This window comes from Pseudorhodoferax soli, assembly GCF_003337555.1.
GTDB lineage: Bacteria > Pseudomonadota > Gammaproteobacteria > Burkholderiales > Burkholderiaceae_C > Pseudorhodoferax > Pseudorhodoferax soli.
In genome coordinates this window covers 53703-108795 of record NZ_QPJK01000004.1, presented here as the reverse complement: position 1 = coordinate 108795, position 55093 = coordinate 53703, and the positions used below count along the sequence as shown (strand labels likewise).

The following is a 55093-nucleotide window of genomic DNA, read 5'->3' as shown; positions in this document are numbered from 1 at the left end:
GTCTGGCCGATGGCCTCGCCGACCGACTGCGCCACGATGCGCGCCATCACGTCGGTGCTGCCGCCCGGCGCGAAGCCGACGACGATGCGCACGGGCTTGCTGCCGGGCCAGGCCGGCGCCTGCGCCCAGGCAGCGCCTGCCAGGGCCAGGCATGCGGCGGCCAGCGCGCTGCGGCGCGCGATCTTCTTCTTGTCCATGGTTTGTCTCCTCGGGTCGTTGGGGGAATCAGGCCCTTACGCGGGCACGTTCTGCACCAGCTCGCGCAGCTTGAACTTCTGGATCTTTCCGGACGGCGTGGCCGGCATGGCGTCCAGCACGATCAGCTTCTCGGGCGCGTACTGCACGGCCACCTTCTCGGCCTTCAGGAAGCGCACGATCTCGGGCAGGTCGATGGACTGGCCGGGCTTGGGCACGACCACGGCGCAGGCCCGCTCGCCCAGGCGTTCGTCGGGGTAGGCGACCACGGCCACCTGCAGCACGGCCGGGTGCTTGTAGAGCAGCGACTCCACCTCGAACACCGGGATGTTCTCGCCGCCGCGGATGATCACGTCCTTGCTGCGCCCGCTGATGCGGATGTAGCCGTCGGCGTCCATGCGCGCGAGGTCGCCGGTGTCGAACCAGCCCTCGGCGTCGGTGCCGTTCAGGTGCGGGCGCTTGAGGTAGCCGCCGAAGTTCGAGGCCGCGCGCACCAGGAGCTTGCCGGATTCGCCGCGTGGCAACTCCGTGCCGTCGAAGTCCACCACCTTGAGTTCCACGCCGGGCAGGGGGCAACCGTCGGTGGTGTAGGCCCGTTCGTCCGCGTCGTCCAGCCGAATCAGCGTGACTGCGCCGTTCTCGGTCATGCCCCAGGCCGAGACGATCTTGGTGCCCAGCGTCTCGCGTGCCTGCTGCACCAGCGGGCCGGGGATGGGTGCACCCGCGCACAGGAAGGTGCGCAGCGTGGGCACCCCCTCGCCGCCTTCGCGCACGGCCCGCGTCAGGTCGGTCAGGAAGGGCGTGGACGCCATCGTGAAGGTGGCGCCCGCCGCGCGGATGGCCTGCACCGCGCGCGCCGGGTCCCAGATGTCCTGCAGCACGGCCGGGCAATGCAGCAGGATCGGCATCAAGAGGCCATACATGAAGCCCGTCTGGTGCGCCATGGGCGAGGCCATGAACACCGTGTCCGCGCTGGACAGCCCCAGCCGCTCGGCATAGGGCCGGATGTTGGCCAGCAGCGTGTTGGCGCTGTGCAGCACGCCCTTGGGCTCGCCCGTCGTGCCCGAGGTGTAGATCAGCTGCACGATGTCGTCCGGCCCCGGGCGGCCGCGGTGCAGGATGTCCTCGGCGTCGCGCTCCTTCTCCCAGGCCGGGCCGGACAGCAGCGCCTCGAAATCGTCTGCGCCGCCGCTGCCGACCACCACCACGTGTTGCAGCGTGGGCAGTTCGGCCTGCAGCGCGCGCGCCATGGCGGCGTGGTCGAAGCCGCGGAACTGCGCCGGAACGACGAAGACCTTGGCCTCGCCGTGGCGCAGCATGAACGACAGCTCGCGCTCGCGGAAGATCGGCATCAGCGGGTTGATCACCGCGCCCAGCCGCGCGCAGGCCAGCGCCAGCAGGCTGAACTGCCACCAGTTGGGCAGCTGCATCGCCACCACGTCATTGCGGCCCACTCCCAGGCGCGACAGGCCCACGGCGATGCGGTCGGCCATCTCCGCCAACGCGCGGTAGGTGAAGCGGCGCGGTTCTGCCGCATCGCTGCGCAGCGCGGTCAGCGCCATGCGGTCAGGGTGGGCGGCCACAGCGGCATCGAGCAGCGCGTTGACGGTCTTGTCGGCCCAGTGGCCTTGCGCCACGCTCGCGGCGCGCCGGGGCGGCAGCAGGACGGCATCGAATTCCATGGCTTGTCTCCTTCTTGTTGGTTTCAGTTCGGCACGGCCTGGCGGCCGGCGCGGGCGCGCGCGATGACGGTCTTCATGATCTGCGCCGTGCCGTCGCCGATCTGGAAGCCCAGCACGTCGCGCAGGCGCTGCTCCATCGGCCCGCGGTCGTAGCCGCCATGGCCGAACGACAGCAGGCACTGGTGCACCACGTCGTAGGCCAGCTTGGGCGCCCACCACTTGCACATGGCGGCCTCGGCGCTGTGCGGCAGGCCTTTGTCCTTGAGCCACAGCGCCTGCAGGCACAGCAGCCGCGCGGCTTCGACCTGGGTGTCGCCGTCGGCCAGCGGGTGCGAGACGCCCTGGAACGCCGTCAGCGGCTTGCCGAAGGCCATGCGCTCTGCCGCGTAGGCCCAGGCTTCTTCCAGCGACACGCGGGCCACGGCCAGCACCTGCAGGCCGATCAGCGCGCGCGAGTAGTCGAAGCCCTGCATGACCTGCACGAAGCCCTTGTTCTCGTCGCCGAGCCGGTGGTCCACCGGCACGCGCACGTTCTCGAAGAACAGCGAACCGCGGCCGATGGCGCGCTGGCCGTGGCAGTCGAAGCGGTTGCGCGTGATGCCGGGCAGGTCCATGGGCACCAGCAGCGCGGTGACGCCATGGGCCTGCGACTCGACCGTGCCGGTGCGGCCGAAGACCACGGCCGCATCGCACTGGTCGGCCGCCGAGATCGATGTCTTCTCGCCGTTCAGCACGTAGTGCTCGCCCACGCGTTCCACACGCAGCCTGAGGTTGGCCGCGTCCGAGCCGCCGCGCGGCTCGGTCAGCGCAATCGCCAGCAGCGCCTCGCCCCGCGTGAGCCGGCGCAGCCAGGGCTGTGCCACCTCGGGCAGGCCATGCTCGGCCAGGATCTGCCCGTTCAGCGAGGCCAGCAGATTGATGTAGCTGATGGACAGGTCGGCCCGCGCGATCTCTTCGTGGATCACGCCGGCGGCCAGCGCACCCAGGCCCTGGCCGCCGTGCTCCTCGGCCAGCTCGGGCGCGATGAAGCCCATCTCGCCCATCTCGCGCATGAGGCTGCGTTCCAGCACGCGCGTGCGGTCGCGCTCCTGGAAGCCCGGCGCCACGCGGTCGGTGGCGAAGCGGCGCGCCTGCTCGCCGATGGCCGCGAGGTCTTCGTCGATGTAGGGGTTCATGGCCACAGCCCCTACTTCGCGTACTTGCGGAAGTCGGGCTTGCGCTTGTCCTTGAGCGCGGCCACGCCCTCGCGCGATTCCTCGGTGTCGTAGTACAGCTTGAGCGCGTACATGCCCATGCCCGCGATGCCGGCCTGGTGCGCCGTGTCCATGTTGAAGCTGCGCTTGGCGATCGCGATCGCCGTGGGGCTGCGCTCGCAGATGGTCTCGGCCCATTCCTGCACGGTGGCGTCCAGCTCGCCGTGCGGCACGCAGATGTTGGCCAGGCCCATGGCCACGGCCTCGGCGCCGCTGTAGCGCTTGTTCAGGTACCAGATCTCGCGCGCCTTCTTCTCGCCGACCACGCGCGCCAGGAAAGCCGTGCCGTAGCCCGGATCGACCGAGCCCATCTTGGGGCCGACCTGGCCCATGATGGCCTTCTCCGACACGATGGTCAGGTCGCAGATGGTGGCCAGCACGTTGCCGCCGCCGATGGCGTAGCCCTGCACGCGTGCGATCACGGGCTTGGGCACGTCGCGGATGGCGGTGTGCAGCTCTTCCATCGGCAGGCCGATGGTGCCGCGGCCGTCGTAGTTGCCATCGTGGGCCGACTGGTCGCCCCCGGTGCAGAAGGCCTTGTCGCCGGCGCCGGCCAGCACGATGCATCCCACGGCCTTGTCGTAGCCGGCCTTGTTCAGCGCGCGGATCAGCTCGTCGCAGGTGGTGCCGCGGAAGGCGTTCATCTTCTCGGGCCGGTTGATCGTGATCCAGGCCACGCCGTTGCGCACCTCGTACAGGATGTCTTCGAAATTCATGGGGTTCTCCTTGGGGGGTGAAGGTTCAGCCGTGCATGGTCAATCCGCCCGAGACGGACACCACCTGGCCGGTGATGAAGCCGGCGTCGTCGCTGGCGAAGAAGGCGATGGCGCCGGCCAGGTCGTCGGGCTGGCCCAGGCGGCCCAGCGGGATGGCGCTGCGGAAGGCCTCGAGCAGCTTGGCCGGGTCGCGCGCACCCTCGGCCACGCCGGCCAGCAGCGCGGTGTCGGTCGGGCCGGGGCAGACCACGTTGACGGTGATGCCCTGGCGCGCATGCTCGCGCGCCAGCGTCTTCGACAGCGCCACCAGTCCGCCCTTGCAGGCCGAGTACACGGCCTCGCCCGAGGAGCCGCCGCGCGCCGCGTCGGACGCCACGTTGACGATGCGGCCGCTGCGCCGCTCGGCCATGCCCGGCAGCACGGCGTGCAGCATGTGCAGCGCACCGGTCAGGTTGATCGCGATCAGCCGCTCCCATTCAGCCGGCACCGTCTTCACGAAGGGTTTGAACACGTCCCAGCCAGCGTTGTTGACCAGCACGTCGATGGGGCCCAGCGCCTCGGCCGTGGCGGCCACCGCCCGGTCGACGCTGGCGCGCTCGGTGATGTCGCAGCCCATGGCCTGGGCCTGGCCGCCGGCCGTGCGGATTTGCGCCGCTACCTGCTCGGCGGCCGCCAGGTTCAGGTCGAACACCGCCACCCTGGCGCCCTCGGCAGCGAAGCGCCGGCAGGTCGCCCCGCCGATGCCGCCGCCGCCGCCGGTCACCACCACCACCTTGTTCTCGAATCGCTGCATCGCACTGCTCCTGGGGTTGACCGGGCGGCGCCTTGCTATCGTGGGGGCAAGGCATTGCCCGGTTTTCAAATATAGGTAAATATATTGACTCAATTGTGGGTCGACCGGGCCGGCAATGCAAGCTCTGGTTTTAAGGAGATTTCGTGGTTTACCCTGAAGAAGAAACGCAAGCGGCCCGCATGGCGCTGGCCAACCGCTTGTTTTTTCGGCTTTATCAATGTGCAAACATGTTGCATAAAACCGGGACACGCGCGGTCGAGCAGGAGGGTCTCACCACGCAGCAGTGGGCGGTGTTGGGCGCCTTGTCGCGGCCCGAGGCCGGTGCCGGCATGAGCGTGGGCGACCTGGCCCGCTACCTCAAGGTGAGCCGACAGAACCTGTCGGGCCTGATCGGCCGCATGGAGCGCGATGGCCGCGTGCAAAGCGGGCCGGACCCGGTGGACCGGCGCTCGCGCGTGATCCGCATGAGCGAGGCCGGGCGCAGCCTCTGGCAGGACGAAGCCCTGCCCAAGATCCATGGCTACTACGGCCAGGTGCTGGAGGGCTTCTCGGTCAACGACGTGACGCACAGCCTGCACTACCTGCTCAAGCTGCTCGACAACATGCAGCGCGTGGACGATGCGCAGGGTGGCGCAGAGGCGGCTGGCGCGGGCGCCGACCCGGCCTGAGCCGCACAATGCGGCCCTTGTTCGTCTGCCACTGCTGCCATCCATGTCCACCACCACGCCCGCGGCCGAGCCGCGCCTGACCTCGCTTTCCCACGGCGGCGGCTGCGGCTGCAAGATCGCGCCCGGCGTGCTGTCCGAGATCCTGCGCAACCAGGGCGGCCTGCCCGTACCGCCCGAGCTGCTGGTCGGCATCGAGACCGCCGACGACGCGGCCGTCTACCGCCTCAACGACGAGCAGGCCCTGATCGCCACGACCGATTTCTTCATGCCCATCGTGGACGACCCGCACGACTTCGGCCGCATCGCCGCGACCAATGCGATCTCGGACGTCTACGCCATGGGCGGCAAGCCCATCCTGGCGCTGGCCATCGTGGGCATGCCGGTGAACGTGCTGTCCACGGCCACCATCGGCCGCATCCTCGCGGGCGGGCAGTCGGTATGCCAGGCGGCGGGCATCCCGATCGCGGGCGGCCACACCATCGATTCGGTCGAGCCCATCTACGGCCTGGTGGCGCTGGGCCTGGTGCACCCCGACCGCGTGCGCCGCAATGCGGGCGCGCAGCCCGGAGACCGCCTCGTGCTCGGCAAGCCGCTGGGCGTGGGCGTGCTGTCGGCCGCGTTCAAGAAGGAGCAGCTCGACGCCGCCGGCTACGCCCGCATGATCGACACCACCACGCGGCTGAACACGCCAGGCCCGGCCCTGGCCGCGCTGCCCGGCGTACATGCGCTGACCGATGTGACAGGCTTCGGCATCGCCGGCCATGGCCTGGAGATGGCGCGCGGCGCCAATTGCCAGGTGCTGCTGGACTGGGCACGCGTGCCGGTGCTCGAAGGCGTGCGCGAACTCGTCGCGGCCGGCTGCGTCACAGGCGCCTCGGGCCGCAACTGGCAGGGCTACGGCGCCGAGGTCGCGAGCACGCTGTCCGATGCCGAGCGCGCGCTGCTGACCGATCCGCAGACCAGCGGCGGCCTGCTGGTGTCCTGCGCGCCGGGCAGCGTGGAGGAGGTGCTCGCGCTGTTCCGCGCGCACGGTTTCGCGCAGGCGGCCGAGATCGGCGAAGTGCAGGCCTGGGCCGGCGGGCCGCGCCTCGTCGTGCGCTGATCACCCCAGCCGCAAACTCGACCCGCGCACCAGCAGCTGCCCCTGCAGCACGATGCGCCGCGGCGCGCGCTCGGGTTCGGCCATGCGCTGCAGCAGCAGCTCCGCCGCGCTGCGGCCGATGTCCTCGGTGGGCTGGGCCAGCACGGTGATGGCCGGCTCGGGCATGGTGGTCCAGTCGTTGTCGTCGAAGCCGGCCAGCGCCAGCTCGCGCGGCAGTGCCAGGCCGGCGGCGCGGGCGGCACGCCAGGCGCCCAGCAGCAGCAGGCCGCTGGTGGCCAGCAGTGCGTCGGGCCGGGTGCCGGCGGGCTCGGCCAGCAGCCGCGCCGCGCCGTCCTGGCCGGCCTGCGCGTCGGGCCGCAGGGCCAGCACGCGCGGCGGCAGGCCGGCTTCGCGCAACGCCGCCTCGTAGCCGGCCTGGCGCTGGCGGCCGGTGGTGCTGTGGCTGCCGGCCAGCAGCGCGATGCGCCGGCAGCCCTGGGCCAGCAGGTGGCGCGTGAGTTCGCCGGCGGCGCCCACGTTGTCCAGCAGCACGGCGTCGGTGGCCGCGGCCTGCGGTGCGCGGTCCACCATCACCAGCGGGAATGGCCAATGGCCGGGCTGGTGCCGCTCGGTGAATTCCAGCGTGGGCGCGAGGATCACGCCGCTGGCGCGCTCGTCAGCCATCAGTTCCAAATAGGACTGCTCCTTGGCCGGGTTCTCGTCGCTGTTGCACAGGATCAGGCGCAGGCCGGCTGCGTAGGCCATGTCTTCCACGGCCCGGCTGATGGCGGTGAAGAAGGGGTTGCGGATGTCGGCCACCACCAGGCCGATCAGCGAGGTGGTGCGCTGGCGCAGCCGGCGCGCCGCCAGGTTGGGCCGCCAGCCGAGCTCGGCGATGGCCTGCTGCACGCGCTCGCGCAGCACCGGGCGCACAGCGTCCGCATCGGTCAGCACGCGCGAGACGGTGGTGGTCGACACGCCGGCGCGCTGGGCCACATCCTTGATGCTGGGACTGCCTGGGTTGGCGAGGAGGGACGGCATAGGGTCTGGCTCGTCTTTGGTATCGATTCCTGGATTTTCGGTCGCCGTTGGCGGGCGCTCGGCACTGATTCATAAGTGTTTACCCTTGGATTTCTGGCCCAAACATCCCGTCGTCCTGGACTGCCGCGGGCTTCTTGCGGAATAATTTTGGTATCGATTCCAAAACTTTGGAGACACGCTTGGAAACCCTCCCCACTCCCGTGGAAGTCCGCCTTGCGGCCAGCCCGGCCGACCGCGACGACGCCGTGCGCAGCGCCGGCGCGCTGCTGGTGCAGGCCGGCTTCTGCGACGCCGCCTACGTCGCCAGCCTGCTGCGCCGCGAGCAGGTCGCCACCACCTACCTGGGCCAGGGCGTGGCCATTCCCCACGGCATGGTCGAAGACAAGGGCCTGGTGCGCCGCACCGGCCTGGCCGTGCTGCAGGTGCCGCAGGGCGTGGCCTGGGGCGGCGCCGACAAGCCGGTGCACCTGGTCGTGGCCATCGCCGCCGCGTCGGACGAGCACATCACCGTGCTGCGCCGGCTCACGCGGCTGATGCGCGACCCGGCCCGCATCGCGCAGCTGGTGGGCAGCACGCGTGCCGAGGAGATCGTCGCCGCGCTGACCAGCGATGCCGCGCCGGACGCCGCCGCCGCCCCGGCGCACGACTACCCGCTTGGCCTGGACCTCACGCTGAACTACCCCAACGGCCTGCACGCCCGCCCCGCCGGCCAGTGGGCGCAGCTGGCCGCGCGCTTCCAGGCTGCGCTGCGCGTGCGCCATGGCGATGCGGTGGCCGACGCCCGCAACATGGCCGCGCTGCTGAGCCTGGGCGCAGGCCGCGGCGCCGCGCTGCGCCTCTCGGCCCAGGGCCCGGATGCAGAAGCCGCGCTGGCCGCGCTGCGCGACCTGGTGCTGCGCTTGGGCGACGAGGAAACCCGCCAGGCCGAACTGGCCGCCGCCCGCCAGGCGCAGGCCCAGGGCTTGGGGCGACTGCTCGGCGACTGGCAGCCCGCCGCACGCCAGACCATCAACGGCATCGCTGCCAGCCCGGGCCTGGTGGTCGGCACGCTGGTCAGCGCCGAGGCCGGCACGCTGGAGGTGGCCGACACGCACCAGGGCTTCGCGCAAGAGGCCGCGCTGCTCGACCGCGCGCTGAACGCCGCCGCCGCACAGATCTACCACCTGGCCGAGCAGGCCCGCACCCAGGGCCGGGCCGAGCAGGCCGGCATCTTCGACGCGCACGGCCAGATGCTGCGCGACCCGGCCTTGCTGCGCGCGGTCAGCCGCCTGGTGGTGCAGGGCCACGGCGCAGCCTGGGCCTGGCGCCATGTGCTGGCCGAGCGCGTGGCCGCCCAGCGCGTCGTGGCCGACGCCCTGCTTGCCGCCCGCGCGGCCGACCTGCAGGACGTGGGCGAACGCGTGCTGCGCCATCTGCTGGGCCGCGGCGACGACGCGGGCACCGACCCCTCCACCTGGCCGCGCGATGCGCTGCTGTTGGCCGACGACCTCTCGCCCTCGGTCACCGCGCAGATCGACGTGCAGCGCGTCAAGGGCTTCTGCACTGCACGCGGCGGCCCCACGGCGCACACCGCCATCCTCGCGCGTGCGCTGGGCCTGCCGGCCGTGGTGGCCGCAGGCCCCGGCGTGCTGCACCTGCAGCCGGGCGAGCGCGCCATCCTCGACGGCTACCGCGGCCAGCTGCACATCGCACCGACCGAAGAGGCGTTGCAGCAGACCGCCGCCATGATCGAGCGCCTGGCCCGCCACCAGGCCGAGGAGGCCGCCAGCCGCCTGCAGCCCGCCACCACCACCGACGGCCACAGCGTCGAGATCGCCGCCAACGTGAACCGCGCCGACCAGGTGGCGCGCGCGCTGGAGCAGGGCGCCGAGGGCGTGGGCCTGATGCGCACCGAATTCCTGTTCCTCGAACGCGACCACGTGCCCGACGAGGAGGAGCAGTTCGCCGTCTACCAGGCCATGGTGCAGGCCATGGGCGGCCGCCCGCTGATCGTGCGCACGCTGGACATCGGCGGCGACAAGCAGGTGCCGCACCTCAACCTGCCGGTGGAAGAGAACCCCTTCCTGGGCGTGCGCGGCGCGCGCCTGTGCCTGCAGCGCGACGACCTGCTCATGCCGCAGCTGCGCGCGCTGGTGCGGGCCGCACAGACCGGCCCGCTGTCCATCATGTTCCCGATGATCAGCACGGTGGACGAGGTGCGGCAGTTGAAGGCCCGGCTGGCCGAGGTGCAGCAACAGCTCGGCATGGCGGGCCGGACCATTCCGGTCGGCATCATGATCGAGGTGCCCTCGGCCGCGCGCATGGCCGACCGGCTGGCCGCGCACGTGGACTTCTTCTCCATCGGCACCAACGACCTCACGCAGTACACGCTGGCCGTGGACCGCCAGCACCCGCAGCTGGCCGGCATGGCCGACAGCCTGCACCCGGCCGTGCTGCGCCTGGTCGCCGACACCGTGGCCGGCGCGCGCCGCCACGGCCGCTGGGTCGGCGTGTGCGGCGGCCTGGCGGGCGAGCCGCTGGGCGCGGCACTGCTGGCCGGCCTCGGGGTGCACGAACTCAGCATGAGCGTGGGCGACCTCACCGCCATCAAGGCGCTGCTGCGCCGGCACAGCCTGGCGGAGTTGCAGGCCCTGGCCCGGCAGGCGCTGGACATGGACGACGGCGACCAGGTGCGCGCACTTGGCGCGCAGCTGCGTGCCGCACCGGAGCGCGTGTGATGGCGGACGCAATGCAGGTCATCACCCTGACCCCGAACCCGGCGATCGACCACACCGTCACTTTGGAGCGTCTGGACCCCGGCGCCGTGCACCGCGCGCGGGCCGAGCAGTTCGAGGCCGGCGGCAAGGGCATCGGCGTGGCCGCCGTGCTGGCCGCGCTGGGCGTGCGCGTGGCGGCCGGTGGCTGGCTCGGCGCGGAGAACCCGCAGCGCTTCGAGCGCAGCTTCGCCCAGGCCGGCATCCTTGACGCCATGTGGCGCGTGCCCGGCCGCACGCGCACCAACATCAAGCTGGCGGACACCACGCACGGCGAGACCACCGACATCAACCTGTCCGGCATCGCCTTCGACCCGGTGCTGCAGGCCGGTGCCGAGCAAGGCCTGCTCGACAAGCTCGTGCCGCTGGTCGGCCCCGGCACCTGGGTCACGCTGGCCGGCAGCCTGCCGCCGGGCGTGACGCCGTCCGACATGGCGCGCGTGGCGACGGTGCTGCGCGGCCATGGCGCGCGGCTCATGGTGGACACCAGCGGGGCTGCGCTGCGCACGCTGCTCGATGCGCTTCAGCCTGCGCCTGATTTCATCAAGCCCAACCGCGCAGAGCTGGAGGAGCTGGTGGGCAAGCCACTGCCCACCGTGGCCGCCGTGGCCGACGCGGCGGCTGATCTGCAGCAAGGCGGCATCGCGCTGGTCATCGTCTCGCTGGGCGGCGAGGGCGCCGTCATCGCCAGCGGTGGTGCGCGCTGGTTCGCCGCGACCCCCAAGGTGCCCGTGGCCACCACGGTCGGTGCCGGCGATGCGCTGGTCGCCGGCACGCTGGGCGCGCTGATCGCCGGCCGTGCGCCGCTGGACGCCGCCGTCTTCGGCATGGCCTGTGCGGCCGCGCGCATCCAGCGCATCGCGCCCAGCCTGCCCCCCCTTGCCGAGATCGACGCGCTCGCCGCGCAGATCGTCCCGCAATCAATCTGACAAGCCACCGGAGACAACCACCATGGCCCAACTCTTCGCCATCGCCGCCAGCCAGGCCGGCCCCGCCCACAGCTTCATGCTGGGCGAGGCACTGGCGGCCGCTGCCGCCCGCCTCGGGCACGACCTCAAACTGCGCGTGGTCAGCAGCTTCGGCACCCAGGAAGGCTTCTCGCCCGAGGAACTGGCCAGCGCCCAGGCCGTGATCCTGGCGGCAGACGCCGGCAGCGGCATCGACCGCAGTGCGCTGCCGGCCGACCGGCTGCTGGAAGTGGCGCCCGAGGCCGTGTTCCGCGACGCCACGCAGGTCGTGCAGCAGGCCCTCGCGCGGCTGGGCATGGCCACGGCAGCGCCCGGGGCCCAGGCGGCCACCAAGCCGCTGCGCATCGTCGCCATCACCTCCTGCCCTACCGGCGTGGCCCACACCTTCATGGCGGCCGAGGCGCTGGAGCAGGGCGCCAAGGCCCTGGGCCACCAGATCCATGTGGAGACGCAGGGCTCGGTCGGCGCGCAGAACGCGTTGAGCGCACAGGCCATCGCCGACGCCGACCTCGTGCTCGTCGCCGCCGACACCCAGGTCGACCGCGCGCGCTTTGCTGGCAAGCGGCTGTACAGCGCCAGCACGAAGGCCGCCATCCACGACGCCGCCGCGCTGATCGGCAAGGCCCAGGCCGAGGCCACGCCCTGGCAGGCGGAGGGCGGCGCCGCGCCCGCGGCCGGTGCCTCGAAAGCCGCCGCCAGCGGCCCCTACAAACACCTCATGACGGGGGTGTCCTTCATGCTGCCCTTCGTGGTGGCGGGCGGGCTGCTGATCGCGCTGGCCTTCGCGCTGGGCGGCATCTATGTCTACGACGATGCGCACCAGGGCACCATCGGGTGGTCGCTGTTCCAGGTCGGCGCCAAGGCCGCGTTCGCGCTCATGGTGCCGGCGCTGGCGGGCTACATCGCGTTCTCCATCGCCGACCGGCCCGGCATCGCGCCCGGCATGGTCGGCGGCATGCTGGCCGGCACGGTGGGTGCGGGCTTCCTGGGTGGCATCGCGGCGGGCTTCATCGCGGGCTACGCCGTCAAATGGCTGAACCAGTGGATCCGCCTGCCGCGCGGGCTGGAGGGCTTGAAGCCCGTGCTGCTGCTGCCGCTCTTGGGCTCCGCCATCGTGGGCCTGTCGATGCTCATGGTCGTCGGGCAGCCCGTGGCCGCGGCCATGACGGCGCTGACCGAGTGGCTCAAGGGCATGCAGAGCAGCAGCGCCGTGCTGCTGGGGATCACGCTGGGCGCGATGATGGCGGCCGACATGGGCGGCCCCATCAACAAGGCGGCCTACGTGTTCTCCACCTCGCTGATCGCCAGCGGCGTGGCCACGCCCATGGCCGCCGCGATGGCGGCCGGCATGGTGCCGCCGCTGGGCATCGCGCTGGCCTGCAAGCTGTTCGCCAGCCGCTTCAATGCGGAAGAGCGCGAGGCCAGCAAGGCGGCCGCCGTGCTGGGCCTGGCCTTCATCACCGAAGGCGCCATCCCCTACGTGGCGCGCGACCCGCTGCGCGTGATCCCGGCCTGCGTGCTGGGCGCGGCCACGGCCGGCGCGCTGTCGATGTGGTGGGGCGTGGCGCTGCAGGCGCCGCACGGCGGCGTGTTCGTGCTGGCCATCCCGAACGCGGTGAACCATGTGCTGCTGTACGGCGCGGCCATCGTCGCGGGCACGGTGGTGACGGCCTTGGCATTGGGGCTGTTCAAGCGCAGGATCGCGGCCTGAGCACGGACAGCGGCCGCCTCGGCCCGGTATGGCGGTGCCCGGCACAGCCAGCGTGGCTGCTGCCTGCGGGCCGCGGCATCCACCGGGTGGCGGTGGCCGCGCCATGTGAGAAGCTGCGTGCCAGCCCGTGCAACCGCCGGGCCGCCATGACACACGAGGAGACGAGCCCATGAACCCGATCAACATCCTGGTCGCCCAGGGCGGCGGCCCCACCGCCGTCATCAACCAGTCGCTGGTGGGCGTGGTGCTGGAGGCGCGGCGCCACGCCGGCATCGGTGCGGTGTACGGCGCACGCCACGGTGTCAAGGGCATCGTGCGCGACGACCTGGTCGACCTGGGCGGCGCCAGTGCCGAGCTGCTGGAGCAGGTGGCCACCACGCCGGCAGCGGCCCTGGGCTCGACCCGCGACAAGCCCGACGCGGCCTACTGCGCCGCCATCTTCGACGTGCTGCGTGCGCGCGCCATCGGCCAGTTCTTCTACATCGGCGGCAACGACTCTTCGGACACCGTGCGCATCGTCAGCGAGGCGGCGCAGGCCCAGGGCTATCCGCTCAGCTGCATCCACATCCCCAAGACCATCGACAACGACCTGATGGGCAACGACCACACGCCGGGCTACCCCTCGGCCGCGCGCTTCGTGGCCCAGGCCTTCGCCGGGGCCGACCTGGACAACGCGGCGCTGCACGGGGTCTACATCGGGGTGGTGATGGGCCGGCATGCCGGCTTCCTCACCGCGGCTGCGGCGGCGGCGCGCCAGCACCCCGACGACGGCCCGCACCTCATCTACCTGCCCGAGCGCGCCTTCGACACCGAGCGCTTCCTGGCCGAGGTGCAGGCCGTCGTGCAGCGCCTGGGGCGCTGCGTGGTGGCGGTGTCCGAAGGCATCCACGACGCCGATGGCCAGCCCATCCTGGCCCAGCTCGGCAAGGCGCTGGCGCGCGATGCGCACGGCAACGTGCAGCTGTCGGGCACGGGTGCGCTGGCCGATCTGCTGTGCGAGCAGATCAAGGCACGCCTGGGCCTGTCGCGCGTGCGGGGCGACACGCTGGGCTACCTGCAGCGCTCCTTCGTCGGCTGCGTATCGGATGTGGACCAGCGCGAGGCCCGCGCCGTGGGCGAGCAGGCCATGCGCTACGCGATGCAGGGCCACGTGGCTGGTTCGGTGGCGGTGCTGCGCACTGAGGGCCTGGGCGCGCACTACCCGCTGATCCCCCTGGCCACGGTGGCCGCGCGCACGCGCACCATGGACGACGCCTTCATCGCCGCCAGCGGCAGCGATGTGACGCCGGCCTTCCTGGACTACCTGCTGCCACTGCTGGGCAGCGGCCGGGTGCAGACGCAGCGGCTGCGCCTGCCGGCCGTGGCGCCGCGCGCAAGCGCTGGCTGATCGCCTGCCACAGCGTCAGGCCGCCGGCAGCACCTGCTGCAGGAAGGCCGAGATGTCGGCGATCTCGTCCGGATGCACGCTGTGCGGCATCGGGTACGTCCGCCATTGCACCTGGTAGCCGAGCTTCTCCAGCACGGCGCGGGCCTCCTGCGCGCGCGGCAGCACCACCACCGGATCGGCCGTGCCGTGCGCCATGAAGATCGGCGTGCCGAAGTTGGCCGGGTGCCGCTCGGCCGCCAGGCTGTCGGCCAGCGGCAGGTAGCCCGACAGCGCGACCAGCCCGGCCAGCCGCTCGGGATGGCGCAGCCCGGCGTGCAGCGTCATCGCGCAGCCCTGTGAGAAGCCCGCCAGCACGATGCGGCGCGCCGGGATGCCGCGCGCCACTTCGTGGGCGATCAGGGCCTCGATGGCCAGCACCGAGCGGCCGATGCCTGCGGCATCTTCGCGGCGCACCAGGTCGGGCGCGAAGATGTCGTACCAGGCCGGCATCTCGAAGCCGTTGTTGATGGTCACCGGCATCACCGGCGCATGCGGGAACACGAAGCGGATCGGCGCGCAGCCGGACAGGTCCAGCTCGGGCACGATGGCGGCGAAGTCGTCGCCGCTGGCACCCAGGCCATGCAGCCAGATCACGGCGGCGGTGGGCGAGGGGGCGGATTCGATGTGGATGGCGTCGAGCAGTGGTGACATGGCGGCCTGGATGGGAAAAGTGCCGATGTTAGGCCGCGCCCGTGGCGGCCTGCTTGGCGTGCAGCTTGGCGGCGATGTATTCGCCGTGGGTGACATGCAGCAGGTCGGCGATCTTGAGGATGGTGTGGTTCTCGTGGGCCGCCACGTGCAGGTCGGCATAGGCCACGGTCCACAGCGCCTCGACCAGCGCCACCTTCTGCGGCTGCGTGAAGCGTTCGTTCAGCACGCTGGTGAAGCGGTGGTAGTCGTACAGCGTCTGGGCTTCGGTGTTGGCCAGTTCCAGCAGCCGCGCGATCTCATCGTCGGTCAATGCGAACTTGCGGCGCGGCGCCTCGAGCACGGCTTGCTGTTCGGCCGGCCCGGCACCGGGCTCTGCGCGCATGACCTCGACCAGCAGCACCGCGGCGGCCAGCTGCTGGGTGTGCTCGCGCTGCGCCAGCGACTGGCCGGCGGCGGGGGCGGTGAAGGCGTCGAACAGGTCCTTGAGGGTGCGCAGCATGCAAAGGCTTTCGGGGGCGGCAGTCAGGGGTGGATTCACGCAGCCTGGCGCTGGTTCCCGGCAGCCGCGACCAAGCCCAGCTGGCGCAGCTGCGCCTCCAGCGCCGCCACCGAATCCCAAGGCAGGATGGGCGCATTGCCGCGCTCGTCCGGCGGGTTCTGCAGCAGCCCGTCGGACCAGCCGCCGCAGCCCGTCAGTGGCAGCAGCGGCCGGTGGTGCAGCCAGGCCAGGCAAACCTCGGAGATGGTGCCGGCGCGCCCGCCGATGACCAGGCAGGCATCGCCTGCCAGCGCCATCAGCAGGTTGCGGGCATCGCCCATGCCGCAAGGGATCACCACCGTGGCTGGCCAGTCCGGCGCCGGCATCTCGCCCGGCGGCACGATGCTGACCACCAGCCCGCCCGCGGCGATGGCCTGTTCGGCCGCCACGCGCGTGGCCGGGCTGCCGCAGCCGCTGACCAGCGTGATGCCGAGCTGCGCCAGCAGCCGGCCGGCCGCGGCGGCCAGCTCGTAGGCCGCGCTGCCGGGCTCGGCGCTGCCGAGCACGCAGACCTGGGGGCGGCGGTGGGATGGTGTCAACGTCATCGTTCAGTCGCTTTTTTCAATCAGCCTTCGACGCGCCTTGACTTCCAGTAGTCGGGCTTCCTGGAAAAGGGCGCGATGGCCAGAACGTAGATTTCATCCTGGCGGTCAAGGTAGACCACCGAAAACGGGAACTTCTTGGGATAGCAGCGCCGCGTGCCATGCTTGTGCGCGGTGCCCATCGCAGGAAACTCGGCTGCAAGGGCGATGGCATCCTCGACAGCCTTGACGAAGCGTTGCGCCAAGGCTTGGCTGACCGCCTTGTAGTACAGCGCTTCATGCACGATCTCGGCCCGGGCCGCATCGTGGATGCGGACCGGCTTCACTCGATCAGGCGGCGAACGTCGGCAAAGACCTCGGCGGCGGGGATGAGTTTGGCGTTGCCGCTGTCGATGTCGACGATGCGGCGCAGGATTTCTTCGTCCCAGGCTGCTTCCGCCTCGGCGTCGACGTCTTGGACTGTGGCCAGCAACGCTTCGGCGAGCTGCACACGCTCGCCCGGCGATAGAGCCAGCGCCTTGCGCGAGAGTTCTTCGACAAGAGTGGTCATGGCAATCTCCTGAGTGCAGGGCAGTTTAGTTCGGACCCTATCAACGGGGTCTGAAGTGGTCCGGCCCTGTTCATGGCGCAGATTGCCCTGGTGCGCTCTGCCCGTAGGCCAGCTCCATGCGCCAGGCCAGCCCCAGGAACAGCGACTGCGCCAGGCACAGCGTGCTGGTCAGCGAGCGGAAGCCGAAGGTGGCGCCGTCCTGCGCCAGCAGCACCGCGTCGGCGCGCTTGGCCAAGGGGCTCAGCCGGCTGTCGGTCAGCGCCAGCACCTTGGCGCCGCGCGCCGCGGCGCTTTCCACCACGTTGAGTGTCTCGCTCGCATAGGGCGCGAAGGACACGGCCACCAGCACGTCGCCCGCGGCCAGCGCGCGCAGCTCGCCTTCCTGCATGTGGCCCAGGCCGTGCAGCCAGTGCACCGGCTTGTCGGTGTGCTGCAGCGCATAGGCCAGGTAGGCGCCGACCGGAAACGCGCGGCGCGAGGCCACCAGCCACAGCGCGGGCGCCTGGGCCATGAGGTCGACCGCCGCGTCGAAATCGCCCTCTGGCAGGCCCTGCTGCAAGGCTTGCAGGCTGGCGATGCTGCCGCCGATCACCTCGTGCGCGATCTGCGCGGGCGAGCCGGCGCCGGCCAGGGCGCGCACGCGCTGCTGGTAGCCGCCCTCGGCCGCCAGCTGGCGCGCCGCGCCGGCGCGGAACAGGGCTTGCATCTCCGAATAGCCGGCGAGCCCGAAGTGCTTGGCGAAGCGCACCACGGCCGAGGGCTGGACCTCGCACTGGCGCGCGGTCTCCTGGATGCCGTCCAGTGCCAGCCGGTCGCGCTGCGCCTCCACATGGCGGGCGATGGCCTTGAGCTGGCGCGACAGCGGCTCGTAGCCGGCGCGCACGGCCGCCAGGAAGGCGTCGGCATCGGCATAGGGCGCCAGCGTGGCAGCGGGCGCCGCAGGGGCATTTCTATTTTTCAAAGTATTGGAAATTTATTTCTAAACACGATACCATGGCGCCCAGTTCCTTCATGCCGAGCCTGCTGTGATGCCGAGTTTGCACTTCCCCAGCGCCGATGCGCGCGACTTCGACGTGGCCTGCCTGGGCCGCATGGCCGTGGACCTTTACGCGCAGCAGATCGGCTGCTCGCTGGAGGAGGCCCACAGCTTCAACAAGTACCTGGGCGGCTCGTCCGCCAACATGGCCTTCGGCACCGCGCGGCTGGGCCTGCGCTCGGCCATGGTCTCGCGCGTGGGCGACGAGCAGAACGGCCGCTTCCTGCTGGAAACGCTGCGCCGCGAGGGTTGCGACGTGAGCCAGGTGCAGGTCGACCGCGAACGCCTCACGGGCATGGTGCTGCTGGGCCTGCGCGACCAGCACAGCTTTCCGCTGCTGTTCGCCCGCGAGAACTGCGCCGACATGGCCATCGACGCGGCCGCCATCTCCGAAGACTTCCTCGCCCGCTGCCGCTGCCTGGTGATCACGGGCACGCATTTGTCCACGCCCGGCACGCTGGCCGCGAGCCGGCGCGCGCTGGAGATCGCGGGCCGCCATGGCCTGGTGCGCGCGCTGGACATCGACTACCGCCCCGTGCTGTGGGGCCTGGCGGCCAAGGGCGACGGCGAGACGCGCTACGTGGGGAGCGACAGCGTCTCGGCCCACCTGCAAGCCCAGCTCGGCCAGTTCGAACTCATCATCGGCACCGAAGAGGAATGGATGATCGCCGGCGGCGTGGAGGGCGATCTCATGGCCAGCCTGCGCCGGGCGCGGGAACACACGCAGGCGGTCTTCGTCGTCAAGCGCGGCCCGCTGGGCTGCAGCCTGATCGAGGGCGCGGTGCCGGCCGCCATCGACGACGCGCCCACAGTGCTGGGCGAACGCATCGAGGTGCTCAACGTGCTGGGCGCGGGCGATGCCTTTGCCTCGGGCCTGCTGGCCGGGCTGCTGCGCGGCAAGACGCTGGCCGAGTCGGCCGCCATTGCCAACGCCTGCGGCGCCATCGTGGTGTCGCGCCACGGCTGCGCGCCGGCCATGCCCACGCAGGCCGAGCTGGCGCACTGGTTCTCCGGCCACCGCCACCCGCGGCCCGACAAGGACCCGGTGCTGTCGCACCTGCACCGTGTCTCCGCGCCCCGCGCGCAGTGGCCCGAGGTCTGCGTGCTGGCCTACGACCACCGCTCGCAGCTCGAAGACCTGGCGCGCACCACCGGCGCCGATGCCGCGCGCCTGCCCGCGCTCAAGCTGCTGCTGAACGAGGTGGTTGCGCAGGTCGAGCAGGACAGTGGAAACCGCGGCCGCGTCGGCGTGCTGATCGACGGGCGCATCGGCCAGGCCGCGCTGCACGCCGCCGCCGGCCGCGGCTGGTGGATCGGCCGCCCGGTGGAGAAGCCCGGCTCGCGCCCGCTGCGCTTCGACGGCACGGCCTCGCTGGCCTCGGAACTGGCGCACTGGCCGCGCGAACACACCGTCAAGTGCCTGGCCTTCTACCACCCGGACGACGCCGAGGCGCTGCGCACCGAGCAGGAGGAATGGCTGCAGCAGGTGTGGGAGGCCACGCGCGCCAGCGGCCACGAGCTGCTGCTCGAGCTGATCCCGCCGGCCGACACGCTGGCCCCGGGCGACGAGGGCCAGGCCGTGGTGCGCGCCGTGCGGCGCCTCTACGACCTGGGCTTCCAACCCGAGTGGTGGAAGCTGCCGCCCATGGCCGCCGCGCAATGGCAGGCGCTGGACGCGCTGGTGCGCGAGCGCGACCCCTGGTGCCGCGGCGCGGTGATCCTGGGCCTGTCGCAGCCGCTGGAGCAGCTGGTCGCCAGCTTCCAGGCTGCGCAGGCACCCATCGTCAAGGGCTTCATGGTCGGCCGCAGCTGCTGGACGGCACCCGCCGCGGCCTGGCTGCAGGGCGAGATCGACGACGCGGCGTTCACCGCGCAGGTGGCGGCCAACTTCCGCCGTTTGATTGCAGGCTGGCGCGCCAGCCGCGGCTGAACACGCGCTGCCGCGATGCGGCCACGCCCCTCGTGCATTCATTCCATCAGGAGACTTCCATGCCATCGATCCGTCCCGGTGTCACGCGCCGCTCCGTGCTGCTTGCCGGTGCCTCGGCCGCCGTCGCCGCGCCCGCTTTTGCGCAGGCGGCCTATCCGAACAAGCCCATCGAACTGATCGTGCCCTTCGCGGCCGGTGGCGGCACCGACGTGCTGGCGCGTGCGCTGGCCGAGAGCGCGCGCCCGCATCTGGGCCAGAGCCTGATCGTCGTGAACCGCGCCGGCGCCAGCGGCGGCGTGGGCTGGGCCGAGCTCATCAACGCGCGGCCCGACGGCTACAAGCTGGCCATCATCACGGTGGAGATCACCATGATTCCGCACATGGGCGTGGTGAAGTTCAGCGCCGACGATGTGCTGCCCATCGCGCGCCTCAATGCCGACCCGGCCACCATCGCCGTGCGCACCGAGGCGCCGTACAAGACGGCGGAGGAATTCCTCGCCGCCGCACGCAAGGCGCCGGGCGACCTGCGCGTGGGCAATGCCGGCCCCGGCTCGCTCGGCCACCTGGCCGCTGCGGCGCTGGAGGACAAGGCCGGCGTGCAGCTCAACCACGTGCCGTTCCGCGGCGCCAACCCGGCCGTGCTGGACCTGCTGGGCGGCCACATCGACGCCGTGGCCGTGACGCCTGTGGAGGTGGCCACCTATGTGCAGGCCGGCAAGATCCGCCCGCTGGCCGTGATGGCCGACAAGCGCATTGCGGCCGGCTGGGAGCAGGTGCCGACGCTCAAGGAGCGCGGCATCGACCTCTTGGTCGGTGGCTGGCGCGGCTTGGCCGCGCCCAAGGGCACGCCGCCGGAAGCGCTGGCGGTGCTCCGTGAGGCCATGGCCAAGACCCTGCGCGAGCCGGCCCTGCGCGAGACCATGACCAAGCAGAACATGGGCGAGGGCTACCTCGACGAAGCCGGATTCAGATCGGTGATCGCACGCGACAACGCTACATTCCGCGAGCTGATCCAGCGCCTGGGCATCAAGCCCGCCTGACCACGAAGGAGGAGACAGACATGGGCAACACAGCTTTCGGCCGCTTCGCCGGCAAGACCGCCTTCATCACCGGCGGCGCCAGCGGCCTCGGCCTGGCCAGCGCGCGCCGCCTGCTGCGCGAAGGCGCCCGCGTGGCGCTGGCCGACGTCAACGCGCACGAGCTGCGCCGCGTGGCCGATGAACTCGCGCAGCCTGCCGGCCACGTGACGCAGCACGCGCTGGACGTGACCAACGCCGCCCAGGTCGAGGCCGCCGTCGACGCCGCCTGGCAGGCGCACGGCGCCATCGACGTGCTGGTCAACAGCGCGGGCGTGAGCTTCCAGGGTTCGGTGCTGGACACGCCGATCGAGGCGTGGCGCCGCGTGCTGGACATCAACCTGACCGGCACCTACCTGGCCACCCAGGCCGTGGCGCGGCGCATGGTCGAGCGGCGCCAGGGCCGCATCGTGATGCTGGCGTCGATCTCGGGACAGCAGGTCTGGTCGGGCCGCGCGGCGTACTGCGCGTCCAAGGGCGCGGTGCTGGCGCTGGCCAAGTCTTGCGCGATCGACCTGGCGCCCTACGGCATCACCGTCAACTCGGTCTCGCCCGGGCCCATCGAGACGGCGCAGACCGCCACCCTGCATGGCCCGGTGATCCGCCAGGCCATCGTGCAGGCCACGCCCATGGCCCGCTACGGCCAGGCCGACGAGGTGGCCGATGCCATCGCCTTCCTGGCCAGCGACGATGCGCGCTTCGTCAACGGCCACGACCTCGTGGTCGATGGGGGACTCACGAGCGCGGCTATCCTGTACGACCTGAAGCAGAACCCACAGAAAGCATGACCCCGATCCGCGCCCTGATCTTCGATTGCGATGGCACGTTGGTCGACAGCGAGCCCTGGCTCGTGGAGGCCATGCTGGCCGAGGGCGCGCTGTACGGATTGCCCGGTTCGGCGCGCGAAGTGCTGGACGCGCAGCGCGGCGCACCGATGTCGCGCCAGATCGCCGTGGTGGCCGCACGCAGCAGCCAGCCGCTGCCGGCCGATTTCGAAGACCGCGTGCGCGCGCGCATGGCAGGCTACTTCAAGGCGCACCTGCAGCCCATCGAAGGCGCGCTGGAACTCGTGCGCAGCCTGCAGCTGCCGTTCTGTGTGGCCTCCAACGGGCCGCGCCACAAGATCGAACTCGTGCTCGGCCTCACGGGGCTGCTGCCGTGGTTCGAGGGCCGCATCTTCAGCGCCTACGACATCGGCGCCTGGAAGCCCGCGCCCGACCTGTTCCTGCACGCCGCGCAGCAGATCGGCTGTGCGCCGGCGGATTGCGCCGTTGTCGAAGACAGCGCCTCCGGCATCACCGCCGGCCTGGCCGCCGGCATGCGCGTGTTCGTGCTTGGCGAGCAGGCCGCGGACCTGCCATCGGACGTGCTGCGCATCGCCACGCTGTCGGAGCTGCCCAAACGGCTCAGGGCCCCGGCGTAAGCACGCCATCAGAATTTCGGTTCCATCCACCCGACGAGGAGACACCATGCGTCACACCCCCCTTACGCGCCGCACCGCCCTGCAGCACGGCCTGGCAGCAGCGGCCGCCGTCGCCAGCCCGCTGAGCTTCGCGCAGGGCGCCTGGCCCAACAAGCCGGTCACACTGGTCGTGGGCTACCCGCCCGGCGGCCAGACCGACTTCGCCGGCCGCATGGTCACGGCCGGCATGCAGGGCGTGCTGGGCCAGGGCGTGGTCATCGACAACAAGGCCGGCGCCGGCGGAAACATCGGCACCGACAACGTGGTGAAGGCCGCCCCCGATGGCTACCGCCTGCTGGTGGGCAACGGCACCATCACGCTGAACCCGCACACCTACCGCAACACGGCCATGGCCGACCCGCTGAAGCTCACGCCCATCGGCCTGTTGCTGCAGTCTTCGCTGGTCCTGGCCGTGCCCACCACGGTGCCGGCCAAGAACCTGCAGGAGTTCATCGCCTGGGTGAAGGCGCAGGACAAGAGCGGCAAAGACATCGACTACGCCTCGGCCGGCCCTGGCAGCCTCACGCATGCCGCCATGGAGCTGTTCCGCGAGCGCATCGGCAAGCCCAAGATGAACCACGTGCCCTACAAGGGCAGTGGCCCGGCCATGACCGACCTGATCTCGGGCCGCGTCAGCGCCATGTTCGATGCCGCCTCCGTGGTGGCGCCATTCATCAAGTCCGGCCAGCTCCGCCCATTGATCGTCACCGGCGGCAAGCGCGTGCCGGCCTTCCCGGACATCCCCACCGCGGCCGAGGCCGGCCTGAAGGACTTCGAGCTGATCTCCTTCATCGGCCTGTACGGCCCACCCGGCCTGCCGGCCGACATCGTGGCCAAGGCCAACACCGCGATGAACACCGCGCTGAAGGACCCCAAGATCACCACCGGCATCCTGGAGCGCGGCGACGAGCCCGGCGGCGGCACGCCCGAGCAGCTGGCCAAGATGACGCGCTACTACTTCGACCTGTGGCGCGACATCGTGAAGGCCAACGACATCCGGGCCGAGTAGCTTCACGCCGCCGCAGGCGCCAGCGCATCGCGCACCGCCTGCAGCGCCCGCCCGCAGTCGTCCCGCGTGAGCCCGCCGCCCAGGCACAGGCGCAGCGCCTCGGGCGGCTGCCGGTCGGTCGAGAAGGCCGTGCCGTCCACGGCCGCGATGCCCAGCGCGCGCAGCTCGGCCGCGATGCGCGTGGCAGGGCTGCTCTCGCCATCCGCTAGCGGCACCGGCAGCCAGCCGTGGAAGCCATGCGGCTGCGTGCGCACGCCGTGCGGCCCCAGCACCTGGCGCATCTGCGCGCTGCGCCACGCGCATTCGGCACGCACCGCCTGCAGCACGGCCTCGGCATGGCCGCCCTCCATCCAGTTGGCGACGATGGCGTTGACGAGTGGCGAGGCCATCACCGTCGTTGCCCGCAGCGCGCCGGCCAGGCGCAGGTGGGCCGCGGTTGAAGGCGCCTGCACGTAGGCCACGCGCAGCCCCGCGCCCAGCCACTTGGACATGCCGCTCACGTAGTAGACGAGGTCGGGCGCGTACTCGGCCATGGACGGCGGGATCGCGGCCGGCAGCATGCCGTAGGCGTCGTCCTCGATGATGGGGATGCTGTAGCGCAGCGCGATGTCGGCGATCTGCTCGCGCCGCTTGATCGGCAGCGTGGCCGTGGTCGGGTTGTGCAGGTTGGGGCACAGGTGCAGCGCGCCGATGGGCGTGCTCTTGCAGGCGGCCTCGAACTCGTCGGGCACGAGGCCGTGCGCGTCCATGGCCAGTGGGTGCAGGCGCGTGCCCAGCTGCGCGGCGATGGCCTTGATGCCCGGGTAGGTCAGCGCCTCCACGCACAGGCTCTGCCCCGGCTTGACCAGAAGCGAGACCAGCGCCAGCAGCACGGCGTGGATGCCGGGCGCCACCAGCACGCGCGCGGCATCGGCCTCGACCCACTGCGACATCCACTGCGCGCCCAGTGACCGGTCGCGCGGCGTGCCGCCGAAGTCCTGGTAACGCATCAGGTCGTGCAGCGGCACGGCGGCCAGGCCCGCGTTGGCACCTTCCAGCAGCGCCTGCATCGCAGGATGGTCCTCGATCTCGGGCGGCATGTTCATCGTCATCTCGGCGCCGGTGCCGGCGCGCAAGGGCAGGCCGATGAAGGAGCCGCGCACGAACGATCCCATGCCGGGCCGCGAGGCGATCAGCCCGCGCTCGCGCGCCTCGGCGAAGCCGCGCACCACCGTCGTGTAGTTCAGCTGCAGCTTGGTCGCCAGTTCGCGCAGCGGCGGCAGGCGCTCGCGCGGCGCCAGCCGCCCCTGCTGCAGGTCCTCGGCGATGAGGTCGGGAATCAGCTGGTAGGCGGGCAGCGGGCTGGACTTGAGGCGGTGGACCCAGTGGGCGAAGGGCATGGCGCGAGTTTGCCTGCGCGCAGGGCGGATTGCAGTTGATTGCATGCCGGCCCCCGGCGCGGCTTGGTGCATGTGCGCCATTGATCGGGTGCATTGATTGCATCGGCCGCGCGTTGTGCTGGTGCATGGCCGCGGCATCGCGCAGGCGGCGTGGCCGCGCGTGGACAGGGCCTTCTCGCTGGCTTGATCGGACCTTGATCGCATGGCGAGCGGGGGCGGTGGTACGCGCTTCGCAAGAGGTCTGGCGTCCGGCCATCCCGCCGGCCACCCAACCACCGCACGAGGACCACCATGCCCCAAGTCACGCACCCCGCACACCGCAACGGCGATTTCCTGGTCGACTACGAAGAGAAGGTCTTCGAGGACGTGAAGGCCGAACCCGGCGAGAAGGCCCTGGTCACCTTCCACACCGTGGCCTTCGAAGGCTCCATCGGCTTCGTCAACCTGCTGCAAGCGACCCGCCTGCAGCGCAAGGGCTACGACACCTCGGTGCTGCTGTACGGTCCCGGCGTTACGCTGGGCGTCAAGCGCGGCTTTCCGAAGATCGGCGACGAGGCCTTCCCGGGCCACCAGAACTTCAACAACCAGATCACCAAGTTCATCGCCGAGGGCGGCAAGGTCTATGCCTGCCGCTTCGCGCTGCAGGCGCTGTACGGCCACGGCGAGGGTTCGCTGATCGAAGGCATCCGCCCGATCAACCCGCTGGATGTGCTCGACGTGGTGCTGCTGCACAAGAAGGCCGGCGCCGTCATCCTCGACACCTGGACGCTGTAAGCCATGGCCCAGCACCACCGCAAGGTCCGTGCGGCCGCGGCGCAGATCGCGCCCGACCTGGCCAGTGCCGACGGCACGCTGGCGCGCGTGCTGGAAACCATGCGCGACGCGGCGAAGCAAGGCGTGGAGCTGATCGTCTTCCCCGAGACCTTCGTGCCCTACTACCCCTACTTCTCGTTCGTGCAGCCGCCCGTGCTGCAGGGCGCGGACCACCTGCTGCTGATGCAGCGCGCCCCCACCGTGCCCGGCCCGCTGACCGACGCGGTGGCCGCGGCGGCGCGCGAGCTGGGCATGGTGGTGGTGCTGGGCGTCAACGAGCGCGACCACGGCAGCCTGTACAACACGCAGCTGGTGTTCGACGCCGACGGCCGGCTGGTGCTCAAGCGCCGCAAGATCACGCCGACCTACCACGAGCGCATGGTCTGGGGCCAGGGCGACGGCGCTGGCCTCACGGCCGTGGACACGCGCGCCGGCCGCGTCGGCGCGCTGGCCTGCTGGGAGCACTACAACCCCTTGGCGCGCTATGCGCTGATGGCCGCGCACGAAGAGATCCACTGCGCGCAGTTCCCCGGCTCGCTGGTGGGCCCGATCTTCGCGGACCAGATGGGCGTGACGATCCGCCACCACGCGCTGGAATCGGGCTGCTTCGTCGTCAACGCGACGGGCTGGCTGCACGACGCGCAGGTGCGCGCCATCACGCCGGACGAGAAGCTGCAGGGCGCGCTGCGCGGCGGTTGCCACACAGCGATCATTTCGCCCGAGGGCAAGTACTTGGCCGAGCCTTTGAGCGAGGGCGAGGGGCTGGTGATCGCAGACCTCGACTTCGCGCTGATCGACAAGCGCAAACGCATGATGGATTCGGTCGGCCACTACGCGCGTCCTGAGTTGCTGCGCCTGGCGATCCGGCGCGATGCGGCGCGCACCACGATGCCCATGCCATCCGATGCACCGGATGGCGAACCCCTGGCCGACGAAGCCGACCTTCTTCTTCCCGAAGCGGACGCGCCGCTGCGCCGCGTCGCCTGAACCTGGAACCCAGCCCATGAACACCGCCGTCCTCGACCTTGTCGACGCTTCTTCCGAACGCACGCGCCAGCTCATGACCGAGCTGCAGAGCCAGGGCCTGCGCCTGATCGACCCGCACGCGGGTGCGGCCAGCCGGCGCGGCGGCGCCGGCCCCTCGGACCACAAGGCCGTGACGGTGGACGGCGTCACGCTGATGGTGCCGGTGCACACCGCCACGGCCTTCAGTTCGCCCTTCGTGGCGGAGGCGCCGGGGCCGGACGGCCGCAGCCTCTTGCGGCGCAACAGCATCCCGATCGCGAGCATTGCCTTCCCGCGCGCGCCGCGCTTCTACGGCCTGCAGACGGCAGACGGCGTGCCCTACCAGCAGATCGCCACGCTGCACGGTGCCGACGTGCTGGCCACCACCGTGCTGCAGACCTGCATCCGCTACGAGAGCCGGCGCAAGGCCTGCAAGTTCTGCGCGATCGGCCAGTCGCTGGCGGCCGGCCGCACCGTCGCGCGCAAGACGCCCGCGCAGCTGGCCGAGGTGGCCAAGGCCGCGGTGGAGCTCGACGGCGTCAAGCACATGGTCATGACCACCGGCACGCCGCCCACGCCCGACCGCGGCGCGCAGATCCTGTGCGAGAGCGCGCAGGCCATCCGCGCCGCCGTCGACCTGCCGCTGCAGGCCCAGTGCGAGCCGCCCGACACCGACGCCTGGTTCCAGCGCCTGAAGGACGCGGGCGTGGACACGCTGGGCATGCACCTCGAGGTGATCGGCGACGACCTGCGCCGCCAGATCCTGCCCGGCAAGGCCGAGGTGCCGATGGCGCGCTACTGGGATGCCTTCGCCGCGGCCGTCGACGTGTTCGGCCGTGGCCAGGTCAGCACCTACCTGCTGGCCGGCCTGGGCGACAGCGCCGAGACGCTGCTGGCCACCAGCCGGCGCCTGCTGGACCTGGGCGTCTACCCCTTCGTCGTGCCCTTCGTGCCGATCAGCGGCACCCCGCTGGAAGACCACGCCGCGCCCACGCCGGAGTTCATGCGCAGTGTGCTGGCGCCGCTGGGTGCGATGGTGGCCGAGGCCGGCGTGCGCGCGGCCGACATCAAGGCCGGTTGCGGCCGCTGCGCCGCGTGTTCGACCCTCTCGCGCTACGAAGCGCCTCTGGCTGCCTGAAGGAGTTCCAGCATGCTCACCGCCCACGCCATCCCCTGGTGCGAACTCGCCACCGACTACCGGCCGCAGGCCTACCGCGTGCAATGGGCCAGCGATGGCTGGATGCTGCGCGAGGCGGCCGCGCTGCGCCGCCAGGTGTTCTGCACGGAGCAGGGTCTGTTTGGCGGACGCGATGGCGACGACCGCGACGCCATCGACGACGACCCCAGCCTGCACACCCTGGTCGCCCTGTCCTGCCTGGCCGGCGAGGCCGACCAGATGGTCGGCACGGTGCGCATCCACCAAGCCTCGCCCGGCCTGTGGTGGGGCTCGCGCCTGGCCGTGCGGCGCGCGTTCCGCCAGAGCAGCCAACTCGGCACCGAGCTGATCCGCCTGGCCGTCAGCAGCGCGCACGCGCTGGGCTGCCGCGAGTTCCTGGCCCATGTGCAGGCGCAGAACGTGCCGCTGTTCCAGCGCCTGCACTGGCAGGTGCTGGACGAGATGGTGATCCACGGCCGCATGCATGCCCTGATGCGCGCGGACCTCGCGCACTACCCGCCGTGCGAGACGCCGTACGCGGGCTTCGTGGTGTCGCCACGGAGGGTGTCATGAGCGCCGTCCTCGACACGCCGATGTTGGAGCAACTGGCCGATGCGCTGCGCGCCAGCCGCGGCTTTGCGCACAAGCGCGACATCGCGCAAGTGCTGCCGCAGCTCGGCCCCAGCAGTTTTGCCACCGCCGTACCCAACGGCGACGACTGCGCGGTGTTGCCGGACCACGACGGCCACCTCCTGCTGGCCATCGAAGGCATGGTGCAGGACTTCGTCGAACAGCAGCCATGGTTCGCCGGCTACAGCGCGGTGATGGTCAACCTCAGCGACATCGCGGCCATGGGCGGCCGCGCGCTGGCCGTGGTCGATGCGCTGTGGGCCGGCAATGCAGCGCAGGGCCGCGAGGTGCTGGCCGGCATGCGCGCCGCCTGCGAGCGCTACGGCGTGCCGCTGGTCGGTGGCCACACCAACCTGCGCTCTGCCAGCGGGCAACTGGCCGTGGCGGTGCTGGGACGTGCGCAGCGCCTGATCAGCAGCTTCGCGGCCCAGCCCGGAGACCGCTTGCTGGTTGCGGTCGACCTGCGCGGCCAGTGGCAGGGCGATGCGCCGTTCTGGAACGCATCGACCCCCGCACCGGCCGAGCGCCTGCGCGGCGACATGGCGCTGCTGCCCACGCTGGCCGAGGCGGGCCTGGTCGACGCCGGCAAGGACATCAGCATGGCCGGCGTGCTGGGCACGGCGCTGATGCTGCTCGAGTGCTCCGGCGTGGGCGCCACGGTGGACCTCGCGCGGCTGCCGCGCCCGGCCGGCGTGCCCGACTGGTCGCAGGCCGACGGCGCGGCGCAGCGCCTGCGCTGGCTCAGCGCGTTTCCCAGCTTCGGCTATGTGCTGAGCGTGCGGCCCGCGCAGGCCGACGAGACCATCGCGCGCTTCGCCCAGCGCGGCATCGCCTGCGCCGATGTGGGCACGGTGCACCGCGGCAGCGTGCTGGCGCTGCAGCTCGGCGACGCGCGCGTGCCTTTGTGGGATCTGGCGGACCAGCCCTTCATCGCACCGGCCGTCGAGCCACGGAGGGCCGCATGAAGGTCGGGCTGCTCACGCACTCGCTGCGCCCGCGCGGCGGTGTCGTCCACACGCTGGAGCTGGCCCATGCGCTGGCGCGGCGCGGCCATGCCGTGACCGTGATCGCAGCGGCCGAGCCCGGCGAGCGGCTGTTCCGCACCGTCGGCTTTCCGGTCGAGACCATCGCGCTGCCGCGGCTGCAGGGCGACCTCGTCGCCCAGGTCGCGCAGCGCATCGACACGCTGGTCCAGGCCTTGCCGCCGCTGCTGGCACGTGGCGGCTTCGACCTGCTGCACGCGCAGGACAGCCTCTCGGGCAACGCGCTGGCGCTGCTGCGCGAAGCCGGCTACGTGCTGCCGCCCTGGTTGCGCACCGTGCACCACCTGGACGTCTTCGGCCAGCCGCTGCTCAACCGCTGGCAGGAGCGTGCCTGGCGTGCCGCCGATGGCGTGGCCTGCGTCAGCGACGGTTGGTGCCGGCACTTCCGCGAGGTGCTGCGCCAGCCGGCCGAGCGCATGTTCAACGGCGTCGACCTGGCCCGCTACCGGCCGCAGCCGGAACCTGGCGACGCAGAAGCCATCGAGGCGCTCGGCCTGCCGGCAGACACCGGCCCCGTGCTGCTGCTGGTCGGCGGCGTGGAGGAGCGCAAGAACAGCGTGCGCCTGCTGCAGGCCTTCGCGCAGCTGCGCACCACCGACGCCGCCTGGGCCGACACACGGCTGGTCGTGGCCGGCGGTGCCAGCATGCTGGACCACGGCGCCGCGCGCCGCGACTGGCTGGCCGTGCTGGCCGCCACCGGCCTGGCCGAAGGGCCGCAGCAGCCCGTGCTGCGCACCGGCCCGCTGCCCGATGCGCTGCTGCCCGCGCTGATGCGCCGCGCCGGCGTGCTGGCCATGCCGTCGCTGGTCGAAGGCTTCGGCCTGGCCGCGCTGGAGGCGCTGGCTTGCGGCACGCCGGTGCTGGTGTCGCGCCGGCCGCCGTTCACCGAGACGCTGCACGACACGCCGGCCGTGGCCTGGTGCGATCCCGAGGACGTGGCCTCCATCGCCACCGGCCTGCAGCAGGCCCTGGCCCTGCCGCGCCTGCCCGCGCCGCCGCCCGTGTGCGTGGCCCACAGCTGGGCCCGCAGCGCCGCACTGCACGACGCCTGGTACCAGCGCGTGCTGGAACCCATCCCCGCCTGACAAGGACAAGCCCATGCCCGCCATGCACTACCGCCTCCGCTGGCCCGACGCCAGCGAGAGCCTTGCCTACTCGCCATCCCTGGTCATCGAAGACTTCTTCCAGCCCGGCCAGGACTACCCGCTCGCCGACTTCCTGCGCCGCGTGCGCGAAGCCACGGCGATTGCCAGCGCGCGTGTCGAGGCCAAGTACGGCTTCGCCTGCTCGCGCGCCCACGACCAGATGGCCGACACCGAGGCGCGCGCCGAGCCGTTCGCCGATCTGCCGGATGCGCGCGTGCACGTGCTGTCCTTCACCCCCGCCTGAACACCCCTGGAGATCCACCATGACCACTTCCCCCATTCCCCGCCACAGCGTCGTGATCGTCGGCGGCGGCCAGGCCGGCCTGTCGCTGAGCCATGGCCTCAAGGCCCAGGGCATCGAGCACGTCGTGTTCGAGAAGCACCGCGCGCTGCACGCCTGGAGCACCCAGCGCTGGGACAACTTCTGCCTGGTCACGCCCAACTGGCAGTGCGCGTTGCCGGGCCATCCCTACGCGGGCGACGACCCGCACGGCTTCATGAAGAAGCCGCAGATCATCGAGTACCTGGCCGCTTTCAAGGCCAGCGTGGATGCGCCGCTGCGCGAGGGCGTGGCCGTGCAGCAGGTGCGGCCCGCGCCAGGTGGCTTCCTCGTGCGCAGCAGCGCGGGCGAGTGCTTCGCCGAGCAGGTGGTGGTGGCCTCGGGCGGCTACCACACCCCCATCGTGCCGCGCCTGGCCGAACGCCTGCCGGCGTCCATCCGCCAGATTCACTCGGCCGACTACCGCAACGCCGACCAGCTGCCGCCCGGCAAGGTGCTGGTGGTCGGCTCGGGCCAGAGCGGCGCGCAGATCGCCGAAGACCTGCACCTGGCCGGCCGGCAGGTGGTGCTGGCCGTGGGCGACGCACCGCGCTGCGCGCGCTTCTACCGCGGGCGCGACGTGGTCGACTGGCTGGCCGACATGCAGTACTACGACATGCCCGTCACCCAGCATCCGCTGCGCGAGGGCGTGCGCGACAACACCAACCACTACGTGACCGGCCGCGACGGCGGGCGCGACATCGACCTGCGCCGCTTCGCGCTGGAAGGCATGGACCTGTTCGGCGTGCTGCAGGGCCTGGACGCCGATGGCGACACGCTGCGCTTCGCGCCGCGGCTGGCCGAGGTGCTGGACCAGGCCGACCGCACCTACAACGGCATCAACGCGTCGATCGACAAGTTCATCGCCGAGCGCGGCATCGATGCGCCCGAGGGTTCTGTCTACGAGCCGGTCTGGCAGCCTGCGGCGGAGCGTGCCACGCTGTCGCTGACGGAGTCGGGCATCACGGCGGTGGTCTGGTGCATCGGCTTTGCACCGGACTTCGGCTGGCTCGACGCGCCGGTGTTCAACGGCCGCGGCCACCCGGTGCACAACCGTGGCGTGACGGCGGTGCCGGGCCTGTACTTCCTGGGCCTGCCGTGGCTGCACACCTGGGGCTCGGGCCGCTTCAGCGGCGTGGCGCGCGATGCGGCGTACCTGGCCGAGCGCATCGCGCAGCGGCGGTCGGCGCTCGGCGCGGGCGGGCCGGCGCGAGAGAAGCCGACGGAGCTGCAGCTGCAGGCCGCGCTGGCCTGAAGCGGGGCGCCGGCCGTCTCTGCGCGGCGCCCCGGGGGCCACCACCGCGTGCACCGCCTGCAGGTTGGACTGCGTCTGCGCCACGGACCCCATGCCGCAGCCCGCGACCGGCCCGCGGCCACCGCAACCCGCAGGGCCGTGCTCAGCGCGCACGAACACGGCGCGTGCGGCGGCGACGAACTCAAGCGCACCGCGCCCGGTGCCCGCCACGGCCGGCCCATCCCACCGGCGGTATCGCCACACCTATGCCCGCATCGGCCCGGCCGCGCGCTGCCACCGCACCGCGAGCGCCGCCACCGCGGCGGCCGTGGCGAACGCCGTCACCGCCATCCAGCCCCACTGCGCGAACAGCAGGCTGCCCGCCGCCGCGCCCACCGACATGCCGACGAAGATGCCGGTGCGCGGCGCAACGGGCCGTGCTGCAGCCACAGCCTGGCGAGCGAGCCCATCAACGCGCCGCAGGTCAGGTGCGTGGTGGCCTTGAAGCGCGGCAGGCCGCGCCAGGCGGCGATGCCGACCAGCGCCACGCTGGCGGCCGCGGCGATGAACATGACTCGGCACCGTGGCTGTCGCCATGACGACGGCTTGCGTACGGCTGTCACCGGCCATGTTTCGTCTGCATTGCTGGCCGCGCGCGCCGCAATGCCGCGGCAACGGCGGGCGCCGAGACTGGCGGTGTTTCAACTCCAGGTGACCGACGTGACCGCTCCAGACCCAGCGCTGAAGGCGCCCCGCATCCGCCTGCTGGGCGCGCCCCATTCCGCCCAGGCCTTCGAGATCCGCGACTTCCTGAGCCGCAGCGGCGTGGCCTACGACTGGCTCGCGCTCGACAGCTCCACGGGCCTGCACCCGGTCGAGAGCCAGCGCCTGCCGCTGTGCGAGTTTCCCGACGGCAGCTGGATCGACGCGGCCACCGTGCCGGCGGTCGCCGCGCGGCTGGGCTGGATCACCAAGCCACGGCTGGCCACCTACGACGTGTCGATCTACGGCGCCGGTCCGGCGGGTCTCAGTGCCGCGGTGTATGCCGCGTCCGAGGGGCTCAAGACCGTGCTGGTCGAGCGCCAGGCTATCGGCGGGCAGGCCGGCAGCTCGTCGCTGATCGAGAACTACCTGGGCTTTCCGCAAGGGGTGAGCGGCGCCGAGCTGGCCGAGCGCGCCCGCCAGCAAGCCGCGCGCTTCGGTGTCGACATCCTGCAGCTGCGCGAGGGCGTCTACGCCACCTTTGGCGACGACGGCATCCATGTGGACATGGCCGATGGCAGCAAGCTGGCGGCGCGCGTCAACATCTGCGCCACCGGCATCGAATGGCGCCGGCTGCAACTGGCCGGTGAAGACCGCCTGCTCGGGGCCGGCGTGTTCTATGGCGCCGGCGCCAGCGAGGCCCCCATGTGCCAGGGCGAAACCGTGTACGTGGTGGGCGGCGGCAACTCGGCCGGCCAGGCCGCCATGCACTTCTCGGCCTACGCCAGCGCCGTCGTCATGCTGGTGCGCGGCGAGCGGCTGGCCGACACCTTGTCGGATTACCTCGTGCGCAAGATCGCCGCCGCCCCCAACGTGCGCGTGGTGACGCACTGCGAGGTGGCGGCCCTGCAGGGCGATGCGTCGCTGGAGGCCATCACCGTGCGCGACCGCCGCAGCGGCGCCGAGCAGACGCTGCCCACGCGCCACCTGTTCGTCTGCATCGGCGGACTGCCCAACACCGACTGGGCGCGCGACACCCCCATCGCCCGCGACTCCGCCGGCTACCTGCTGACCGGCGCCGACGTGCTGGCCGCCGCCACGCCGGCCCGGCCCTGGCCGCTGCAGCGCCTGCCCTACCATCTGGAAACCAGCGTGCCGGGCTCGTTCGCCATCGGCGACGTGCGCCACGGCTCCATCAAGCGCGTGGCCACCGCCGTCGGCGAAGGGGCCATGGCCGTTGCCTTCGTCCACCAGTTCCTTCACCAAGCCTGAGGCCATCGACATGCGACCTGTCTGTTCCCACACCGCCGGCATCCTGCGCGTGCACCCCAGCGCGCTGGGCTGCGAGGAATGCCTGAAGATCGGCAGCGAATGGGTGCACCTGCGCCTGTGCCGGCACTGCGGCCACGTGGGCTGCTGCGACGATTCTCCGCACCGCCACGCGCGGGCGCACTTCAAGGCCACCGGCCATCCCATCATCGAAGGCTACGACCCGCCGGAAGGCTGGGGCTGGTGCTTCGTCGACAAGGTCATGGTCGACCTGGGCGAGAACACCACGCCGCAGAACGGGCCGATCCCGCGCTACGTGTGAGCGGCGCGGCGGTGTGCGCCGCGGCGCTTGCCGCAGTGCCTCAGTTCAGCGCCTCGACCTGCGCGTCGAACAGGTAGCCCACGCCGCGCTCGGTGCGGATGAACTGCGGCGCCGAGGCGTCCACCTCGATCTTGCGGCGCAGCCGCAGGATCTGCACGTCGATCGAGCGGTCGTACACCTCGGCGCCGTGCAGGCGCGACAGCTCCAGCAACTGGTCACGCGTCAGCGCGCGCTGCGGCGCCTCGCACAGCGCCAGCAGCAGGTTGAATTCGCCGTTGCTCAGCTCCACGCGGTGGCCCTGCGGCGCGGTGAGCCGGCGCGCCAGCAGGTTCAGCTCCCAGCCCGCGAAGCGGTAGGCCCGCCGCTGCGAGGGGCGCGAAGCGGCCAGCGCCTCCGCATTGGCCTGGCAGCGCCGCAGCACGGCGCGGATGCGCGCCAGCAGCTCGCGGTTGCTGAAGGGCTTGGTCATGTAGTCGTCGGCCGCGATCTCCAGGCCCATCACGCGGTCGGCCTCGTCGCGCTTGCCGGTGACGATGATCACGGGGATCTTCGTCGTGGCGCGCAGGTCGCGGGCCAGGTGCATGCCGTCCTCGCCGGGCAGCCGCAGGTCCAGGATCACCAGGTCGATGATCTGGTCCTGCAGCACGCGCGCCATCTCGGCGCCCGAGGCCGCGGTGGACACGCGCAGCTCGTTCTCCTCAAGGTACTCGCCCATCAGCGCGCGCATGGATGGGTCGTCGTCGACGACGAGGATGTGGGGGGCCGGGGTGTGTGCCATGCGTTGGGAGGCTAGTGCGGGTTGCTTACGGAGCGGTGTGGCCTGGATTTCAACTGAAATCCGGCCCGATGACGCCCGACATCATGGCGGCACGGGCGTCGCCGCCAATCGGATTCTGCGGCAGTGGGTGCCGTCCGGCGTGGTGAGACAGGGATGATGTTGACAATCGTGGTGATCGAACAGGACGTGGCCATGCGCACCCTGTTCTGCGAATGGCTGGCGGCCGAGGGCTACCGGGTGCAAGGGCGCGGCGCGCGCGGCGGGGCGGTGGAGCCCGGTGTGCACCTGGCCATCGTCGATCTTCTCAACCTACCCATGCAAGGGGCCGAAACGGTGCGACAAGTGCGGAACATCTACCCGGGGGCGGCGCTCATCGGCATCTCCACGCAGCTGCGCCGCACGCTGGGCGCCGACGCCGCGCAGGCCCGCGCGCTGGGCGTGGGCGCACTGGTGGGCAAGCCCTGCACCCGCCAGGAGCTGCTGGCGGCGGTGGTGGGCGCCATCGGCGTGGCGGCATGACGCGGCACGCCGGCGCCCCGCGGGCCGCCTGACATGCACCGCCGCGACGCCCTGCGCCTGCGCACCATCGTCCTCGGCGCGGCCCTGATCCTGGCCTTCGTCGGCTCGGCCACCTACGACGGCTGGCGTTTGCACCAGCAGATCACCGCGGCCAACGAACGCGAGCTGGGCAACCTGGCGAAGGCATTGGGCGCCGAAGCGGCGCGCAGCCTGGAGGCGGTGGACGTGCTGCTGCGCGAGACGGCCGACTGGTACGAGGGCGCCGACGCGCCACGCCGCCCCGCGGCCATCGCCAACGGCCTTGCCACGCGCGCGGCCGGCGTGGCGCAGGTCAGCGTGCTGAGCATCGTCGGTGCCGACGGCCAGCAGCTGGCGCGCTCGCGCGAGACCGGCGAGCCCATGGCCAACGTGGCCGACCGGCCGTACTTCCAGCGCCAGCGCGAGCAGGCGCAGGAGGGCCTGTTCATCAACGAGCCCATCGTCACCCGCACCGAGCGCATCCCGGCGCTGGTGCTGTCGCGCCGGCTGGATGGCCCGGACGGCGGCTTCGACGGCGTGGTCACCGCCATCGTCACGCTGCAGCAGTTGCAGACGGCCTACACCGCGCTCGACCTGGGCGAACGCAGCTCGCTCGTGCTGACACTGGCCGATGGCACGCTGGTGGCGCGCCAGCCACCGGCCGCCGCGCTGGAAGGCCGCGTCAAGTACCCCGAGCTGGTGGCGCTGAAGGGCGGCGAGCTCATCGACCGCAGCACCAGCCCCGTGGACGGGCGCACCAAGCTGGTGGCGTCGGTGGGCGTGGGCCAGCAGCCCCTGGTGCTGGCCATCACGCGCGACGAGGAACAGGCCCTGCTGCCCTGGGTCGACGAGATGCGCAGCGCGGTGGTGCGCACCGTGCTGCTGTCGCTGCTGGTGCTGGCGACCATCGCCGGGCTGCTGCGCCAGATGCGCCGGCTCGAACGCGGCGAGGCGGCCCTGCGCGCCAGCGAAGAACGCTACGCCATGGTGATGGAGGCGGCCAGCGAGGGGCACATCGAATGGCACCTGGCCGATGGCGCCGTGTTCCCGTCCGAGCGCTGGGCCGCGCTGCACGGCGTCGACCCATCGGTGCGCCTGGCCCACGCCGACGCGCTGGTGCGCCACGTGGCCGTGCACCCCGAAGACGCCGAGGCCGTGCGCCAGGGCATCCGCGACCACCTGGAAGGCCGCACCCCCGCCATCGAGATGGACTACCGCGTGCAGGCCCAGGACGGCAGCTGGCGCTGGATCCATGCGCGCGGGCGCCGCGTGCTCGACGGTGCGGGCCAGCCCGTGCGCGTGTTCAGCTCGGCCATCGACATCAGCGAACGCCGCCGCGCGGCCGAAGAGCGCACCCGGCTCGACGCGCGGCTGCAGCAGACGCAGAAGCTGGAGGCGCTGGGCACCCTGGCCGGCGGCATCGCGCACGACTTCAACAACATCCTGGGCGCCATCCTCGGCTTCGGCGAGATGGCCCAGCAGCGCGCCGAAGCCGGCTCGGCCATCCGCCGCCACGTCGACCAGGTGATGCAGTCGGGTGCGCGCGCGCGGCTGCTGGTGCGCCGCATCCTCGACTTCAGCCGCAACGGCGTCGCAGAGCGCGTGCCGGTGAACCTGCAGTGCGTGGTGGAGGAGGTGGTGGCCATGCTGTCGCCGTCACTGCCCGCCACGTTCCACGTGCAGACGCAGCTCACGTCCGGCAGCTCGGCGGTCATCGGCGACCCGACGCAGCTCTACCAGGTGGCGATGAACCTGTGCACGAACGCGGTGCAGGCCATGGGGGATGCGGGCACGGTGGAACTCAGCCTCACGCGTGTGGAACTGGCAGAAGGCCGCGCCCTGCTGCACGGGCAGCTGCAGCCCGGCCCCCACCTGTGCCTGGCCGTGGGCGACACCGGTCCCGGCATTGCGCCCGAGGTGCTGGCGCGCATGTTCGACCCCTTCTTCACCACCAAGAAGGTGGGCGAGGGCACGGGGCTGGGCCTGTCGGTGGTGCACGGCATCGTCTCCGACCTGGGCGGCGCCATCGATGTGTGTGGCCGCGCGCCGCACGGCACGTTGGTGAGCGTGTGGCTGCCCGTGTGCGGCGAGACCGAGGCACCCATGCCGGCGGGCCAGGCCGACTGGCCGGCCGGTGCCGGCCAGACCATCATGGTCGTCGACGACGAGCGCGCGCTGCTCGAACTGGCCGAGGAACTGCTGGCCGGCCTGGGCTACGAGCCGGTGGGCTACCCCACGGCAGAGGCTGCGCTGGCTGCTTTCGAAGCGGCGCCCCAGCGCTTCGACGCGGTCGTCACCGACCTGGCGCTGCCCGGGCTGCAGGGCGACGCCCTGGCGGAGCGCCTGCTGGCGCTGCGGCCCGGCTTGCCGGTGCTGCTGGTCAGCGGCAACCTGGGCGCCGCCACGGAGCAGCAGGCGCTGGCAGGCGGGGTGCGCGCAGTGCTGCACAAGCCGCTGGCCGGGCGGGACCTGGCCGAGGGCCTGGCGAGGGCATTGGAGGGCCGCTGAGCGCGGGGTTCAGTACCCCGGCTCCAGCGCCTATTCCTTGCGGTCGGTCGCTGGCCGGTGGTCCGGCGGCGCGCGCCCGGTGAGCTGCTGCAGTTCGTCGATGCGGACCGACGCCTGCGCTTTGGTGAGCGATTCGTCGAACGGCTCCTTCGCCTCCTCGCTGAGCGTCTTCAGGTACGAACGCTGCGCGCCCGTCATGGCTTCGTCGCCCGTCACCCAGGTCGACGGATCCTTCTCCATGTTGCTGTCTTCGGCCATGGCCTGTGTCTGCTTGTCGGTCATCGCTAACTCCTTGGGTCTGTATTTATACACAGTAAGTTGTGCGCGGCCCAGCCTGTGTAGGCCGATGTCGCTCGCGCAGGCCAGCGGCATGCCGGCGGCTGCACACGTGGGGCCATGCACCGGGCGCCAAGCCGGCCGTGGTACGCCCTCACGCCCCTCGCGTTGCATCTGAAACCTTCGCCGCTTCACCCGTATTGCCCTATGCCAGCGCCTGCAACGCCCAGGCAACGCCCGGAACGGACAGTCACTGCGCGACAGGAAGTTTTCAACCCCAACCAGGAAGTGCACCATGACCACGCTCACCCGCCCCCAGACCGCCGAAGCCAGCGCCGCCAAGCCCCGCCAGGGCGCCGTGCTGCGCACCCCCACCGACCTGCAGGGCGCCGCCACGCGCGACATCGCCGCGGCCATGAACGGCGTGCTGGCCGATGTGTTCGCGCTGTACCTCAAGACCAAGAACTTCCACTGGCACATGAGCGGCCCGCACTTCCGCGACTACCACGTGATGCTGGACGAGCAGTCCGACCAGATCTTCGCCATGACCGACCCCATCGCCGAGCGCGTGCGCAAGGTGGGCGGCACCACGCTGCTCTCCATCGGCCACATCGCACGCAACCAGCGCATCCTGGACAACGACGCCGACTTCGTCGAGCCCTCCGACATGCTGGCCGAGCTGTGCGAGGACAACAAGACGCTGGCCGCCCGCCTGCGTGCCGCGCATGCCGTGTGCAACGAGAGCCAGGACATCGCCACCGCGAGCCTGATCGAGAACTGGATCGACGAGACCGAGCGGCGCACCTGGTTCCTGTTCGAGGCGGTGCGGCCGGGCGATTCCAGCGGCCGCTGAGCGCACGCGATCCTGCGCCGGCAGGCGGCCCGACACGCTGGCGCGGCCCATCCGAAGGGCTGCGCCTCGCCTCTTGTTCACACCATCCGGAGACCTGACCATGACCAGAACCGCGGCCGACTACCTGGCCGAAACCTTGCAGCAAGCGGGCGTCCAGCGCGTCTACGGCGTGGTGGGCGACTCGCTCAACGGCTTCACCGAGGCCTTGCGCCGCCGCGAGGCGATCGAGTGGGTGCACGTGCGCCATGAAGAGTCCGCCGCGTTCGCTGCCGGGGCACAGGCGCACCTGACCGGCGAACTCGCGGTCTGCGCCGGCAGCTGCGGGCCGGGCAACCTGCACCTCATCAACGGCTTGTTCGATTGCCAGCGCAGCGGCGTGCCCGTGCTGGCGATCGCGGCGCACATCCCCAGCAGCGAGATCGGCATCGACTACTTCCAGGCCACGCATCCCGAGAGCTTGTTCAAGGAATGCAGCCACTACGTCGAGCTGGTCTCGCACGCCGAGCAGCTGCCGCAGGTGCTGCACCGGGCCATGCGCGTGGCGGTGGCCCGGCGCGGCGTCGCCGTGGTGGTGCTGCCGGGCGACGTGGCGCTGCAGTCCCTGGCGGCGCAGGTGCCGCGCTGGTTGCTGCCGGCCCCGCCGGCCGTGCAGCCCGACCCGCAGGCGCTGGCACAGCTGGCGGAGTTGCTGAACGCGGGCGAGCGCGTCACGCTGATGTGCGGCGCGGGCTGCGCGGGCGCGCACGACGAGGTGCTCGTGCTGGCCGAGCGCCTGAAAGCGCCCATCGTGCATGCGCTGCGCGGCAAGGAGCACCTCGAATACGACAACCCCCACGACGTCGGCATGACCGGGCTCGTGGGCTTCGCGTCGGGCTACGCGGCCATGGAAAGCTGCGACACGCTGCTGCTGCTGGGCACCGACTTCCCCTACCGCGCGTTCTACCCCGCCGGTGCGCGCATCGCGCAGGTGGACCTGCGGCCCGAGGCGCTGGGCAACCGCTGCACCATCGAGCTGGGCGTGCTGGGCGGCGTGCGCCAGACGATCACGGCGCTGCTGCCGGCCCTGGCCGAGAAAGCCGACCGGCGCCACCTCGACTGCGCCCTGGCCCACTACCGCCAGGCACGCACCGACCTCGACGCGCTGGCCGAGAGCGGGCCGCACAGCACGCAGATCCACCCGCAGTACGTGTCGCGCCTCGTCAGCGAGCTGGCCGACGACGACGCCATCTTCACCTGCGACGTGGGCACGCCCGTGATCTGGGCGGCGCGCTACCTGCGCATGAACGGGCGGCGCCGCCTGGTCGGCTCGTTCAACCACGGCTCCATGGCCAACGCCATGCTGCAGGCCATCGGTGCGCAGGCGGCCTATCCCGGCCGGCAGGTGGTGTCGATGTCGGGCGACGGTGGCTTCACGATGATGATGGGCGAGTTCATCACGCTGGTGCAGGCCGGCCTCAAGGTGAAGGTGGTGGTGCTCAACAACGGCACGCTGGGCTTCGTCGAGATGGAGATGAAGGCCAACGGCTTCCTCGACACCGGCTGCACGCTGCAGAACCCCGACTTCGCGGCGATGGCCCAGGCCATGGGCGTGAAGGGCATCCGCGTCGAGCGGCCACAGGACTTGCGGGCCGCGCTGACCGAGGCCTTCGCGCACGACGGGCCGGTGCTGGTCGACGTGGTCAGCGCGCGCCAGGAGTTGGCGATGCCGCCCAAGACCACGCTGGGGCAGGCCGCGCACTTCGGCATGTTCCTGGCCAAGGCCGTGCTGGACGGGCGCGGCGCGCAGCTGGTCGACCTGGCGAAGACGAACCTGATGCGGTGACGCCGCGCGACGCTCCTGATCGCGGCCGCCTTTTCACGGCCGGCGGGGCACCCGGATGCCGGGAACCTTGCCGCGCCCTGGTCCTGCGATGGCGTCTCATCGGTCAGCCTGCAGTGACGCGGCGATGCGCTTTTCCTTGAACTGGGCAATGACGTAATCGATGAACACGCGCGTCTTCGCCGGCAGCAACTTCTTGCCCGCGAAGTACATCGAGATCGGCCCGTCGTCCCAGTACCAGGTGGGCAACACCCGCACGAGGGCGCCCGTCTTGAGCAGGGGCACGGCGTGCGGCATGGCCATCAAGGTCACGCCCAGCCCCATGGCCGTCGCCCGGGCCACCGCATCGGGGTCGTTGAACGCAAGGCGCGGCGCGGTGTTGATCTGCACTTCACGGCCGGCCCGGTTGCGAAGATGCCGGCTGCGCACCCTGCCTTGCTGGATGGAGCGCATGCCGATCCAGTCCCAATCGTCCAGGTCGGCGGGCTCCTTCGGCGCGGGCCTGCCCTGGAGGTAGGCCGGCGCGGCGACCGCCACGACATGGATGCGGGCGAGTTCGCGCGCCACCACGCCGGGAGACAGTGCGAAGCCGCCGCCGATGGCCACGTCGAAGCCTTCGGCGATCAGGTCGACGCGGCGGTTCTCCAGATGCCAGTCCGACAGCACCTTCGGGTAGCGCTGCAGGAAGCCCGGCAGCAGCGGCAGCACGTAGTCCGAGCCGAAGCCCGGCGGCATGGTGACGCGCAGCGTGCCGCTGGGCTCGGCAGAAGCCTGGTCGACCGATGCGATGGCCGCGTGGATGCTGTCCAGCCCGCCGGCAATGCCTTCCAGAAAGCGCTCGCCCGCTTCGGTCAGCGTGAGCTTGCGCGTGCTGCGCTGGAACAGGCGCACGTCCAGATTGGCCTCCAGGCGCGCCACGTTGCGGCTGACGCCCGCAGGCGTCAGGCCCAGCCGCCGCGCCGCCGCCGAGAAGCTGCCGGCCTCGGCACTGCGAGCGAACGATTCGAGGTTGGCGAGCGTTTCCATGCGGGTTCCTTGTGGGCGTCTGCCACAGCATAAGGCCGGCCTAGGGTTCAAGCGATGCTTGAAGATGATTCAAGGCGCGGACGGCTACCGACGGTGGCGCGGCACGGCCACAGTCGGGGCATCGCAGCAGCGCTGCCTGGTTCACGTCCCGCTTACTTCTCTTCAAGGAATCCACCATGGGCCATTCGGCTTCTTCCATCGGCATCATCGGCGCCGGCCACATCGGCGCAGCATTCGCGCGTGCATTGGCACGGCGGAACATCCCGGCCATCCTGTCCAACAGCCGCGGGCCGGACAGCCTTCAAGCCCTGGTGCAGTCCATGGGCTCCAGCGTGCGTGCCGGCACCCGCGAAGAGGCCGCTGCGCAGCCCACCGTGCTGGTGGCGGTGAACTGGTCGAAGCTGCCCAGCGCACTCGCGGGCCTGCCGGACTTCGGAGGGCGCATCGTCATCGATGCGAACAACCCGATCGAGGCGCCGCTGTTCCAGCCCGCGGACTTGCACGGCCGCGCATCGAGCGAGGTGTTCGCCGGTTGGGTCCCCGGTGCGCGGGTGGTCAAGGCCTTCAACCACCTGCGCCCCGAACTGGTCGCCGCCGACCCGGCCGAACGCGGTGGCCAGCGCGTGCTGTTCCTTGCCGGCGACGATGCAGACGCCAAGGCGCAAGTGGCTGGGCTGATGGGCCGGCTGGGCTTCGCCGGCATCGACCTGGGGACGCTGGCCATGGGCGGGCGTCTCACGCAGTTCCCGGGCGGGCCCCTGCCCACGCTCGAACTGGTGCGGTTCAGCTGAACGCACCCGCGCGGCGCGCAACCACCCTTTCCAAGGAAGACACCATGGCCACCCATCCAACCCCGGCCGCGTTGCCCGTCGACTTCGACGCGCTGCTCAAGGCCAACCTGGCGCGTGTGTTCAACGAACGCGACGGGGCGAAGCGCGCCCTGGCCATCGCCGCGCTTTTCACGGAGACGCCCGTCATGTACGAGCCGCAGGGGGCTGTGCATGGCCGCGACGCGATCGACCGTGTCGCCGGTGACCTGCTCCAGCAGTTCGGCCCGACATTCCGCTTCCAGGCAGAGGGCGTCGCGGTGGGACACCACGGCATGGCGACCTTGCGATGGACCGCCGGCGAGCCGGGCTTGCCTGCGGTGGTGCAGGGTTTCGACACGGCGGAGGTCGTCGATGGGCGGATCGCCCGGCTGTGGGTGCTCATCGAGCCGCCCCAAAGCTGAGCAGATCTGTGGGTGGCGTGCGGATGCCGTCAGGGGTGTCCACTGGCGTGGTCGTGCCCGCCTTTCACCGCCCCGCGCGGCCCAGCCCGACGATGCTGTTGCCCAGCGCAATGCCGCGGTCGCACATGGCGGTGCCGACCCGCATCTGGCTGCGGTTCCATCCGGCCAGCGCCTCGTCGACGTCGGCCACGCTGCGCAGCGCCTGGGCCAGCGCCATGGCATCGGCCGCCGCCTTGGCCGCGCCGCCGGCCGTGTGCGGGCGCGGGATGAAGGCCGCATCGCCCAGCACGATGGCGCGGCCGAAGACCATCGTCGGCACCCGCAGGTCGGTGATGGCCTGGGCGAAGGGTTCCTCGGTGGCGGCCACCAGGTCGGAGAACGAGGGCGCGAGGGATGCGTGCGCCGCGTTGCGCACGCCCTGCGCGATCTCGGGCCGCAGCGCGCCGGGCGGCACCGAGTACGCCCGGCGCCGGCCGTGGGTGTCGGTCATCGCCGCGTCGAACGGCGCGCCCGCGTCGAGCCGGCGGTGCCAGACCCAGTTCCAGCGGCGCGCGCCGGGCGTGGTGCGGTCGTCCTGCCCGGGCACCAGGTAGGCGAGGAACTGGAAGCCCGGCCCGTCCTGGAACGCGAAGGTGCCGCCCAGCTGGGCGGTGGCCCGTTCCGTCAGCGCGCCCTCGGGCAGCAACCCGCGCCAGGCGGTGTAGCCGGCGTAGGCGGGCGCCAGTTGCGGCAGCACCGCGGCGCGCACGGTCGACAGCGGGCCGTCGGCGCCCACCAGCAGATCGCCGCGTTCCACGCGCCCGCTGGCGAAATGCGCGGTGACGGTGTGGCCGGCGGTCTCGAAGCCGGCCAACGTCTCGCCCCGGTGGCCGATGCCATCGGGCAGTGCGCGGGCCAGCGTGCCGTGCACCAGGCTCCACGAGGTCTGCGTCTGCGGCATGGCCATGCGCTGGAGCACCTGGCCGTGCCGGTCGAGGAAGATGCGGTCGCCCGAGCGCACGCCGAGCGCGCCTTCGTGCGCGATGCCCGCGAAGCGCAAGGCCTGCACCACGTCGGGTTGCAGCACGATGCCGCCGCCGCGGCTGTCCAGCGCGCTCGGCGAGCGCTCGAACACGTCGACGCGCCAACCGATGGCGCGCAGGGCGGTGGCCGTGAACAGGCCGGCCAGCGAGCCGCCGATGACCAGCGCGCGCGGCGGCGCGGCGTCTGTCATGGCCGTCTCCGCTGGGTGGCGATGCGCGGGCGGCTCATGCGCTGAAGAACTTGAGCAGGTCGGCGCTGACCTCGTCCTTGCGCGTGGTGCACAGGCCGTGCGGCGCGCCGGCGTAGACCTTCAGCGTGGCGCCCTTCACCAGCTCCACCGTGCGCAGCGCGGAGTCGGCGATCGGCACGATCTGGTCGTCGTCGCCGTGCAGCACCAGGGTGGGCACGTCGATGCGCTTGAGGTCTTCGGTCATGTCGGTCTCGGAGAAGGCCTTGACGCAGAAGTACGCCGCCGGAAAGCCGGCCTGCATGCCCTGCAGCCAGAACGCCTGGCGCACCGCGTCGGACCGGGCGGCGTCGGGGCGGTTGTAGCCGTAGAAGGGCAGGCTCAGGTCGAGCCAGAACTGCGAGCGGTCCTTCAGCACGCCCGCGCGGATGCCGTCGAACACCTCCATCGGCAGGCCGCCCGGGTTGCTGGCGCTCCTGAGCATCACCGGCGGCACGGCGCCGATCAGCACCACCTTGGCCACACGCGACGTGCCGTGGCGGCCGATGTAGCGCGCCACCTCGCCGCCGCCCGTGGAGTGGCCCACGTGCATGGCGCCCTGCAGGTCGAGCTTGTCGACCAGCGTGGCCAGGTCGTCGGCGTAGGTGTCCATGTCGTTGCCGGTCCACGGCTGGCTGGAGCGGCCGTGGCCGCGCCGGTCGTGCGCGATGCAGCGGTAGCCGCGCTGGGCCAGGTAGAACATCTGGTCTTCGAACGCGTCGGAACTGAGCGGCCAGCCGTGGCTGAAGACCACGGGCGTGCCGCTGCCCCAGTCCTTGTAGTAGATCTCGGTGCCGTCTTGCATGGTCATGGTGGGCATGGCGTGTTCCTCGGTGCGGTTGCAGGTTGAAGGGATCAGCAGGGTTGCTGCGCAGCCTGCGCACCAGACGGTGGGTGGGCTGCGACGCATGCCGTCGGATGCGTGGGCTCCACTGTGGCGGCCGGGCGTTGCAGCGGCGTTGCCCCTGGGGGCAGGCCGCAATGCAGCCGCAATGGCGCGTGTTTCGGACGTAGCAATCGCCGCCGCGCTTGCGGCGTGGTGCAGGCCATGCAGGCCATGCAGGCCATGCGCGTGCCGGGCTTCGCTGCCAGCGCGCGGGCGGACCTCGCTCAGCGCGCGGGCTGCAGGCGCCGGAAGCAGTGCACGGCGTGGTCGTCCACCATGCCGATGGCCTGCATCCAGGCGTAGACGATGGTCGGGCCGACGAACTTGAAGCCGCGCTTCTTGAGGTCCTTGGAGATCGCCTCGGACAGCGGCGTGGACGTGGCGAAGTGCACGCCGTCGCCGCGCAGCACCTTGCCGTCGCTGAAGGCCCAGCAGTAGTCGGCGAAGTCCTCGCCGGCGGCCATCATGGTGTTGTAGATCTGCGCGCCCGCGATGGTGGCCACGATCTTGGCGCGCGCCCGGACGATGCCGGGATCGGCCACCAGCGCCTGGATCTTCGCCTCGTCGTAGCGCGCGACCTTGGCGGGATCGAAGCCGTCGAACGCCAGGCGGAAACCCTCGCGCTTGCGCAGGATGGTGATCCACGAGAGCCCCGCCTGGAAGCCCTCCAGCATCAGCATCTCCCACAGCATGCGCGGGTCGCGTTGCGGGACGCCCCATTCGGTGTCGTGGTAATGCTGGTACAGCGGGTCTGCGCCGCACCAGGTGCAGCGTGGCAGGGCGGTGGAGGTGTTCATGGGAGCGGCATTGTGCCGACGGCGCCTGCGCTTTCGCCTGCTGGCTTGAGGGAGATCAAGGCCTGCACCCGGGCTTGGGCAGATACTGAATCCATCAAAACCACCGGGAGATCGACAGATGAAGATCCTGATCGCCGTCGACGGCAGCGAACAGACCCAGCGCATGCTCGCCTATCTCGCCCAGCACCAGCTGCTGGCCACCGGCAACGAATACACGGTGCTGACCGTGGTGCTGGAATTGCCCAAGCGCGCCGCCTCCTATGTCAATGCCGAGACGGTCAAGGGCTACTACCAGGAAGAGGCCGACAAGGTGCTCGAACCCGTGAAGGCCTTCTTCGCGCAGAAGGGCATCGAGGCGCAGTTCGCGTTCAAGGTCGGCAGCCCCGCGCACGAGCTGGCGCAGACCGCAGAGAGCGGCCGCTACGACCTGCTGGCGCTGGGCAGCCACGGCCACGGCGCACTGGGCAACCTGCTCATGGGCTCGGTCGCCACCAAGGTGGTGAGCCAGTGCAAGGTGCCGGTGCTGCTGCTGCGCTGAAACGGTTCTTGCAGCCGCCCGAATCGTTGCCTCGGCGCAACGATTCGGCTTAGTTCGGGCAGGGGCCGACGTAAACTCGCCGTCCCCCGCCAGCCAGGCATGCGTCCGCATGACGCCATGTGCCGAGCCAGCCAACCAAATCACTTTGGGTGAGCTCGCCAATGCCTGTCCGTTCCTCCTTCTTGCGCACCGCTGCCGGCTGCGCGTTGACGCCGCTGGCCCTGTGCCTGTCGCATGCCGTGTGGGCGCAGGCCGAAAGCGGCAGGGCGCTGTCGACCATCACGATCAATGCCAGCGCTGATGCGTCCGCCGAAGGCTTGAAGGCGCCTTACGCGGGCGGCCAGGTGGCACGCGGCGGCCGCGTCGGCGTCCTGGGCAATCAGGATGTCATGGACACCCCGTTCAGCCAGACCAGCTACACGCAGGAACTGATCCAGAACCTGCAGGCCACGAGCATCGGCGATGTGCTCAAGCAGGATCCGACGGTGCGGGTGGCGCGGGGCTTTGGCAACTACCAGCAGCTGTACATCGTGCGCGGGTTTCCGGTGTACTCGGACGACATGACCTACAACGGTTTGTACGGCCTGCTACCACGCCAGTACTTGGCGGCAGAACTGGTCGAGCGCGTCGAAGTCCTGCGCGGTGCCAATGCGTTCGTCAATGGCGCGGCACCCGGCAACAGCGGCCTGGGCGGTTCGATCAACGTGATGCCCAAGCGCGCGCCGAACGAGCCTGTGACGCAGGTGACGGTCGGTGCGGAAAGCGGTCTGCAGGGCTATCTGGCGGCCGACATCGCGCGCCGTTTCGGTCCGGACCAGAGCACTGGCCTGCGCCTCACGGCCGTGCACCGCGACGGCGACACCGCGGTAGACCGCGAGGAACGCGAACTGAGCCTGGTATCCCTGGGAGCCGACTGGCGTAGCCGCAACGTGCGCGTCTCGGCGGACATTGGCTACCAGAAACACGTGCTGCGCCATGCGCGGCCAAGCGTGACCCCATCGGCGACCGCCATTCCGCGCGCCCCAGATTCCGATAGCAACTATGGCCAGGCCTGGACGAATTCGACCGAGCGCGATGTATTCGGCAGCGTGCGCGCCGAGGTCGACCTGAGCGACCAAGTGACGGCTTGGTTGGCGGCTGGTGCACGCCAGGGCAAAGAGCGCAACAACCTGGTTGGCGTGACTGTCGGTGACGCTGCAGGCAACGCCACCGGTTCGCGCTTCGCGAACAAGCGGCAGGACGACATCGCCACCGGCGAAGCAGGCGTACGCGCCAACTTGAGCACTGGCAGCGTACGCCACGAACTGGTGGCCTCCTTGGCGCTATTCAATGCCAAGGAACACAACAACTACGCCGGATCCCTTGCCAGCACCTCGACCAACCTGTACCAGCCAACGCAGACGGCCGAGCCGGCGCTGGACTATTCCTTTGGTGACCTGGAGAACCCGCATGTGACCGGTCGCACGCGCACCCGCAGCCTCGCGTTGGCCGACACCCTGTCGTTCGTCAACGACACCGTGCGCCTGACGCTGGGTGCGCGTCACCAGAACATCGTCAGCTACGGCTACGACTACTCCACTGGTGTGCAGAGCGGAGACGCGTACGACAAGGGCCGTTGGTCGCCTTTGGCAGGCCTGGTCTTCAAGGCCAGCAAGCAGATCTCTTTGTACGCCAACTATGCAGAAGGCCTCGTCCGGGGCGACACCGCCTCGGGCAACGACGCCTCCGGCAACCCGCTGGAGAACCAGGGGCAAGTGTTCGCGCCGGCCGTCACCAAGCAGGCCGAGGTCGGTGCCAAGTTCGACATGGGGCGTGTCGGCGCCACGGTGGCGGTGTTCCAGGCGCGCAAGCCCGTGGGTGCCGTGGTTGGCAGCGTCTTCGTCGGTTCTGCTTACAAGCAGCGCAACCAAGGCATCGAAACAACGTTCTTTGGCGAGCCCGTGCGGGGCCTGCGGCTGCTGGGCGGCCTCACGTACCTGGACACCGACATCCGGGGTCAAGCAGCCATCGGCGCGCCGAAGTGGCAAGGCAATGCCGGTGCCGAATGGGAGGTGCCGGGCGTGAAGGGCTTGTCATTGAACGGCCGCCTGAACTACACGGGCAAGCAATACGCCGACCTGGCGAACACCTTGCAGGTGCGCTCTTGGACCACGCTGGATGTGGGCGCGCGCTACACGTTGCCGGTCGGCCAGAACCTCATGACCTTGCGCGGCAGCGTGACCAACCTGGCCGACCGCAACTACTGGGCCTCGGTCGGCGGCTACCCTGGCGCCAACTATCTGGTGCAAGGCAACCCGCGCACTTTCGTCGTCTCGGCCACATTCGACTTCTGATTCCCAGCAGACGATGCTCAGCACCCGCGCCATCCGCCGCTGGACCTGGACCCACAAGTGGTCCAGCCTCGTCTGCACGGTGTTCATGCTGCTGCTGTGCATCACCGGCCTGCCGCTGATTTTCCACCACGAGATCGGCCACCTGCTGGGCACCGAGATCGAGGCGGCCGCCATGCCGGCCGATGCGCCGCGCGCCGACCTCGACGCCGTGATGCGCACGGCGATCGCGCGCCATCCCACGCTGCAGGGCATGTTCGCCTCGCAGGAAGAGGACGACGACCGCGTCTGGTACGTGACGCTGGCGCCCACGCCCGACGCCACCGCCGGTTTCAAGCAGGTGGCGGTGGACGCGCGCACCGGCCAGGCGCTGGGGGAGCCCTCGCTGGACAGCGGCTTCATGTACGTCATGCGTTCGCTGCACATCGACCTGTTCATCGGCCTGCCGGGCATGCTGTTTCTGGGCCTCATGGGCGTGCTGCTGCTGGCCTCGCTCGTCTCGGGCACCGTGCTGTACGCGCCGTTCATGCGCAAGCTGCGCTTCGGCGAGATCCGGCGCGAGCGCAGCGCGCGCGCCAAGTGGCTGGACCTGCACAACCTGGTGGGCATCGTCACGCTGGTGTGGTTCACGGTGGTGGGCGCCACGGGCGTCATCAACGCCTGGGCCGACCTGCTCGTCAAGTACTACCAGTCGACCGAGGTGGCGGCCATGCTCGCGCCCTACAAGGGCAAGCCGCCGCTGGCCTCGCCCGGCTCGCTGCAGGGCGCGGTGGCCGCGGCGTTGGCGCACGAGCGCGGCATGAAGGTGGCGTTCGTCGCGTTCCCGGGCACCAGCTTCGCGAGCCCGCACCACTACGGCGTGTTCCTGCGCGGGGGCGAGCACGTCACCGCCAAGCTGCTCAAGCCGGTGCTGGTCGACGCCGCCACCAGCCAGGTGACCGACAGCCGCGAGCTGCCCTGGTACCTCAAGACCTTGCTCGTGTCGCAGCCGTTGCACTTCGGCGACTACGGCGGTCTGCCGATGCAGATCCTGTGGGCGCTGCTGGACATCGCCACCATCGTGGTGCTGGCCACGGGCCTGGTGCTGTGGTGGCGCAAGCGGGCGCCCGCCCGGGCGGCCGACACGGCGTCCAGCAGCCGGGTGCGCGCCTGATGCGGCCGTCGTTCTGGCGCCTGTGGGGCTGGCCCCTGGCCATCGGGCTGGCGAGCGGCACCGGCCTCGTCACCGCGCTGCTGGCCGACGGCTGGGCCGACGCCTGGTCGTGGGTCGGCCTGGGTTTGCCGCTCGCCGTCGCCGCCTGGCATGGGTGGCGCCCGGCCAAGGATTCGCCGCCCTAGTTTTCTCGTTTCCACCGCAAGCCCGCAGCTGCCGCCACGTGTCTTGCTCCCCACCCATCTCTGGAAGGAGCTTTTCGTGTCGCACGACATCGCCGGCCCGCGGGCCGCCACCACTGCACTGGCCTTGCTGGCCTGCTGCGCCACCGCCGCCGCACAGGCCTTGCCCGAGGTGCGCGTCACCGACAGCGACACCACCACCACCGAGGGCACCTACACCGCCCGCACGCTGGACATCGGCAAGGCCGGCCTGTCGCCGCGCGAGACGCCGCAGTCCGTCAGCGTCATCACGCGCCAGCAGCTGGACGACCGCAACCTGACCAAGCTGGAGGATGCGCTCAAGTCCACCGTCGGGGTGAACATCACGCGGCTGGACGGGGCCGGCAACTACAACAGCATCCAGGCTCGCGGCTTCGACATCGGCGCCGTGCTGCTGGACGGCCTGCCCATCGCGCAGGGCCCCAACTACGCCACGGCGCTGGACCTGTCGCTGTACGACCGGGTCGAGGTGCTGCGCGGCCCGGCCGGCCTGCTGCAGGGCGCCGGCGAGCCCGGGGGCGCGGTGAACCTGGTGCGCAAGCGTGCGCTCAACAGCCTGCGCATCGGCGGCGGTGCGCAGCTGGGATCGTTCGGCCTGCGCCGCCTGGAGGCCGACCTGACCGGCCCGCTGAATGCGGCCGGCACGCTGCGTGGCCGGGTGGTGGTGGTGGAAGACCGCCGCGACAGCTTCGTCGACCTGCTCTTCTCCAACAAGCATGCCGCCTACGGCACGCTGGAGCTGGACATCGCGCCTTCGACCACGCTGTCGGTTGGCGCGACGCGACAGCGCGTGCGCTCCATGGTCGACCAGGGCCTGCCGGCCTACGCGACGGGCCAGCTGCTGGATGTGCCGCGCAGCACGGTGGTGGGCACGCGTGCGAACCGCCAGGACATGGACACGCGCGATGTGTTCGCCGAACTGGAGCACCGCCTGGGCAACGGCGGCCTGGTGAAGGCGGCGCTGCGCGACGTGCGGCGCGACAACTTCTACCGCTCGGGCCGTGCCAACGGCGCCGTGGCGGCCAACGGCGACTTCGCGTTCGAGACGGTGGACCTGCGGGGCCAGCTCAAGGACCGCAGCGCTGACCTGTACCTCGCCACGCCCTTCACGCTCGCCGGGCGCGAGCACCGCTTGCTGCTGGGCGTCAATCGCAACGAGCGGGAGAGCGGGGAGAACAACTACGCCTACGGTCCGGGCTCCACGGTCAACATCTTCGTGCCGGGCTACGTCGGCATGGCCTATCCGCAGCTCAGGCTGCCGGGCTTCACGGCGACGACCAAGCGCACCGAGACCGCGCTGTACGGCCAGGTGCAGTTCAGCGCCACCGAGCGGCTGCGCCTGCTGGCCGGCGGCCGGCTGAGCTGGGCCGAGGTGGAAGTCGAGCAAGCCAGCGACGGCCAGGTCACGTCGCGCAGCAAGCCGGGCCGCCAGTTCACCCCCAACCTGGCGGCGCTGTTCGACCTCACGCCGCAACTCACCGCCTATACCAGCTATGCCGAGAGCTTCGTGGTGCAGAGCCAGCTCGACAGTGCCCGCCAACTGCTGCCCGCGCGCAGCGCCAAGCAGATCGAGGTGGGGCTCAAGGGCGAGTTCTTGAACAAGCGGCTGCAGACCCAGGCCGCCTTGTTCCGCATCGACGACGTGAACCGCGCGATGGCCGACCCCGTGGTCAGCACCGCCTCCATCCCCGGCGGGGAGGTGCGCAGCGAAGGGCTGGAACTGGAGGCCAGCGGCCAGGTCGCGCCAGGCTGGGATGTGCTGGCCGGCTATGCCTACACCAGGACCGAGTACCTGAAGGCCCCGGCCACGCAACTGGGCCTGGCGTTCGCGCCGTTGACGCCCAGGCATGTGGTCAACCTGTCGAGCCGCTATGCCTTCCGCGATGGCGCGCTGCGCGGTTTCAGCGTGGGCGGCGGCATCTCCTGGCGCAGCAGCTTCTACGCGCAGGCCGGCGCGCTGCGGCTGGTGTCCGGCAACGACGCGTTGGCCAACCTGCAGCTCGGCTACGCCTTCAACGACCACGTCGAGCTGGGGCTGACGGTCGACAACCTGTTCGACAAAACCTACTACGAGAAGGTCTCCGGCCTGGCCAGGCAGAACTTCTACGGCACGCCGCGCAGCGCGGTGCTGGCACTCAAGCTTCGTTACTGACAGGAGAGAGAACCGATGAGGAAGAACACCGCAACACCGGTGCTGCTGGCCGCTGCCCTGGCCGGCGCACCCGCCTGGGGCCAGACCACCGCCGCGCCCCCCGCTCCGGCAGCGCCCACCGCCCCCGCGGCCACCGCCGGCACGCTGGGCGAGATCCGCGTGAACGCCAACGCCGAGCGCGAGACCGCCACCTCGCCCGTGGTGGGCTACCGCGCCAGGCGCGCCGCCACTGCGACCAAGACCGACACCCCGCTGGCCGAGACGCCGCAGGCCGTCACCGTGGTCACGCGCGACCAGCTCGTCGACCAGGGCGCCACCAACCTGCAGGAGGCGCTGGCCTATGCGGCCGGCGTGCGCTCCGATGGCTACGGGCTGGATTCGCGCACCGACTCGGTGATGGTCCGCGGCATCGAGCCGAGCCTGTACCTGGACGGCCTGCAGCAGTACTCGGCCGGCTACTACACCAGCACCATCCGGCCCGACCCCTACACGCTGGAGCGCATCGAGGTGCTGCGCGGCCCCGCCGGCATGCTGTTCGGCGCCGGCACGGCGGCCGGCGTGGTCAACATGGTCAGCAAGCGGCCGCTGCAGGAGGTGCAGCGCGAGGTCGGCGTGCAGTTCGGCAGCTGGGGCCGCAAGCAGGTGCAGGCCGACCTGACGGGGCCGCTCTCGGCCGACTGGTCGTACCGCCTGGTCGCGCTGCACCGCCAGGCCGACACCCAGGTCGACCACGTGCCCGACGACCGCACGGTGGTCGCGCCATCGCTGGCCTGGCGGCCGGACGGTGCCACGTCGCTGGTCCTGCAGGGCTACTGGCAGAAGGACAAGTCGGGCACCACCGCGCAGTTCTTTCCGTGGCACGGCACCCTGCTGGCCAACCCCAACGGCGCCTTGCCCACCAGCCGCTTCATCGGCGAGCCGGGCGATGGCTACGACACCGACCGCCAGTCCTTCGGCTGGCAGTTCGAGCACCGGTTCAACGACCAGTGGACGCTGCGGCAGAATCTGCGCGCTTCGCGCAACCGCAACGACTCCGACTACTTCTACGCCAACTTCTTCGGCAACCGCCCCGACGTGCCGGCCGGCGGCTGGAGCGTGGACCCGGTCAACCAGCGCCTCATCGAGCGCTACTACGGCAGGAGCATCACGCGCACCCGCATGCTGGGCGCGGACACGCATGCCGAAGGCCGCCTGCAGACGGGCGCCGTGCAGCACACCCTGCTGGCCGGGCTGGACTATTCGCGCCAGCGCCAGCGTGTGCGCGAGGGTGCCACCCAGGTCAGCGTGATCGACGCCTATGCGCCGGTCTACGGCGTCGACGTGCCGGACCGCGGCAACCTGGTGGACAGCCCGGGCACGGTGCAGCGCAACGTCGGCGTGTACCTGCAGGACCAGATGAAGCTGGACCGCTGGATCCTGGTCGCCGGCTTGCGGCACGACCGCGCCACGGCCCGCTCCGACGGCAGCGACAGCGAGACGACGACCGCCACGACCAAGCGGCTGGGGTTGATGTACACGCTGCCCGCAGGCTGGTCGCCCTATGTGAGCTACACCGAATCGTTCACGCCGCAGGGTGGCCGCACGGCGGGCGGAGATCTGTTCAAGCCCTTGCGCGGCGAGCAGGTCGAAGCGGGCGTGAAGTACCTGCCCGAAGGCGTGCCCGTCGCGTTCACCGCCTCGGTCTATCGGCTCAAGGAGAAGAACCGCACCGTCTCCGACCCGACCGATCCGAGGGATGGCCTGCAGCTCGACGAGACCCGCAACAAGGGCGTCGAGCTGGAACTGAAGACCTCCGTGGGCCGCCACACGGACGTGATCGCCCATGTGAACTACACCGACGCGGACGCCAAGCTGGGCGGCATGCCGCGGCGCCAGGCCGCGGTCTGGGGCAAGCACCGCTTCGCCATCGCCGGGCTGCCAGGCTTCTCGGTCGGCGCGGGCCTGCGGTTCATGGGCGCGTTCACCGACGAATCCAGCAGCCCGTCGGGCCCGCGCGTGCCGTCGGTCGCGCTGCTGGACCTGATGGTGGCGTACGACACCGACCAGTGGCGCTATGCGCTCAACATCGCCAACGCGACGGACAAGGTCTACATGAGCACCTGCCTGGCGCGCGGCGACTGCTGGGTGGGTGCGCGGCGCAACGTGGTTGCCAGCGCGACCTACCGGTTCTGACGGCGAGCGGACCGCGGCCTGCAGCGGCGGGTGGGGCACCGGTTCGGACCGGGTCGCCGCTGCGTTGGCCAATTAGGAGGCATACCCCTTGCTTTCCAGGGCGGTGTCGGGCCGGAGCATGTTCGCCATGCACCGGCCCGGTGCCATTCCAACGCCAGGAGTTCCATGCCCGATCTGTCCCGTCCGTCCCGTTTTTCCCGTCTGTCCCGCTTCCGTTCATCCGTACTGGCGGCAGGCCTGCTCGCCGCCTGCCTGCCGTCTCAGGCCCAGCCTTTCGTGCTGGAAGAGGCCACGCTCGCGTCCGTCCATGCCGCGTTCAAGGCCGGCACGCTGAGCTGCCAGTCGCTGGTGCAGCAGTACCTGGCCCGCATCGAGGCCTACGACAAGAAGGGGCCGGCGCTGCGCGCCATCATCACCGTCAGCCCGGACGCCATGAAGACGGCGGCCGAGCTGGACCGCCGCTACCGGG

At 71.1% G+C, this 55093-nt stretch carries 54 protein-coding genes (2 of these 54 only partly in view); 34 read left to right on the top strand and 20 right to left on the bottom strand.

The window, feature by feature from the left end:
* The 5 genes in view from DES41_RS15330 to badH are tightly spaced (at most 36 nt apart) and all read right to left on the bottom strand, a layout consistent with a single transcriptional unit that may run on beyond the window.
* Positions 1–197, bottom strand: partial view of a Bug family tripartite tricarboxylate transporter substrate binding protein gene (locus DES41_RS15330; protein ID WP_114468545.1) — the start only. Its footprint begins 784 nt before the window's first position; only the first 197 of its 981 coding nucleotides appear in the window; it begins with the start codon at positions 195–197; the stop codon falls past the left edge of the window.
* A 36-nt stretch (positions 198–233) separates the two neighbouring features.
* Positions 234–1877, bottom strand: coding sequence for a cyclohexanecarboxylate-CoA ligase (gene aliA / locus DES41_RS15325; RefSeq protein ID WP_114468544.1), 1644 nt, complete (start codon positions 1875–1877; stop codon positions 234–236).
* Positions 1878–1900: 23 nt separating this feature from the next.
* On the bottom strand, positions 1901–3052 hold the full coding sequence (aliB, locus tag DES41_RS15320) for a cyclohexanecarboxyl-CoA dehydrogenase (protein WP_114468543.1): 1152 nt from the start codon (positions 3050–3052) through the stop codon (positions 1901–1903).
* 11 nt (positions 3053–3063) lie between these two features.
* The gene (gene badI, locus DES41_RS15315; RefSeq protein ID WP_114468542.1) at positions 3064–3846 is read right to left on the bottom strand and encodes a 2-ketocyclohexanecarboxyl-CoA hydrolase; all 783 of its coding nucleotides are present in this window, start codon (positions 3844–3846) and stop codon (positions 3064–3066) included.
* 25 nt (positions 3847–3871) lie between these two features.
* Positions 3872–4639 carry a 2-hydroxycyclohexanecarboxyl-CoA dehydrogenase gene (badH, locus tag DES41_RS15310; RefSeq protein ID WP_114468541.1) on the bottom strand — a complete coding sequence of 256 codons (768 nt, stop codon included), beginning with the start codon at positions 4637–4639 and terminating at the stop codon, positions 3872–3874.
* 179 nt (positions 4640–4818) lie between these two features.
* Between badH and DES41_RS15305 the strand changes: the two genes are divergently transcribed.
* On the top strand, positions 4819–5307 hold the full coding sequence (locus DES41_RS15305) for a MarR family winged helix-turn-helix transcriptional regulator (protein ID WP_114468540.1): 489 nt from the start codon (positions 4819–4821) through the stop codon (positions 5305–5307).
* Positions 5308–5350: 43 nt separating this feature from the next.
* Positions 5351–6409 (top strand): selenide, water dikinase SelD, encoded by a 1059-nt coding sequence (gene selD / locus DES41_RS15300; RefSeq protein WP_114468539.1) that lies wholly within the window; start codon positions 5351–5353, stop codon positions 6407–6409.
* On the opposite strand, the gene DES41_RS15295 is transcribed toward selD, so the two are convergent.
* On the bottom strand, positions 6410–7429 hold the full coding sequence (locus DES41_RS15295) for a LacI family DNA-binding transcriptional regulator (RefSeq protein WP_114468538.1): 1020 nt from the start codon (positions 7427–7429) through the stop codon (positions 6410–6412).
* 179 nt (positions 7430–7608) lie between these two features.
* Here DES41_RS15295 and ptsP point away from each other — a divergent pair, with 179 nt between their 5' ends.
* The 4 genes from ptsP (at position 7609) to DES41_RS15275 (ending at position 14248) form a co-directional block, all read left to right on the top strand.
* Positions 7609–10146: a phosphoenolpyruvate--protein phosphotransferase gene (gene ptsP / locus DES41_RS15290; protein ID WP_114468537.1), complete on the top strand. Its 2538-nt coding sequence runs from the start codon at positions 7609–7611 to the stop codon at positions 10144–10146.
* The gene (locus tag DES41_RS15285; RefSeq protein ID WP_114468536.1) at positions 10146–11111 is read left to right on the top strand and encodes a 1-phosphofructokinase family hexose kinase; all 966 of its coding nucleotides are present in this window, start codon (positions 10146–10148) and stop codon (positions 11109–11111) included. Before ptsP ends, DES41_RS15285 begins: the two co-directional genes overlap by 1 nt.
* 22 nt (positions 11112–11133) lie before the next feature.
* Positions 11134–12861 (top strand): PTS fructose-like transporter subunit IIB, encoded by a 1728-nt coding sequence (locus tag DES41_RS15280; RefSeq protein ID WP_114468535.1) that lies wholly within the window; start codon positions 11134–11136, stop codon positions 12859–12861.
* 169 nt (positions 12862–13030) lie between these two features.
* Positions 13031–14248, top strand: a complete 1218-nt coding sequence (locus DES41_RS15275) for a 6-phosphofructokinase (protein WP_114468534.1) — start codon at positions 13031–13033, stop codon at positions 14246–14248.
* A 15-nt stretch (positions 14249–14263) separates the two neighbouring features.
* Here DES41_RS15275 and DES41_RS15270 read toward each other — a convergent pair whose 3' ends face one another.
* The 6 genes from DES41_RS15270 to DES41_RS15245 all read right to left on the bottom strand — a co-directional run bounded on the left by DES41_RS15270 (position 14264) and on the right by DES41_RS15245 (position 17529).
* Entirely contained in the window at positions 14264–14938 is a 675-nt protein-coding gene (locus DES41_RS15270; RefSeq protein ID WP_114468533.1) for an alpha/beta hydrolase, read from the bottom strand.
* A gap of 28 nt (positions 14939–14966) precedes the next feature.
* On the bottom strand, positions 14967–15437 hold the full coding sequence (locus tag DES41_RS15265; RefSeq protein WP_114468532.1) for a tellurite resistance TerB family protein: 471 nt from the start codon (positions 15435–15437) through the stop codon (positions 14967–14969).
* Positions 15438–15472: 35 nt separating this feature from the next.
* Positions 15473–16021, bottom strand: coding sequence for an SLOG cluster 4 domain-containing protein (locus DES41_RS15260; protein WP_114468531.1), 549 nt, complete (start codon positions 16019–16021; stop codon positions 15473–15475).
* 20 nt (positions 16022–16041) lie between these two features.
* Positions 16042–16344, bottom strand: a complete 303-nt coding sequence (locus DES41_RS15255) for a type II toxin-antitoxin system RelE/ParE family toxin (protein WP_170168187.1) — start codon at positions 16342–16344, stop codon at positions 16042–16044.
* Positions 16341–16568, bottom strand: a complete 228-nt coding sequence (locus DES41_RS15250; protein WP_114468529.1) for an addiction module protein — start codon at positions 16566–16568, stop codon at positions 16341–16343. Before DES41_RS15250 ends, DES41_RS15255 begins: the two co-directional genes overlap by 4 nt.
* 70 nt (positions 16569–16638) lie before the next feature.
* Complete coding sequence (locus DES41_RS15245; protein WP_114468528.1) at positions 16639–17529, bottom strand: MurR/RpiR family transcriptional regulator; 891 nt, start codon at positions 17527–17529, stop codon at positions 16639–16641.
* A 67-nt stretch (positions 17530–17596) separates the two neighbouring features.
* On the opposite strand from DES41_RS15245, the gene DES41_RS15240 reads away from it, so the two are divergent.
* The 5 genes from DES41_RS15240 to DES41_RS15220 are packed head-to-tail and all read left to right on the top strand — an operon-like array spanning position 17597 to position 23081.
* A complete protein-coding gene (locus DES41_RS15240) occupies positions 17597–19534 on the top strand; it encodes a bifunctional 5-dehydro-2-deoxygluconokinase/5-dehydro-2-deoxyphosphogluconate aldolase (protein WP_114468527.1) in 1938 nt (645 codons plus the stop codon).
* A 59-nt stretch (positions 19535–19593) separates the two neighbouring features.
* A complete protein-coding gene (locus DES41_RS15235) occupies positions 19594–20574 on the top strand; it encodes a tripartite tricarboxylate transporter substrate binding protein (protein WP_114468526.1) in 981 nt (326 codons plus the stop codon).
* Positions 20575–20594: 20 nt separating this feature from the next.
* Positions 20595–21398, top strand: a complete 804-nt coding sequence (locus DES41_RS15230) for an SDR family NAD(P)-dependent oxidoreductase (RefSeq protein ID WP_114468525.1) — start codon at positions 20595–20597, stop codon at positions 21396–21398.
* A complete protein-coding gene (locus tag DES41_RS15225; protein ID WP_114468524.1) occupies positions 21395–22033 on the top strand; it encodes an HAD family hydrolase in 639 nt (212 codons plus the stop codon). The genes DES41_RS15230 and DES41_RS15225 overlap by 4 nt, the downstream gene beginning before the upstream one ends.
* A 46-nt stretch (positions 22034–22079) precedes the next feature.
* Positions 22080–23081, top strand: a complete 1002-nt coding sequence (locus DES41_RS15220) for a Bug family tripartite tricarboxylate transporter substrate binding protein (RefSeq protein ID WP_114468523.1) — start codon at positions 22080–22082, stop codon at positions 23079–23081.
* A 2-nt stretch (positions 23082–23083) separates the two neighbouring features.
* Here the strand turns inward: DES41_RS15220 and DES41_RS15215 are convergent, their stop codons facing one another.
* Positions 23084–24460 carry an aminotransferase-like domain-containing protein gene (locus DES41_RS15215; RefSeq protein WP_114468522.1) on the bottom strand — a complete coding sequence of 459 codons (1377 nt, stop codon included), beginning with the start codon at positions 24458–24460 and terminating at the stop codon, positions 23084–23086.
* 291 nt (positions 24461–24751) lie between these two features.
* Between DES41_RS15215 and DES41_RS15210 the strand changes: the two genes are divergently transcribed.
* The 8 genes from DES41_RS15210 (at position 24752) to DES41_RS15175 (ending at position 31826) form a co-directional block, all read left to right on the top strand.
* Positions 24752–25234, top strand: coding sequence for an MSMEG_0572/Sll0783 family nitrogen starvation response protein (locus DES41_RS15210; RefSeq protein WP_114468521.1), 483 nt, complete (start codon positions 24752–24754; stop codon positions 25232–25234).
* A gap of 3 nt (positions 25235–25237) precedes the next feature.
* On the top strand, positions 25238–26260 hold the full coding sequence (locus DES41_RS15205) for a Nit6803 family nitrilase (RefSeq protein WP_114468520.1): 1023 nt from the start codon (positions 25238–25240) through the stop codon (positions 26258–26260).
* 73 nt (positions 26261–26333) lie between these two features.
* Positions 26334–27416, top strand: a complete 1083-nt coding sequence (locus DES41_RS15200; RefSeq protein ID WP_114468990.1) for an MSMEG_0568 family radical SAM protein — start codon at positions 26334–26336, stop codon at positions 27414–27416.
* Positions 27417–27428: 12 nt separating this feature from the next.
* Positions 27429–28007, top strand: coding sequence for an MSMEG_0567/Sll0786 family nitrogen starvation N-acetyltransferase (locus DES41_RS15195; RefSeq protein ID WP_114468519.1), 579 nt, complete (start codon positions 27429–27431; stop codon positions 28005–28007).
* Positions 28004–29029: a sll0787 family AIR synthase-like protein gene (locus DES41_RS15190; protein WP_245965722.1), complete on the top strand. Its 1026-nt coding sequence runs from the start codon at positions 28004–28006 to the stop codon at positions 29027–29029. The genes DES41_RS15195 and DES41_RS15190 overlap by 4 nt, the downstream gene beginning before the upstream one ends.
* Positions 29026–30192, top strand: a complete 1167-nt coding sequence (locus tag DES41_RS15185; protein ID WP_114468518.1) for an MSMEG_0565 family glycosyltransferase — start codon at positions 29026–29028, stop codon at positions 30190–30192. The genes DES41_RS15190 and DES41_RS15185 overlap by 4 nt, the downstream gene beginning before the upstream one ends.
* Before the next feature lie 13 nt (positions 30193–30205).
* Positions 30206–30496 (top strand): MSMEG_0570 family nitrogen starvation response protein, encoded by a 291-nt coding sequence (locus DES41_RS15180; RefSeq protein ID WP_114468517.1) that lies wholly within the window; start codon positions 30206–30208, stop codon positions 30494–30496.
* 19 nt (positions 30497–30515) lie between these two features.
* Positions 30516–31826 carry an MSMEG_0569 family flavin-dependent oxidoreductase gene (locus DES41_RS15175; protein WP_114468516.1) on the top strand — a complete coding sequence of 437 codons (1311 nt, stop codon included), beginning with the start codon at positions 30516–30518 and terminating at the stop codon, positions 31824–31826.
* A gap of 243 nt (positions 31827–32069) precedes the next feature.
* Here DES41_RS15175 and DES41_RS39740 read toward each other — a convergent pair whose 3' ends face one another.
* A complete protein-coding gene (locus DES41_RS39740) occupies positions 32070–32435 on the bottom strand; it encodes a hypothetical protein (protein WP_147282860.1) in 366 nt (121 codons plus the stop codon).
* A 90-nt stretch (positions 32436–32525) separates the two neighbouring features.
* On the opposite strand from DES41_RS39740, the gene DES41_RS15165 reads away from it, so the two are divergent.
* Together DES41_RS15165 and DES41_RS15160 are read left to right on the top strand one after the other, a co-directional pair.
* Positions 32526–33779 (top strand): NAD(P)/FAD-dependent oxidoreductase, encoded by a 1254-nt coding sequence (locus DES41_RS15165; protein WP_245965721.1) that lies wholly within the window; start codon positions 32526–32528, stop codon positions 33777–33779.
* Between the two features lie 10 nt (positions 33780–33789).
* On the top strand, positions 33790–34098 hold the full coding sequence (locus DES41_RS15160) for a UBP-type zinc finger domain-containing protein (RefSeq protein ID WP_114468514.1): 309 nt from the start codon (positions 33790–33792) through the stop codon (positions 34096–34098).
* 40 nt (positions 34099–34138) lie between these two features.
* Here DES41_RS15160 and DES41_RS15155 read toward each other — a convergent pair whose 3' ends face one another.
* On the bottom strand, positions 34139–34876 hold the full coding sequence (locus DES41_RS15155; protein WP_114468513.1) for a response regulator: 738 nt from the start codon (positions 34874–34876) through the stop codon (positions 34139–34141).
* Positions 34877–35029: 153 nt separating this feature from the next.
* On the opposite strand from DES41_RS15155, the gene DES41_RS15150 reads away from it, so the two are divergent.
* Positions 35030–35395 carry a response regulator transcription factor gene (locus tag DES41_RS15150; RefSeq protein ID WP_114468512.1) on the top strand — a complete coding sequence of 122 codons (366 nt, stop codon included), beginning with the start codon at positions 35030–35032 and terminating at the stop codon, positions 35393–35395.
* A gap of 33 nt (positions 35396–35428) precedes the next feature.
* Entirely contained in the window at positions 35429–37921 is a 2493-nt protein-coding gene (locus DES41_RS15145; RefSeq protein WP_114468511.1) for an ATP-binding protein, read from the top strand.
* A 30-nt stretch (positions 37922–37951) separates the two neighbouring features.
* Here DES41_RS15145 and DES41_RS15140 read toward each other — a convergent pair whose 3' ends face one another.
* On the bottom strand, positions 37952–38203 hold the full coding sequence (locus DES41_RS15140; RefSeq protein WP_114468510.1) for a DUF3072 domain-containing protein: 252 nt from the start codon (positions 38201–38203) through the stop codon (positions 37952–37954).
* A gap of 289 nt (positions 38204–38492) precedes the next feature.
* Here DES41_RS15140 and DES41_RS15135 point away from each other — a divergent pair, with 289 nt between their 5' ends.
* Together DES41_RS15135 and poxB are read left to right on the top strand one after the other, a co-directional pair.
* Positions 38493–39050 carry a Dps family protein gene (locus DES41_RS15135; protein WP_114468509.1) on the top strand — a complete coding sequence of 186 codons (558 nt, stop codon included), beginning with the start codon at positions 38493–38495 and terminating at the stop codon, positions 39048–39050.
* A 100-nt stretch (positions 39051–39150) separates the two neighbouring features.
* On the top strand, positions 39151–40872 hold the full coding sequence (gene poxB / locus DES41_RS15130; protein ID WP_114468508.1) for a ubiquinone-dependent pyruvate dehydrogenase: 1722 nt from the start codon (positions 39151–39153) through the stop codon (positions 40870–40872).
* 96 nt (positions 40873–40968) lie between these two features.
* Here poxB and DES41_RS15125 read toward each other — a convergent pair whose 3' ends face one another.
* Positions 40969–41895, bottom strand: coding sequence for a LysR family transcriptional regulator (locus DES41_RS15125; RefSeq protein WP_114468507.1), 927 nt, complete (start codon positions 41893–41895; stop codon positions 40969–40971).
* A gap of 176 nt (positions 41896–42071) precedes the next feature.
* Between DES41_RS15125 and DES41_RS15120 the strand changes: the two genes are divergently transcribed.
* Both DES41_RS15120 and DES41_RS15115 read left to right on the top strand, forming a co-directional pair.
* Positions 42072–42686: an NADPH-dependent F420 reductase gene (locus DES41_RS15120; RefSeq protein WP_114468506.1), complete on the top strand. Its 615-nt coding sequence runs from the start codon at positions 42072–42074 to the stop codon at positions 42684–42686.
* 44 nt (positions 42687–42730) lie between these two features.
* Positions 42731–43126 carry a nuclear transport factor 2 family protein gene (locus DES41_RS15115; RefSeq protein WP_114468505.1) on the top strand — a complete coding sequence of 132 codons (396 nt, stop codon included), beginning with the start codon at positions 42731–42733 and terminating at the stop codon, positions 43124–43126.
* Between the two features lie 64 nt (positions 43127–43190).
* Here DES41_RS15115 and DES41_RS15110 read toward each other — a convergent pair whose 3' ends face one another.
* From DES41_RS15110 to DES41_RS15100, 3 genes are all read right to left on the bottom strand, one after another.
* Positions 43191–44339 (bottom strand): FAD binding domain-containing protein, encoded by a 1149-nt coding sequence (locus DES41_RS15110; RefSeq protein ID WP_114468504.1) that lies wholly within the window; start codon positions 44337–44339, stop codon positions 43191–43193.
* A 34-nt stretch (positions 44340–44373) separates the two neighbouring features.
* Positions 44374–45195, bottom strand: a complete 822-nt coding sequence (locus DES41_RS15105; protein WP_114468503.1) for an alpha/beta fold hydrolase — start codon at positions 45193–45195, stop codon at positions 44374–44376.
* A 290-nt stretch (positions 45196–45485) separates the two neighbouring features.
* Positions 45486–46058 (bottom strand): DNA-3-methyladenine glycosylase I, encoded by a 573-nt coding sequence (locus DES41_RS15100; protein ID WP_114468502.1) that lies wholly within the window; start codon positions 46056–46058, stop codon positions 45486–45488.
* A 118-nt stretch (positions 46059–46176) separates the two neighbouring features.
* Here DES41_RS15100 and DES41_RS15095 point away from each other — a divergent pair, with 118 nt between their 5' ends.
* The 7 genes from DES41_RS15095 to DES41_RS15065 all read left to right on the top strand — a co-directional run.
* Positions 46177–46596: a universal stress protein gene (locus tag DES41_RS15095; protein WP_114468501.1), complete on the top strand. Its 420-nt coding sequence runs from the start codon at positions 46177–46179 to the stop codon at positions 46594–46596.
* Between the two features lie 161 nt (positions 46597–46757).
* The gene (locus DES41_RS15090; RefSeq protein WP_114468500.1) at positions 46758–48929 is read left to right on the top strand and encodes a TonB-dependent receptor; all 2172 of its coding nucleotides are present in this window, start codon (positions 46758–46760) and stop codon (positions 48927–48929) included.
* A gap of 13 nt (positions 48930–48942) precedes the next feature.
* Positions 48943–50079, top strand: a complete 1137-nt coding sequence (locus tag DES41_RS15085) for a PepSY-associated TM helix domain-containing protein (RefSeq protein ID WP_114468499.1) — start codon at positions 48943–48945, stop codon at positions 50077–50079.
* Complete coding sequence (locus tag DES41_RS15080) at positions 50079–50264, top strand: hypothetical protein (protein ID WP_114468498.1); 186 nt, start codon at positions 50079–50081, stop codon at positions 50262–50264. The genes DES41_RS15085 and DES41_RS15080 overlap by 1 nt, the downstream gene beginning before the upstream one ends.
* A 76-nt stretch (positions 50265–50340) precedes the next feature.
* A complete protein-coding gene (locus DES41_RS15075; protein WP_170168186.1) occupies positions 50341–52452 on the top strand; it encodes a TonB-dependent siderophore receptor in 2112 nt (703 codons plus the stop codon).
* A 15-nt stretch (positions 52453–52467) separates the two neighbouring features.
* A complete protein-coding gene (locus tag DES41_RS15070) occupies positions 52468–54624 on the top strand; it encodes a TonB-dependent siderophore receptor (RefSeq protein ID WP_114468496.1) in 2157 nt (718 codons plus the stop codon).
* A 165-nt stretch (positions 54625–54789) separates the two neighbouring features.
* A protein-coding gene (locus DES41_RS15065) for an amidase family protein (RefSeq protein ID WP_114468495.1) crosses the window boundary here: on the top strand, positions 54790–55093 show its beginning. Its footprint extends 1283 nt past the window's final position; 304 of the gene's 1587 nt are visible here — the first part of the coding sequence; it begins with the start codon at positions 54790–54792; the stop codon falls past the right edge of the window.

What these genes read in the sequence shown, in the direction of transcription:
- aliA (WP_114468544.1), bottom strand. Translation starts at nt 1,877, where the DNA reads ATGGAATTCGATGCCGTCCTGCTGCCGCCCCGGCGCGCCGCGAGCGTG.
- aliB (WP_114468543.1), bottom strand. Translation starts at nt 3,052, where the DNA reads ATGAACCCCTACATCGACGAAGACCTCGCGGCCATCGGCGAGCAGGCG.
- badI (WP_114468542.1), bottom strand. Translation starts at nt 3,846, where the DNA reads ATGAATTTCGAAGACATCCTGTACGAGGTGCGCAACGGCGTGGCCTGG.
- badH (WP_114468541.1), bottom strand. Translation starts at nt 4,639, where the DNA reads ATGCAGCGATTCGAGAACAAGGTGGTGGTGGTGACCGGCGGCGGCGGC.
- DES41_RS15305 (WP_114468540.1), top strand. Translation starts at nt 4,819, where the DNA reads ATGGCGCTGGCCAACCGCTTGTTTTTTCGGCTTTATCAATGTGCAAAC.
- selD (WP_114468539.1), top strand. Translation starts at nt 5,351, where the DNA reads ATGTCCACCACCACGCCCGCGGCCGAGCCGCGCCTGACCTCGCTTTCC.
- DES41_RS15295 (WP_114468538.1), bottom strand. Translation starts at nt 7,429, where the DNA reads ATGCCGTCCCTCCTCGCCAACCCAGGCAGTCCCAGCATCAAGGATGTG.
- DES41_RS15285 (WP_114468536.1), top strand. Translation starts at nt 10,146, where the DNA reads ATGGCGGACGCAATGCAGGTCATCACCCTGACCCCGAACCCGGCGATC.
- DES41_RS15280 (WP_114468535.1), top strand. Translation starts at nt 11,134, where the DNA reads ATGGCCCAACTCTTCGCCATCGCCGCCAGCCAGGCCGGCCCCGCCCAC.
- DES41_RS15275 (WP_114468534.1), top strand. Translation starts at nt 13,031, where the DNA reads ATGAACCCGATCAACATCCTGGTCGCCCAGGGCGGCGGCCCCACCGCC.
- DES41_RS15270 (WP_114468533.1), bottom strand. Translation starts at nt 14,938, where the DNA reads ATGTCACCACTGCTCGACGCCATCCACATCGAATCCGCCCCCTCGCCC.
- DES41_RS15265 (WP_114468532.1), bottom strand. Translation starts at nt 15,437, where the DNA reads ATGCTGCGCACCCTCAAGGACCTGTTCGACGCCTTCACCGCCCCCGCC.
- DES41_RS15260 (WP_114468531.1), bottom strand. Translation starts at nt 16,021, where the DNA reads ATGACGTTGACACCATCCCACCGCCGCCCCCAGGTCTGCGTGCTCGGC.
- DES41_RS15250 (WP_114468529.1), bottom strand. Translation starts at nt 16,568, where the DNA reads ATGACCACTCTTGTCGAAGAACTCTCGCGCAAGGCGCTGGCTCTATCG.
- DES41_RS15240 (WP_114468527.1), top strand. Translation starts at nt 17,597, where the DNA reads ATGCCGAGTTTGCACTTCCCCAGCGCCGATGCGCGCGACTTCGACGTG.
- DES41_RS15235 (WP_114468526.1), top strand. Translation starts at nt 19,594, where the DNA reads ATGCCATCGATCCGTCCCGGTGTCACGCGCCGCTCCGTGCTGCTTGCC.
- DES41_RS15230 (WP_114468525.1), top strand. Translation starts at nt 20,595, where the DNA reads ATGGGCAACACAGCTTTCGGCCGCTTCGCCGGCAAGACCGCCTTCATC.
- DES41_RS15225 (WP_114468524.1), top strand. Translation starts at nt 21,395, where the DNA reads ATGACCCCGATCCGCGCCCTGATCTTCGATTGCGATGGCACGTTGGTC.
- DES41_RS15220 (WP_114468523.1), top strand. Translation starts at nt 22,080, where the DNA reads ATGCGTCACACCCCCCTTACGCGCCGCACCGCCCTGCAGCACGGCCTG.
- DES41_RS15215 (WP_114468522.1), bottom strand. Translation starts at nt 24,460, where the DNA reads ATGCCCTTCGCCCACTGGGTCCACCGCCTCAAGTCCAGCCCGCTGCCC.
- DES41_RS15210 (WP_114468521.1), top strand. Translation starts at nt 24,752, where the DNA reads ATGCCCCAAGTCACGCACCCCGCACACCGCAACGGCGATTTCCTGGTC.
- DES41_RS15205 (WP_114468520.1), top strand. Translation starts at nt 25,238, where the DNA reads ATGGCCCAGCACCACCGCAAGGTCCGTGCGGCCGCGGCGCAGATCGCG.
- DES41_RS15200 (WP_114468990.1), top strand. Translation starts at nt 26,334, where the DNA reads ATGACCGAGCTGCAGAGCCAGGGCCTGCGCCTGATCGACCCGCACGCG.
- DES41_RS15195 (WP_114468519.1), top strand. Translation starts at nt 27,429, where the DNA reads ATGCTCACCGCCCACGCCATCCCCTGGTGCGAACTCGCCACCGACTAC.
- DES41_RS15190 (WP_245965722.1), top strand. Translation starts at nt 28,004, where the DNA reads ATGAGCGCCGTCCTCGACACGCCGATGTTGGAGCAACTGGCCGATGCG.
- DES41_RS15185 (WP_114468518.1), top strand. Translation starts at nt 29,026, where the DNA reads ATGAAGGTCGGGCTGCTCACGCACTCGCTGCGCCCGCGCGGCGGTGTC.
- DES41_RS15180 (WP_114468517.1), top strand. Translation starts at nt 30,206, where the DNA reads ATGCCCGCCATGCACTACCGCCTCCGCTGGCCCGACGCCAGCGAGAGC.
- DES41_RS15175 (WP_114468516.1), top strand. Translation starts at nt 30,516, where the DNA reads ATGACCACTTCCCCCATTCCCCGCCACAGCGTCGTGATCGTCGGCGGC.
- DES41_RS39740 (WP_147282860.1), bottom strand. Translation starts at nt 32,435, where the DNA reads ATGGCCGGTGACAGCCGTACGCAAGCCGTCGTCATGGCGACAGCCACG.
- DES41_RS15160 (WP_114468514.1), top strand. Translation starts at nt 33,790, where the DNA reads ATGCGACCTGTCTGTTCCCACACCGCCGGCATCCTGCGCGTGCACCCC.
- DES41_RS15155 (WP_114468513.1), bottom strand. Translation starts at nt 34,876, where the DNA reads ATGGCACACACCCCGGCCCCCCACATCCTCGTCGTCGACGACGACCCA.
- DES41_RS15150 (WP_114468512.1), top strand. Translation starts at nt 35,030, where the DNA reads ATGATGTTGACAATCGTGGTGATCGAACAGGACGTGGCCATGCGCACC.
- DES41_RS15145 (WP_114468511.1), top strand. Translation starts at nt 35,429, where the DNA reads ATGCACCGCCGCGACGCCCTGCGCCTGCGCACCATCGTCCTCGGCGCG.
- DES41_RS15140 (WP_114468510.1), bottom strand. Translation starts at nt 38,203, where the DNA reads ATGACCGACAAGCAGACACAGGCCATGGCCGAAGACAGCAACATGGAG.
- DES41_RS15135 (WP_114468509.1), top strand. Translation starts at nt 38,493, where the DNA reads ATGACCACGCTCACCCGCCCCCAGACCGCCGAAGCCAGCGCCGCCAAG.
- poxB (WP_114468508.1), top strand. Translation starts at nt 39,151, where the DNA reads ATGACCAGAACCGCGGCCGACTACCTGGCCGAAACCTTGCAGCAAGCG.
- DES41_RS15125 (WP_114468507.1), bottom strand. Translation starts at nt 41,895, where the DNA reads ATGGAAACGCTCGCCAACCTCGAATCGTTCGCTCGCAGTGCCGAGGCC.
- DES41_RS15120 (WP_114468506.1), top strand. Translation starts at nt 42,072, where the DNA reads ATGGGCCATTCGGCTTCTTCCATCGGCATCATCGGCGCCGGCCACATC.
- DES41_RS15115 (WP_114468505.1), top strand. Translation starts at nt 42,731, where the DNA reads ATGGCCACCCATCCAACCCCGGCCGCGTTGCCCGTCGACTTCGACGCG.
- DES41_RS15110 (WP_114468504.1), bottom strand. Translation starts at nt 44,339, where the DNA reads ATGACAGACGCCGCGCCGCCGCGCGCGCTGGTCATCGGCGGCTCGCTG.
- DES41_RS15105 (WP_114468503.1), bottom strand. Translation starts at nt 45,195, where the DNA reads ATGCCCACCATGACCATGCAAGACGGCACCGAGATCTACTACAAGGAC.
- DES41_RS15100 (WP_114468502.1), bottom strand. Translation starts at nt 46,058, where the DNA reads ATGAACACCTCCACCGCCCTGCCACGCTGCACCTGGTGCGGCGCAGAC.
- DES41_RS15095 (WP_114468501.1), top strand. Translation starts at nt 46,177, where the DNA reads ATGAAGATCCTGATCGCCGTCGACGGCAGCGAACAGACCCAGCGCATG.
- DES41_RS15090 (WP_114468500.1), top strand. Translation starts at nt 46,758, where the DNA reads ATGCCTGTCCGTTCCTCCTTCTTGCGCACCGCTGCCGGCTGCGCGTTG.
- DES41_RS15085 (WP_114468499.1), top strand. Translation starts at nt 48,943, where the DNA reads ATGCTCAGCACCCGCGCCATCCGCCGCTGGACCTGGACCCACAAGTGG.
- DES41_RS15080 (WP_114468498.1), top strand. Translation starts at nt 50,079, where the DNA reads ATGCGGCCGTCGTTCTGGCGCCTGTGGGGCTGGCCCCTGGCCATCGGG.
- DES41_RS15070 (WP_114468496.1), top strand. Translation starts at nt 52,468, where the DNA reads ATGAGGAAGAACACCGCAACACCGGTGCTGCTGGCCGCTGCCCTGGCC.